The sequence below is a fragment of the Pigmentibacter sp. JX0631 genome (assembly GCF_029873255.1).
Lineage (GTDB): Bacteria > Bdellovibrionota_B > Oligoflexia > Silvanigrellales > Silvanigrellaceae > Silvanigrella.
On the sequence record NZ_CP123622.1, the window covers coordinates 2779386 to 2837056 of the forward strand.

At 31.4% G+C, this 57671-nt stretch carries 50 protein-coding genes and 1 pseudogene (2 of these 51 cut by a window edge); 13 read left to right on the plus strand and 38 right to left on the minus strand.

Annotated features, from left to right (window positions below):
• The 8 genes and pseudogenes from QEJ31_RS12060 to cmk all read right to left on the minus strand — a co-directional run.
• A protein-coding gene (locus QEJ31_RS12060) for an iron ABC transporter permease (RefSeq protein WP_280590445.1) crosses the window boundary here: on the minus strand, positions 1-970 show its 5' portion. 38 nt of this gene lie to the left of the window's left edge; only the first 970 of its 1008 coding nucleotides appear in the window; the start codon lies at positions 968-970; the stop codon falls past the left edge of the window.
• Positions 951-1868, minus strand: a complete 918-nt coding sequence (locus QEJ31_RS12065) for an EamA family transporter (RefSeq protein WP_280590447.1) — start codon at positions 1866-1868, stop codon at positions 951-953. The genes QEJ31_RS12060 and QEJ31_RS12065 overlap by 20 nt, the downstream gene beginning before the upstream one ends.
• A complete protein-coding gene (locus QEJ31_RS12070; protein ID WP_280590449.1) occupies positions 1859-2920 on the minus strand; it encodes an NAD/NADP-dependent octopine/nopaline dehydrogenase family protein in 1062 nt (353 codons plus the stop codon). The genes QEJ31_RS12065 and QEJ31_RS12070 overlap by 10 nt, the downstream gene beginning before the upstream one ends.
• A gap of 73 nt (positions 2921-2993) precedes the next feature.
• Complete coding sequence (locus QEJ31_RS12075) at positions 2994-3947, minus strand: ABC transporter substrate-binding protein (protein WP_280590451.1); 954 nt, start codon at positions 3945-3947, stop codon at positions 2994-2996.
• A gap of 271 nt (positions 3948-4218) precedes the next feature.
• Positions 4219-5052, minus strand: a complete 834-nt coding sequence (locus QEJ31_RS12080; protein ID WP_280590453.1) for an alpha/beta hydrolase — start codon at positions 5050-5052, stop codon at positions 4219-4221.
• A gap of 265 nt (positions 5053-5317) precedes the next feature.
• Positions 5318-5494: pseudogene (locus QEJ31_RS15755) on the minus strand (pyridine nucleotide-disulfide oxidoreductase); the annotation flags it as partial.
• Between the two features lie 120 nt (positions 5495-5614).
• Positions 5615-6355: a transporter substrate-binding domain-containing protein gene (locus QEJ31_RS12090; protein WP_280590456.1), complete on the minus strand. Its 741-nt coding sequence runs from the start codon at positions 6353-6355 to the stop codon at positions 5615-5617.
• Positions 6356-6559: 204 nt separating this feature from the next.
• Positions 6560-7231 carry a (d)CMP kinase gene (gene cmk, locus QEJ31_RS12095; protein WP_280590458.1) on the minus strand — a complete coding sequence of 224 codons (672 nt, stop codon included), beginning with the start codon at positions 7229-7231 and terminating at the stop codon, positions 6560-6562.
• A gap of 122 nt (positions 7232-7353) precedes the next feature.
• On the opposite strand from cmk, the gene QEJ31_RS12100 reads away from it, so the two are divergent.
• From QEJ31_RS12100 to gatB, 3 genes are read left to right on the plus strand one after another with little or no spacing between them, the layout of a single operon-like run.
• Positions 7354-7695 (plus strand): Asp-tRNA(Asn)/Glu-tRNA(Gln) amidotransferase subunit GatC, encoded by a 342-nt coding sequence (locus QEJ31_RS12100; RefSeq protein ID WP_280590460.1) that lies wholly within the window; start codon positions 7354-7356, stop codon positions 7693-7695.
• A gap of 15 nt (positions 7696-7710) precedes the next feature.
• Positions 7711-9189, plus strand: coding sequence for an Asp-tRNA(Asn)/Glu-tRNA(Gln) amidotransferase subunit GatA (gatA, locus tag QEJ31_RS12105; protein ID WP_280590462.1), 1479 nt, complete (start codon positions 7711-7713; stop codon positions 9187-9189).
• 28 nt (positions 9190-9217) lie between these two features.
• Positions 9218-10723: an Asp-tRNA(Asn)/Glu-tRNA(Gln) amidotransferase subunit GatB gene (gene gatB, locus QEJ31_RS12110; protein WP_280590463.1), complete on the plus strand. Its 1506-nt coding sequence runs from the start codon at positions 9218-9220 to the stop codon at positions 10721-10723.
• 1018 nt (positions 10724-11741) lie between these two features.
• Here gatB and QEJ31_RS12115 read toward each other — a convergent pair.
• From QEJ31_RS12115 to QEJ31_RS12130, 4 genes are all read right to left on the minus strand, one after another.
• The gene (locus QEJ31_RS12115; protein WP_280590464.1) at positions 11742-12149 is read right to left on the minus strand and encodes a hypothetical protein; all 408 of its coding nucleotides are present in this window, start codon (positions 12147-12149) and stop codon (positions 11742-11744) included.
• Positions 12150-12176: 27 nt separating this feature from the next.
• Positions 12177-12560, minus strand: coding sequence for a hypothetical protein (locus tag QEJ31_RS12120; RefSeq protein WP_280590465.1), 384 nt, complete (start codon positions 12558-12560; stop codon positions 12177-12179).
• 155 nt (positions 12561-12715) lie between these two features.
• Complete coding sequence (locus tag QEJ31_RS12125; RefSeq protein WP_280590466.1) at positions 12716-13684, minus strand: PhnD/SsuA/transferrin family substrate-binding protein; 969 nt, start codon at positions 13682-13684, stop codon at positions 12716-12718.
• The gene (locus tag QEJ31_RS12130; RefSeq protein ID WP_280590467.1) at positions 13685-14569 is read right to left on the minus strand and encodes a transporter substrate-binding domain-containing protein; all 885 of its coding nucleotides are present in this window, start codon (positions 14567-14569) and stop codon (positions 13685-13687) included.
• 82 nt (positions 14570-14651) lie between these two features.
• Here QEJ31_RS12130 and QEJ31_RS12135 point away from each other — a divergent pair, with 82 nt between their 5' ends.
• The gene (locus tag QEJ31_RS12135) at positions 14652-15119 is read left to right on the plus strand and encodes a YaiI/YqxD family protein (protein WP_280590468.1); all 468 of its coding nucleotides are present in this window, start codon (positions 14652-14654) and stop codon (positions 15117-15119) included.
• Here QEJ31_RS12135 and QEJ31_RS12140 read toward each other — a convergent pair.
• The 5 genes from QEJ31_RS12140 to nadB form a co-directional block, all read right to left on the minus strand.
• The gene (locus QEJ31_RS12140) at positions 15109-16524 is read right to left on the minus strand and encodes a hypothetical protein (RefSeq protein ID WP_280590469.1); all 1416 of its coding nucleotides are present in this window, start codon (positions 16522-16524) and stop codon (positions 15109-15111) included. The genes QEJ31_RS12135 and QEJ31_RS12140 overlap by 11 nt on opposite strands.
• Positions 16525-16540: 16 nt before the next feature.
• Complete coding sequence (locus QEJ31_RS12145; protein WP_280590471.1) at positions 16541-17317, minus strand: transporter substrate-binding domain-containing protein; 777 nt, start codon at positions 17315-17317, stop codon at positions 16541-16543.
• A gap of 186 nt (positions 17318-17503) precedes the next feature.
• The gene (gene ettA, locus QEJ31_RS12150; RefSeq protein WP_280590472.1) at positions 17504-19174 is read right to left on the minus strand and encodes an energy-dependent translational throttle protein EttA; all 1671 of its coding nucleotides are present in this window, start codon (positions 19172-19174) and stop codon (positions 17504-17506) included.
• Position 19175: 1 nt separating this feature from the next.
• Positions 19176-20255: a glycosyltransferase family 2 protein gene (locus tag QEJ31_RS12155; protein WP_280590474.1), complete on the minus strand. Its 1080-nt coding sequence runs from the start codon at positions 20253-20255 to the stop codon at positions 19176-19178.
• Positions 20256-20278: 23 nt separating this feature from the next.
• Positions 20279-21916 (minus strand): L-aspartate oxidase, encoded by a 1638-nt coding sequence (nadB, locus tag QEJ31_RS12160; RefSeq protein WP_280590476.1) that lies wholly within the window; start codon positions 21914-21916, stop codon positions 20279-20281.
• Positions 21917-22082: 166 nt separating this feature from the next.
• Between nadB and lpoB the strand changes: the two genes are divergently transcribed.
• The 4 genes from lpoB to QEJ31_RS12180 all read left to right on the plus strand — a co-directional run bounded on the left by lpoB (position 22083) and on the right by QEJ31_RS12180 (position 24928).
• Positions 22083-22709: a penicillin-binding protein activator LpoB gene (gene lpoB / locus QEJ31_RS12165; RefSeq protein ID WP_280590477.1), complete on the plus strand. Its 627-nt coding sequence runs from the start codon at positions 22083-22085 to the stop codon at positions 22707-22709.
• A 79-nt stretch (positions 22710-22788) separates the two neighbouring features.
• Positions 22789-23349 carry a ribosome recycling factor gene (gene frr, locus QEJ31_RS12170; protein WP_280590479.1) on the plus strand — a complete coding sequence of 187 codons (561 nt, stop codon included), beginning with the start codon at positions 22789-22791 and terminating at the stop codon, positions 23347-23349.
• 145 nt (positions 23350-23494) lie between these two features.
• Positions 23495-24160, plus strand: a complete 666-nt coding sequence (locus QEJ31_RS12175; RefSeq protein ID WP_280590480.1) for a transporter substrate-binding domain-containing protein — start codon at positions 23495-23497, stop codon at positions 24158-24160.
• Between the two features lie 144 nt (positions 24161-24304).
• Complete coding sequence (locus QEJ31_RS12180; protein WP_280590481.1) at positions 24305-24928, plus strand: hypothetical protein; 624 nt, start codon at positions 24305-24307, stop codon at positions 24926-24928.
• Between the two features lie 34 nt (positions 24929-24962).
• On the opposite strand, the gene pgtP is transcribed toward QEJ31_RS12180, so the two are convergent.
• From pgtP to QEJ31_RS12200, 4 genes are all read right to left on the minus strand, one after another.
• The gene (pgtP, locus tag QEJ31_RS12185) at positions 24963-26306 is read right to left on the minus strand and encodes a phosphoglycerate transporter protein PgtP (RefSeq protein WP_280590482.1); all 1344 of its coding nucleotides are present in this window, start codon (positions 26304-26306) and stop codon (positions 24963-24965) included.
• 350 nt (positions 26307-26656) lie between these two features.
• On the minus strand, positions 26657-28051 hold the full coding sequence (locus QEJ31_RS12190; protein ID WP_280590483.1) for a hypothetical protein: 1395 nt from the start codon (positions 28049-28051) through the stop codon (positions 26657-26659).
• 279 nt (positions 28052-28330) lie between these two features.
• On the minus strand, positions 28331-29119 hold the full coding sequence (gene folE2, locus QEJ31_RS12195) for a GTP cyclohydrolase FolE2 (protein WP_280590484.1): 789 nt from the start codon (positions 29117-29119) through the stop codon (positions 28331-28333).
• Positions 29120-29148: 29 nt separating this feature from the next.
• Positions 29149-29634: a hypothetical protein gene (locus QEJ31_RS12200; protein ID WP_280590485.1), complete on the minus strand. Its 486-nt coding sequence runs from the start codon at positions 29632-29634 to the stop codon at positions 29149-29151.
• Between the two features lie 97 nt (positions 29635-29731).
• Here QEJ31_RS12200 and QEJ31_RS12205 point away from each other — a divergent pair, with 97 nt between their 5' ends.
• Positions 29732-30139, plus strand: a complete 408-nt coding sequence (locus QEJ31_RS12205; protein WP_280590486.1) for an OsmC family protein — start codon at positions 29732-29734, stop codon at positions 30137-30139.
• On the opposite strand, the gene QEJ31_RS12210 is transcribed toward QEJ31_RS12205, so the two are convergent.
• From QEJ31_RS12210 to QEJ31_RS12265, 12 genes are read right to left on the minus strand one after another with little or no spacing between them, the layout of a single operon-like run.
• Positions 30129-31301 (minus strand): metallophosphoesterase, encoded by a 1173-nt coding sequence (locus QEJ31_RS12210; RefSeq protein WP_280590487.1) that lies wholly within the window; start codon positions 31299-31301, stop codon positions 30129-30131. The two genes, QEJ31_RS12205 and QEJ31_RS12210, sit on opposite strands and share 11 nt — an antisense overlap.
• Before the next feature lie 9 nt (positions 31302-31310).
• Positions 31311-32603 (minus strand): type II secretion system protein GspK, encoded by a 1293-nt coding sequence (locus tag QEJ31_RS12215; protein ID WP_280590488.1) that lies wholly within the window; start codon positions 32601-32603, stop codon positions 31311-31313.
• Positions 32594-33358, minus strand: a complete 765-nt coding sequence (locus tag QEJ31_RS12220; RefSeq protein WP_280590490.1) for a prepilin-type N-terminal cleavage/methylation domain-containing protein — start codon at positions 33356-33358, stop codon at positions 32594-32596. Before QEJ31_RS12220 ends, QEJ31_RS12215 begins: the two co-directional genes overlap by 10 nt.
• Before the next feature lie 5 nt (positions 33359-33363).
• Positions 33364-34068 carry a prepilin-type N-terminal cleavage/methylation domain-containing protein gene (locus QEJ31_RS12225; RefSeq protein ID WP_280590492.1) on the minus strand — a complete coding sequence of 235 codons (705 nt, stop codon included), beginning with the start codon at positions 34066-34068 and terminating at the stop codon, positions 33364-33366.
• Positions 34040-34849 carry a type II secretion system protein gene (locus QEJ31_RS12230; protein ID WP_280590494.1) on the minus strand — a complete coding sequence of 270 codons (810 nt, stop codon included), beginning with the start codon at positions 34847-34849 and terminating at the stop codon, positions 34040-34042. Before QEJ31_RS12230 ends, QEJ31_RS12225 begins: the two co-directional genes overlap by 29 nt.
• A 29-nt stretch (positions 34850-34878) precedes the next feature.
• Entirely contained in the window at positions 34879-35337 is a 459-nt protein-coding gene (locus tag QEJ31_RS12235; RefSeq protein ID WP_280590496.1) for a type II secretion system protein GspG, read from the minus strand.
• Between the two features lie 51 nt (positions 35338-35388).
• On the minus strand, positions 35389-36618 hold the full coding sequence (locus tag QEJ31_RS12240; protein ID WP_280590498.1) for a type II secretion system F family protein: 1230 nt from the start codon (positions 36616-36618) through the stop codon (positions 35389-35391).
• A 2-nt stretch (positions 36619-36620) separates the two neighbouring features.
• Positions 36621-38447 carry an ATPase, T2SS/T4P/T4SS family gene (locus QEJ31_RS12245; RefSeq protein ID WP_280590501.1) on the minus strand — a complete coding sequence of 609 codons (1827 nt, stop codon included), beginning with the start codon at positions 38445-38447 and terminating at the stop codon, positions 36621-36623.
• A gap of 23 nt (positions 38448-38470) precedes the next feature.
• Positions 38471-40867: a type II secretion system secretin GspD gene (gene gspD, locus QEJ31_RS12250; RefSeq protein ID WP_280590503.1), complete on the minus strand. Its 2397-nt coding sequence runs from the start codon at positions 40865-40867 to the stop codon at positions 38471-38473.
• Complete coding sequence (locus QEJ31_RS12255; protein WP_280590504.1) at positions 40864-41946, minus strand: hypothetical protein; 1083 nt, start codon at positions 41944-41946, stop codon at positions 40864-40866. Before QEJ31_RS12255 ends, gspD begins: the two co-directional genes overlap by 4 nt.
• Positions 41943-42869, minus strand: a complete 927-nt coding sequence (locus tag QEJ31_RS12260; protein WP_280590505.1) for a PDZ domain-containing protein — start codon at positions 42867-42869, stop codon at positions 41943-41945. The genes QEJ31_RS12255 and QEJ31_RS12260 overlap by 4 nt, the downstream gene beginning before the upstream one ends.
• A gap of 15 nt (positions 42870-42884) precedes the next feature.
• Entirely contained in the window at positions 42885-44510 is a 1626-nt protein-coding gene (locus tag QEJ31_RS12265) for a SpoIIE family protein phosphatase (RefSeq protein WP_280590507.1), read from the minus strand.
• Between the two features lie 170 nt (positions 44511-44680).
• On the opposite strand from QEJ31_RS12265, the gene QEJ31_RS12270 reads away from it, so the two are divergent.
• From QEJ31_RS12270 to QEJ31_RS12285, 4 genes are all read left to right on the plus strand, one after another.
• Positions 44681-46573, plus strand: coding sequence for a methyl-accepting chemotaxis protein (locus QEJ31_RS12270; protein WP_280590508.1), 1893 nt, complete (start codon positions 44681-44683; stop codon positions 46571-46573).
• 167 nt (positions 46574-46740) lie between these two features.
• A complete protein-coding gene (locus QEJ31_RS12275) occupies positions 46741-48198 on the plus strand; it encodes a sigma 54-interacting transcriptional regulator (RefSeq protein WP_280590509.1) in 1458 nt (485 codons plus the stop codon).
• 14 nt (positions 48199-48212) lie between these two features.
• Entirely contained in the window at positions 48213-48890 is a 678-nt protein-coding gene (locus QEJ31_RS12280; protein WP_280590511.1) for a hypothetical protein, read from the plus strand.
• Positions 48887-50227 (plus strand): hypothetical protein, encoded by a 1341-nt coding sequence (locus QEJ31_RS12285; protein WP_280590512.1) that lies wholly within the window; start codon positions 48887-48889, stop codon positions 50225-50227. Before QEJ31_RS12280 ends, QEJ31_RS12285 begins: the two co-directional genes overlap by 4 nt.
• A gap of 18 nt (positions 50228-50245) precedes the next feature.
• Here the strand turns inward: QEJ31_RS12285 and QEJ31_RS12290 are convergent, their stop codons facing one another.
• The 5 genes from QEJ31_RS12290 to QEJ31_RS12310 form a co-directional block, all read right to left on the minus strand.
• On the minus strand, positions 50246-52114 hold the full coding sequence (locus tag QEJ31_RS12290) for a sulfatase-like hydrolase/transferase (protein ID WP_280590514.1): 1869 nt from the start codon (positions 52112-52114) through the stop codon (positions 50246-50248).
• Positions 52115-52185: 71 nt separating this feature from the next.
• On the minus strand, positions 52186-52431 hold the full coding sequence (gene rpsR, locus QEJ31_RS12295) for a 30S ribosomal protein S18 (RefSeq protein ID WP_158997104.1): 246 nt from the start codon (positions 52429-52431) through the stop codon (positions 52186-52188).
• A 126-nt stretch (positions 52432-52557) separates the two neighbouring features.
• Positions 52558-55515 carry a DNA mismatch repair protein MutS gene (gene mutS / locus QEJ31_RS12300; RefSeq protein WP_280590517.1) on the minus strand — a complete coding sequence of 986 codons (2958 nt, stop codon included), beginning with the start codon at positions 55513-55515 and terminating at the stop codon, positions 52558-52560.
• 70 nt (positions 55516-55585) lie between these two features.
• On the minus strand, positions 55586-57415 hold the full coding sequence (typA, locus tag QEJ31_RS12305; protein WP_280590519.1) for a translational GTPase TypA: 1830 nt from the start codon (positions 57413-57415) through the stop codon (positions 55586-55588).
• A gap of 89 nt (positions 57416-57504) precedes the next feature.
• Positions 57505-57671: the 3' end of a glycosyltransferase family 1 protein gene (locus tag QEJ31_RS12310; RefSeq protein ID WP_280590520.1), read on the minus strand. Its footprint extends 952 nt past the window's final position; the window shows 167 of its 1119 coding nt (coding positions 953-1119); its start codon lies beyond the right edge, outside the window; its stop codon occupies positions 57505-57507.

Sequence of the window (57671 nt, forward strand, 5' to 3'; positions counted from 1 at the left end):
ATATTAAAATAGGCGCTCCAATTACTGCAATTAGTAGTCCAATAGCTACTTCTTTTTCTGCAAATAAATATTTCATTAAACTATCGCAAATTAAGATAAAAATTGCTCCAAATAAAGCAATAAATGGTGCAAGAAAATATGGATTTTGACCTACTACCATTTTACTAAAATGATTAATAATTAATGGTAAAAAAAGAATAGGTCCAATTAATGCAACAGAAAATGAACTTAAAATTACAGTTAAAAAAAGAAAAAATCCTATATTGAATTTATAATTAAATCCTACCGAATGAGCTGTTGTTTTTCCAAATGAAAGAAGGTGCAAATTTTTTAAATTTAAAAAATTTAATATTAAAACTAGTATAGTAGGAAGAGATGTCCATTTTAAAAGTTCCCAAGATGATCCTGCTAATGAGCCATTTAAATTTATTAATATAACACCTGATCTTGTGGGTAAAAAAATTAAAATAGCTTGAATAAGAGCATAAAATAGTGCATTTATTGCTTGACCTGCTAAAATAAATTTTAATGGTGTCAAACCAACTTTATTTGCAATATAAAAAATAAAAGCTGTAGCAATTCCTCCGCCAATTACAGAGAAAGATAAATAAATTATTGGATGGCAAAAAGGATAAAATGCTAGTGTTAAAACAATGCCAAGTCCAGCTCCTTGATTTATTCCTAATAAGCTTGGACAGGCCATTGGATTTTGGCTAATGAACTGTAAGTTCATTCCAGCAATTCCTAACGCTGAACCAACTAAACAAGCAGTGATTGCTCTTGGTAACCTTGTATCAAATATTAAGCGACTTTCTAGTTTATCTGAAGGGAAAAATAAATTTTCTATTACTTCTTTAAAAGGTAATTTAATAGGACCTAAAGACAAGGCAATAATGAAAAAAGAAATTAATAATAATACTAAAATAAGATATATTAAAAAAACATATTTCTTACTTGATAAAACTTGCAAGGGAGAGTCCTAAACATAAAAGAATTACAGAAAATTTTTGGAATAACGACAATCGTTCCTTATGAATTATGTATGAGAGAGCTACTATTACAAGACTTCGTGCAGAAAAAATTAATGCAACTAAACTAGTTGGCCCTGTTAACAAAGCTTGTGAATATAAATATAACCCTAAACCAGAGCATAAACCTGTTACAAGACCATACCAAACGGCATGATATCTATTTTTTTCTTTAAAAATATTAATCAAATATCTTAAGTTATAACTTTTATAACTTGATTTTTTATTAGCTAAAAATAATCTTTTTTCCTTTATAATAATAGCAGTAGAAGAAAGAATAAAACAAAAAATGTAAGAGTATAGCAAAACAATCGTATTATTTAAATTTAATTCTTGTGTAATTTTTAATCCACCCTCTCTAAGAAATAGAAAGAAAGATCCCAAAATTACCCACAAAAACCATTTATTTTCTTTAATAACTAACTTTTCATTTGGGTCTATTTTTACGATTATTATAGCGGCAAACAAAGTAACAATAATAGCAATTTTAATACTGTCAATTTCTTCATGGTAGACAAAAACTGACATTAGTATAATCAAAGGAATATTTAAACTTAGCATAGGAGCTGTTAAACTTGCAGGCCCTACTTCAAGCGCCTTTATAACAAACCAGTTGCCATAAAATGATCCTAAACCTATTAAAACTGCCCAAACATATAAAAAAATGTTAGTTGAAAAATATAGTTCTTTATAACACTGGGTATAAAAAAAGATGCCTCCAGCTAAATAAAGTCCCCATAGCAAATATTGGTCTATTTGGTTTCGCATTGTAGATGATTTCATAACTACACTTGCAAATCCAAAAATGATTGCACTAAAAATTGCTTCTGTTATCCACATTTATGAAATTCTCTGAGGTGAGATTCTCTAATAATACGTCCTTTTTCAAAATAGTTTGTATTATTTAATACTGAGGAAATTTCGATAATATTTCGCATTGCGGAACATTTAACTCCTAATTGTTCTCCTATTGTTAACCAAGGAACTAGTGAGTAAGGAACATCTTCCGTGATGTAGCGATGATTAATCGCCATTGGGCAAAAAGTTTTTTTGTTATGGATAGGAGAAAATTTATAAAAATCATAAATATTTTTAAATGAAAGATTGTAATATTCATTCATAACTTCATAAAATTTAGGTAGATTTAAATTTAATTTATTTCCAATTTCTATTCTTTCATAGTCTAATTTTTCAAGAAAAGATGCTGTTTCTTTAGTTATTCCATCTTTATAAAAATAGAACTCTAAATTATTTCCTATTCTACCTGCATTAAATAATACATTTGAAGGATGAGTTACACCGCACGGATCATACAATCCAACTTCAACAAAACTTGACATAACTCTTAAATTACTTGGAAAGAAATTATTTAAGATATTTGCAACTTCAGAACTTAAATTATGATTGAAAGACGCCAGTCCCATTGATTGTTTTATTGAAACTATATTTGCTTGTCCGGGGGATTCGCTTCTGCAAGCATAAGGAAAAGAAGTAACATCGGCTATTATAATATTTTTATCCCAATTTGAACGATTTAATATTTCTTTTTGAAAAATTCCTGAAAATTGCGCAGATAAATTAACTACGATATGATTTTCCTTTAAGAAAGGAAGTAAATTTATAAATATTGATTCGTGTGCCACTACTGGCAAACAAATAAATATAATTTCAGTATCTTTTACTGCCAAATTCAGGTCTGTTGTAATAATATTTAGTTTTCCGAATCCTTCAACAGCTCCTTGACAATCAATTCCACCCTTCGAATTTACAATGTGAATACCACCTAAGTGGTTAGGATGGGCGTATAAGTTAACAGATAATCCAAGTAGAGCCAAATGGCCTGCTAATGCTTGCCCACCATGCCCACACCCTATAACGGCTATATTTTTCATTTTTGCCTCTGCTTATCTTGGAGAGATGTAGTTATTTAAAAATAACTACATCTCTAAGTTATACTTATGCTTCTTAATTTAATTTTGCTTTTTTACTTTGTGGGATAGCTTCTAAAAAACCTGAAGTTTCAGCCTCTTTATACATAATTTCCATTGCTTCAATACCATGAGTTTTCGCCCAAACATTTCTATCCAAGAAATAAATTTGATTTTCTTTTAAAGCCCTAACATCTTTCCAGAGAGGGTTTTTTTCTAATTTTTTATAAGGTTCCATATTTCCGTCTGTTAATAAAATGGCAATTTGATCAGGGTTTTTACTAATAACACCTTCAACAGTCATTTCTATTCTGTGCATAACATCAGTTTCTTTAACTAAATTTTCCTTATTTAGTTCTTTTAATATTGGAGTTGCTATTGCATTTGAGGTTAAAGCTCTAAAAACACCGTTTGGGGTAATGTATCCAATTAAGACTGTTTTTTTCTTTGATTTTTCAGCAACTTTTAATGCATGAGTTCTTATTTTTTCATAGTGTTCAATAATTCCTGGTACTTTATTTTCAGTATTTGTAATTTTTGCAAGTGTATGCAAATTCTTTATTTGCTCTTTAGGATCACCTAAAATACCATTCATCAAAATTGTTGGGGCAATTTTATTTAATTGTGGTAGAATATTCATTACAAAAGAAGCATCTCCAATAATAAGATCTGGTTTTAATTTAGCAATTGCCTCTAAACTAGGTTCATCCCTTGTTCCTACACTGGCTATGTCTTTGATGAATTCTTGCAAATGGGCTGGATCCTGTCCTTCTGTGTTATCACTTTTACCCATTCCTATTGGCTTGACTCCAAGTAGTTTTAACTCATCTAAAATACCAAATTCTAAAACTATGATACGTTCAGGTTTTTTTTGAATTGTTACTTTACCATTTTCTCCTGATACTTGGGTTGGATAAATTGTCGCAAAACTGCTAAAGGAACAAAAAGATGCGCATAAAGAAAGCATTGTAGCAACTAATTTGAATTTCATAAGAAGTCCTTATTTCCAATAAAATCATAATGTTTATTAGATAATGATAATCATTATCAATAATGTAAATTATTAATTCACTCTTGTTTAGAAGTCAATTTTAATACCCAAAATTATTAACTAATATTTATCTATTTAAAATTATGAGAATAGATAATTTGTGTATTAAATATTTTAATAAATGTATTGTTATTTTTTTTAAATACAAAAAAATATCACTATTGCAAAAAGTTATAATTTATTTGATTAATTATTCAAAAAAACTTTATATTTATTCATTATCCTGAAAAAAATCTAATAACTCTGCGGCACATAATTCTGGTGCTTCATCAAACAAAAAGTGTCCAACTTTTTCAAGCTTTCTTACTCTTGCGTTTGGTAGTAACAGCTTCCAAAAATTCATTGATTTTAAAGTAATTAATTTATCAGCTCCTCCCCATAGTAACAATGTTTTAGCACCATTTAATTTACTTAATTGATTTTCTATTTTCCAAATAATATCATTTTCATTTACTAGTGCTTGCGCAAAACCCCAAGTACCATGTCGCTCTGATGATGTTTTAAATTTACTAATATATTTATTGTGTTTTTCAGCATCTAAGGGACTAAATTCACCCCACGCAAGTTTTACAAAAAATCTGGGCGAAAAATTTTTTTCTAAATACAAGTAGCGTGCTACTTTAGATGACATCAATGATCGCATCCAAAAAGGAAAATATTCTATTTTACTCATCTTCCATGCCCAAGAATTACTTATTACTAGATTAGATACTTTATTTAAATTATCAATTATATAAGGTAATGCGATAATCCCGCCAAAATCATGAACTATAATGTTTAAGCTAGATAAGTTTAAAAATGACATAAATTCATTAAAATTATTTTGATGATCCTTAATAAGATAGGAGTAATTGCTAGGTTTTACTGATTCGCCAAAACCAATATGATCACATGCAATTATTCTGTAATTTTTTTTTAAAATCTGTATTAAATTAATAAATTCATCTGAAGAACTAGGTGTTCCATGCACAATAATAATTGGAAAACCTTCACCAATATCTTTGTAATTCATATCTAATCCGTTAGAAAGTTTAAAAGTAGGCATAAAGATGTCAACCTTTTTTAGAAGAGTATTTTTCAATTATAGGATATTATAGAGAATAGTGAAGCCAAATAGGTAAAATATTGTTTAAATAATTCATAAATTTCCGTGCAGACTATTTTTTACCTATTTTGCAGTAGTGCCTTTTAATCCATTATTATCATTTAGAATAGTATCATTATAATTTAAAGCATAGCAAAGCTGTGATTTATAAAAGTTAATTACTTTAGTATTTTTCACAATTTTATAAAATATTTCGAAGTGCAAGTACACTCGTGTTACTTGGAGCACGGAACCATTTTTTTCCAAAAACACCAGCACAAAAATCAGGATCAATCCAAAGTATTTTATTGGGAGTAATAGCTTTATCTATCAATTTTCCTACTCCAGCAATTCCTGCAGGACCAACTCCTATTACAGCCCAAACATATTCATTTGTAAAAATAATAATTCCTCCGTTAGTTTATTTCATAAATTTATGTAATTTAAGAATAATTAAAAAGAAATATTACTACAATAAAAATTTTTGTTATTTTTAATCTTGTTCTGATATATAAGTATTATTTTATTTAATTAGAGATTTTTCTAATTCTTCTTTTGCATAATTTTTTATTAAGCTTTGTAGTTCACCTGATGTTTGCATTTGTTTTAATTTGTTTTCTATGAGGATTATTTTTTCATTGTGTTTTTTTTGTAAGTAATGATACAAAGGATAATTTTCAATAATTGCAGGTTTTAGCTCGTATATTTTTTTTTCTAAACCCATTTTGTTTATCACCACTTTAGCATTTAAATCTGATGTTATAAAAAGATCAATTCTATTTTCTGTCAGCATTTTTATTAGTTGATCAACCGAATTTACAATAGTTAATTGTGGAAAATTTGCAGTAAGTTTTTCCAAATCAAGAACACCTTTGATAAGTCCTATTCGATATTTTGCAAGCGATTTAAATGGACTTACTTCTATGTTTTTTTTATCAGAAAAGACAGAAAGTTTAATATAATTTATTGGATATTTAATACGCTTTAAATTAGGATAATCTTTTCCAAAGTCAAAATCTCTACAGACTTCCCCATCAATATTTCCTTTTGTCGATTCAATAACTGATCTTCTTCCTGGCAAGGCAACTACTTTAATTTTTATATTTACTTGATTATAAATATTAAGTAATACTTTCTCACAAAGATTTGCGTTTGCTAGTGAAGGGAATCGTCCTATGGTTAATAAGTTTTCTGAACTAGCATATATATTATCTTTCATTAAAATTAAAAATATTATAAAGATTCCAATAATCTTGTACTTCACAATAAAACTCCTAATTTATAAAGCCAAGCAATCATTTTTTCTAAGTTTCTTAAATTATATATTAACTTAAATTTTTTGGATTTGAGTATTAAAATAGAATTTTTATTTTTTTAGTAAAATTTTATTAAATTTGGATTTGATATTATTGTTTTTTTGAAAAATCTTCGTAGATTATAATAGTTTAAATTACTGGGTGGTAAATATTTACTTTACACTCTTTAATTTATTATAAATATCTACAATATTAATTTTATATTTTGGATTTTGTACTGCTTCCAAAGGAATTTGCAAATTTTCAGCTATAATCTCTTGGATACGGGCTAAGTGAAGATTTTTCCGTTCTAATTGACTTTTCTTTGCCCATTTTGCGGCAGCAACAATCAAACTTGATACCTGATCAGCGGTTAATTTTTCTGTATTAATAGTGATATCAAAGTCGCTATGGTCTTCAATATCTAAACCGTATAGACGCAAGTAACGTTTTCTATTTTGCTCATCTCTTTTTAAAGTTTTATATAAAACTTGTTCATAACTGGACTCTTGTTCAGTTTGACGGCGGTTTATGCGCGAAGCTCTTGCTTCAAGTGGTGCTTGTAACCAGATTCGCAGCTCAGCATCCATCAGCCAAGCAGCTAAACGGGTACCAATAACAATATTTTCATTAGAAATAGCGTTTCTAATTAAGGTTAAATCTGTTAAATAATCATAGATGAGATTTGTTGAGGCCTCTTTATGTAATTCTTCGAAATTTACGGAAAGCTCTCGCGCTAAATCACGGAAGGTATAATTAACTATTTTTAATTGTAAAGCTTTTCCTACATTTGTTGTTGCGGTCGTATTTCCACAACCACTGTGTCCTGATATTGCAATTCTCATGAGTGTCTCCATTATTCGTCGAGCCATTTTATCCATAAATGCATTTGATGGTTGATTCAATGCTTCTATCAGATTACTTTGTCAATTTGTTCTATTAGAGGGCTTTGAAAGGATTTTCTTATATGACAACAGAATTTTCGCGTGAAACAGTCAAACGAATAGCAGAGCTAGCAAGATTACAGGTTACTGAAGAAGAAATCACAACCTATCAGGCCGAACTAGCAAAAATACTTGATGCATTTAAAGCTTTAGCAGAGCTCCCATTGCCAGAAGATCTAGCTGGTGATGCGCGTTCCGCAATTATAATGGCCAAAGCTAGTCAAAATAACGACAGTGAAAATATTTCCCGCCTGAGACCTGATGTTATCAATAATTCCATCCAAACACAGGTATTTTTGGAGCAAGCACCAGAAAGAGAAGGCGTATTTGTTCGAGTTCCTGCAATTTTAACTCCTTCTACTTAATATAGGTTTTTTGTGATGTATAAAAATAAATTTGCTTCTAAGTATACTACAAATCAATTTGAACATAGTGCTTCTGAATTAGTAAAACAATTTCATGCTAAAAAATCTTCTCCTGAAGAATATTTAGTCGATCTTTTTGCTAATATTGACCGTTTAAATCCAGAATTAAATGCATTAACTAGCGTACAAAAAGATTATGCCTTTTCACAGGCAAAAAAACTTTCAGAATATTCAGATTCAAATTCTCTACCATTATATGGCGTACCTATTGTAATAAAAGAAAATATTCAAAAAGTAGGGTTTCCTTTAGAATGTGCTTCTAAAATATTAAAAGGATATAAAGGTCAGTATAATGCAACTGTAATAGAAAATTTAGAAAAAGCTGGCGCTATTTTAATTGGTACAGCAAATATGGATGAATTTGCTATGGGGTCTGCTAATGAGCATAGTGCGCATGGCTCAGTAAAAAATCCGCATGATGTTTCACGGGTTAGTGGGGGATCTAGCGGTGGTTCTGCTGTGGCTTGTGCAGCAGGATTTGCGCCTATTACATTAGGCTCTGATACTGGAGGCAGTGTCAGGCAGCCAGCAGGATATTGCGGTATTTATGGTTTAAAACCTACCTACGGTAGAGTTTCTCGTTATGGATTAGTAGCATTTGGATCAAGTTTAGATCAAATCTCTCCATTTACTCGTTGCGTCGAAGATCTAAATTTAGTGATGGGAGTTATGGGAAATGAAGATGCTAAAGATGCAACTTCGTTAAAAGGGCAATATGTAAGTTATCCAGAGCAGTTTTCCCTTCGAGGAAAAAAAATTGGTGTTTTAAGAAGTATTCTAAGCGAAGGGGTAGATACAAATGTCATGCAAGAGTTTCTGAATTTAGAAACCGAATTGCAAAAAAAAGGCGTTGAATTTATTGATGTAGAAATCCCGTCATTAGAATATACTTTAAGTGTTTATTATTTGATTGCCTGTGCTGAAGCTTCCTCAAATTTATCTCGTTTTGATGGAATACGCTTTGGACATAGAGCAAAAAATACTGATGATTTATTTGATTTATATTGTAAAACAAGAGCAGAAGGTTTTGGAAAAGAAGTTAAACGTCGTATTATGTTAGGTACTTTTGCTCTGAGTGCTGGATTTTACGATGCATTTTATGGAAAAGCACAAGCTGTTCGTGAAATGATGACAAAACAATTTAATGAATTATTTAAAAAAGTTGATTATATCTACTTACCAACATCTCCTAATAGTGCATTTCAATTTGGAATTACTGCTTTCGACCCTGTGAAAGAATACCTTTTTGATGTGTTTACAATTCCTGCAAATTTAGTTGGAATTCCTGGAATTTCTGTTCCGGCGCGTGTTCAACAAGGAGAGCTACCCGTAGGATTACAATTTCTGGCTCCACTAGGGAAAGATGCAGAGCTTGTTGCCTTTGCTGCAGAATTAGAAAAAGAAAATTTAATTGGTTTAACTAAACTTATATAATGAATAAATAAAAGGAAAAGTTCACTCCATGACAGGAAATTCATTAGTACATTATCCAAAACTTTTAGAAATTACTCAAAAATATGATCTTGTAATTGGCATAGAAGTTCATTGCCAATTAGCTACAAAAAGTAAAATGTTTAGTTCAAGTAAGAATGCTTACGGAGATGTTCCAAATTCAAATATAGATCCAACTTGTTTAGGTTTACCAGGTGCTCTTCCAACTATAAATCAAGAAGCTGTAGACTTAGCTATAAGAATGGGAATTGCGTTAAAAAGTGAGATCCAAAATGTCAGTGTTTTTGCGCGGAAGAATTATTTCTATCCTGACTTACCTAAAGGTTATCAAATTACACAGTATGATAGACCAATTTGTTTTGGTGGTGAAGTCATCTTAGCTAATGGAAAAAAAATCGGTATTGAACGTATTCAAATTGAAGAAGATGCTGGAAAAAATATCCATGTTGGCGATTGTTCACTAGTTGATTTCAATCGTTCAGGTGTTGGCTTAATTGAAATAGTAAGTGCTCCAGATATATCATCACCAGAAGAAGCTTCTGAATATCTTAAAAAATTGCACAGTTTTGTTGTTAATTTAGATATTTCAGATGGAGATTTAGAGCGGGGTAATTTTCGTGCTGATGCCAATGTCTCCATTAAACCAAAAGGTTCGAAAATATTAGGAAGACGTTGTGAAATTAAAAATGTAAACTCATTTAAATATATTGAAAAAGCAATTGCTTATGAAATAGAAAGACATTTTGATGTTCTTGAAAGTGGTGGCGAAATTCAAATGGAAACCAGAGGTTTTGATAGTGATAAAAACATAACTTTTGGACAACGTTCAAAAGAATCTGCGAAAGATTATCGTTATTTTCCTGAACCTGATCTTCCTCCATTGGTTGTTACTAAAGAAAGAATAGAAAAAGTTATTAAAGAAATGCCTGAATTACCTGAAACTAAAGCTGCGCGTTTAATTCAAAATTATAATTTACCTGAATATGATGCCAGAGTTATTACTGCTACAAGAATTAACAGTAGTTACTTTGAGAGTCTTTTAAAACTTACAGAAGGTAAAATTGAAGCAAAACAAATATCTAATTATTTTATGACTGATGTAATGCGTGCAAGTAAAGTTGTAGCTGAAAAGAAAGGTGTTTCAATTGATGACTTAACTGAAGTTCCGGTTCCTTTAGAATATAGTGTTTCTTTACTTAACTTACAGGCTTCAGGTACTATTAGCGGAAGAATTGCAAAAGACGTTTTTGAAGAAATGTTAGAAACAAATCGTTCTCCAGAAGATATAGTGAAGGCAAAAAATTTAATTCAAATTTCGGATGATACATCTATAGCTAAAATATGTGAACAAGTTTTGGTTGACAACCCAAATGTTCTACAAGATTATTTGTCTGGCAAAGAAAAACTTTTTGGATTTTTTGTCGGTCAAGCTATGAAACTTTCTGGTGGTAAATTAAACCCAGGAAAAGTTAATGAAGTACTTAAAAAGCTTCTAGATAGCAGAAAAACCAATTAGTTTTTCATCCATCTTTTCTCTTTAATAAGTAAACTACAAGAACTCCTCTCCAGATTTTTAATCTGGAGCGCCTATAGCCCTTAGCATTGTCTTTTGATTGATTACTTTAAAGTATCTTAAACAAATTGTACTGTCAAATTTTTAAACTGATAAGTATTTAAAAATAGTAAGCAATGTTTAGTAATAAGAAAGACAAAGGGGGTAAAAATTATTAAGTATTTTTTCAAAAAAATTAGTAAATTTTAAAAAATGTTTTGCAAAGTAATAAATAATAAGGAAAGATTTTTTCTTATAAGAGTGTCTTATCATAATTTTATTTTTTATAAAAATCATGCTTTTTTTTTATTAATAAAATTAAAAATATCATAATTTTTATTGTCTAATTTGATCGTTTATATAGTATTCATCTTCTTCATAAACATTCATATTAGTCGAACAATTTTTATTCAAATTAAAAATCTGCATTACAAATTTTTGTTCTAGCATCTTTCTTAATTACATAATCAATAATAAGGAAGAAATTTTTAGTAAGATATTATTACTTTAAATAGACATAATAGTAACTGTATCAGAAAATTTAAAACAGAAATCCACAACGATCATATTGGTTAGATATCTTAAATGTTGGTGTAAAGTCAATAGTGTATAATAAAATAATCAATTGATTGCAATTTCATAAAAACAAAATTTTTCCCAAATAAAAATGGTGTTATTTTTCTTTGGATACATTATTTTTTTTGTTTGCAAATTCATTTTTAGTTCGTTTTTTTTATAGATACATAATTTTTTTTGATATCTACAAGGAGTAGATAAAGTCTAATTTTAACTTCAAAGAAAAACAGATGAAAAAAAAACATTTATGACGACATAAAATTTATTATTTTATCAAGATAAAAAAGCTTATTAATAAGTTAAATTTTCTATGCAAGTTAAATTTTGGAAGGTTATTTTATTTTTTGTTAAAAATTAAACAAATTTGCTATTTTTATAACATCTATAATTAATTAAATATATTCTGTTATCTTAATTTTTCAGGCATAGTATTATAAACTCGCGGAAGATCTTTTGACCAACGTATAAGTTGCGCTTGTTCATTCCGTAAAAAATCAGAAACTTTTTTATTTTTTGGAGTACTTTTGAGTGAATCAATTCTTTTTTGCAATTCAATAATTCTCTCAGAATTTTCTCCCATTGACATAACATCATCCATGATGTCATTAAAAATTTCTTTTTCACTTGGTGTTAAACCTGTTGTAATTGAGTGCCTATGATATTGTTTAATACTGTCCTTATTAGTATCAATTACTATTGTTCCATCATCTTTTTTTTCAGCAACAACACCAGGGTTTGTATAAATACCAACTTTGGGGACATAATCACCTAATTGAATAAAAGCCGATTTAGAGGGAGGTGGAATATAGACCATAATGATAACTCCTTTAAAGCTCTTTATTTAAATCCCTAAAGTAATTGCATCTACTGCAAAATTTTCAGGTGTAAATTTTTCACGCACAATTCTAAATTGAAGTTCGTTTTCCAAATATTTAATGACTCTAGGATCAGTGTTTTCTTGTTTAAGTTCCGTTATTTTATTATATAAATCTCTTATTTCTTGATGTCTATCTTCATTATTTTGAATTTGAGATAAATGTATATTGTAAGCTGCTTTTTGTTCAGGCTCTAAGCCATTTTTAATCCCAATTTTAGCTACATCTTGTATATTTTCAAAATTTGTATCTAAAATGATTTTCCCATCTTTATTGTTGCGCGCAGCAACACGTACAGGGTCACCTGTCCGAGACCATAAAATGTCGTTTGGTGAAATGGTAAAAGCCATAGTCTGTTCCTTTAATTAATATCTATATTGTTATTTATCAGGAATTAATTGATTGCTGGCGGAACAAAATTTTAAGTAAACAAATATTTTGACATAAAATTTTACTAAATCATAAAATTTTTGATGATTGATAAAAAAAATAAATACTTAAACTGTTAATTTTCTTGTTGAGTTAAAATCCTGATATTCTCTTGTTGAAATTGATAGAGTTCTTTTGTCACAGTAAATAATTTTTCATTTGATTTTAAGACTCCGTCCGCTTCGAATATTTTTTTAAATTCAGTAGGATTTTTATGAGTACATTGGTCAAACCCAGATATGATAGCAATACTGGTTTGTAAAGGAACATTTTGATTTTCAATAATTGTGCTACTTGGTAAATTAGGAGTCATGGCAATTATAATAAAATCCCCGAATTGAACTCCAACTTGAATTTGTGAAAGGTTTGGATATTTTTTTTCTAAGAAAGATTCCGAGATAACTCCTATATTTGCTAAATTATCATTTAATGCATCAAGAACAGAATTGTAACTTCCAACAAAAATAGCAGCATAAGGAAAAATGTCTTTCTGGAAAAGAAACATTCTAGGAAGCAAAAAGCCTATAACACTTTCAGTATCAGAATAAGCGATTGTTAATTCATTGTTTATTTTAATAATTATATCATTAGATAGATTAAAAGATCTTTTTAATTGGTTTGATTTTATGAGTTGATTCTTCCAAAATTTAGAATTACCTACGATAATAGAACGATTTGTTGCCGAACCTTTTTTAGTAAGAAGTAAAACACTTTTTAATGAACTTTTTTCAGCTGCACCAACGTAACCTAAAGCTGATGAAAGTCCAAAATGTGCGGTTCCGCGCTGTAAAGAAGATAGTACAGCTTTTTCATCAGGAACAAAGTTGAATTTTAAATGATAGCCAGTTTTTTCTTCAAGGCATTTTTGAAATTTATCTATTGAATCATTTTCTTTTAAATAATAAGAATTATCCAGATAAAATTCAATTGGATATGATTTAGATCCTATTTCAGGTGTCCCAAGCCATAATTTAATACAACTGGTGCAAGTTAATATTATGAATAAAAATAATGAGAATTTTACTTTAAGATAATTTATATGCATTTAATTTATACCTTTAAAAACCCACGATTCATTAATATCTTTCATTTGTTCAGATTCTGTCATTTTATATAATTCTCTTTCTACTTTTGATTTTAATTCTGGGAATTTATCGTTCACCATTTTCTTCGAAAAAACTAAATAAAACTCTTTCCAAAAAAGAATATTTTTAAAATGAGTAATAGTTTCTTCCGCACCTATTTTTTTTAATAGCACATCAGCTCTTTCTCTGTCTGCAAGTATAAGATCAAATTTTTTTTCTTTTAATCCTATAAGGTTGTTTCTCAAGCTTCTACCTTCTTTTAAATGGTTATTTAATTGCTTATTTTCAAAGGGGTAAGCATCCCAAAATATTTTTGGATAAGAAAATCCAACTAAAATACCTACACTATAGTTGTGAGCAAGTGCATCTTCAAATGTCATGATGGGATTTTCTTGTACCTGTTTTGCTAAGGCATAAAAGCTATAGTTTTTTGTATAAGTGGGAAGCCTTGGAAAAATGACATATTTGTCAAATTTTGATTTTTTTTCTATTCCTAGAGCTAAATCAGCTTCACCTGAAATTATTTTTGGTAATACTTGTGTCCAATGGACAATCTCAAATTCAATAGGAATATTTAAACGTGCAAATAACTTGGTAGTTATTTCTATATCTGATCCAACAAGTTTTTTTTGTGGGGTATTCTCACCGCCCTTTTCTTCTTTAGCGTCTGAAGGTTTTTCATTTGGATCTTTTTTAGCAGTTTTTTTTTCATTTAAAACATCTTCTAAATAGCTTCGAATAGGAGTTTCTTCAACGATAATTTTCAATTTTTTTTCTAAAGCAATTACTTTTAATTGCATTAGTATTATGAAAAAGATAAGAATATTTTGGGCTATATTTTTCACAATTGGGCTCCAATAAGTCTTCTGAGTAACTTAGAGTGATCATCTTGAGTATTACGTAAATTTTATATGATTGAGGAGAAAAATGAAAATATGGATTGATGCCGATGCTTGTCCTGTTGGCATTAGAGAAATCATTTTTAAAGCATCTGAACGATTAAAAGTAAATACAATATTAGTCGCAAATCAAAATATCAAATTTCCTAAATCTTTGTATATTTCTCAAGTTCAAGTGGCAAAAGGCTTTGACGGGGCGGATCAATATATTGTCCAAGAGTTAACTCCTGACGATCTTGTTATAACCGCTGATATTCCTTTAGCAGATTTGGTTGTAAAAAAGGGAGGGGTCGCTATAAGTCCCCGTGGCGAATTGTTTAATATTCAGTCAATTTCTGAAAAACTTTCGTATCGAAATTTTAATCAAATGTTACGTGAGGGAGGGCTTATTCAAGGAGGTCCACCGCAAATGCAAACAACTGATAAACATAAATTTGCCGCAATGTTTGATAAGCAATTAAATATATTAATCAAAAAAACAACTCTTAAAAATTAACCTTATCTAAAATACTTTTTACTACGTTGCGTGTATGACTGCCAGCATTATTCATAAGGTTACATGTAACATCTATCATTTGAGCTCTTTGTTTTTCTGGTTGATTATTTAATATTTGCAAAGCTGGAAATGAATCTTGAAAAATATATTTAGGATCAATTGAATACTCAGGTGGAAATGCTCTTGCAATTATTGATGAAATATCATTATTAACTTTCCAGAAAATGTAGCTTCCATATGTAGGTTTAGAAAATTTAACGGCTTGTTTTGAAAGAATATTTCTTACATAATTGTCATCATAATGTGGATAGTTAGTATCTAATGAAGTATTTTGAATATAATTTATTATAACAGAATTATAATCTTTATTTTCTTTAGCTAATACGGTTTCATCATAAACAAGTTTTTCTAAAATAAAATGACGATTTGAAACAACATTAATGGTGTCACTTAATTTTTTATTTGTTTTATAAAGTGTACCTTCTAATTTATCAAGAATATTTAAGCCAATTAAATCGGCAGTAGAATATCCAGGTAATGGTGTATTATGATATGGTTGAGTTAAATCTTGAATATAGTGCAGAGCCCAACCTAAAAATCTTAATCCCCAATATGCATGTCCACTTTGAAAGGCAAGCTGGGAAAGCTCAATATATAATTTTATTCTGTATTCAGCATAAGTTTTTTTCAGATAACCAGCAACATTATAAACTAAACTTGCTTCATGATAAAATCCCATATGAAAAGGAGCTTGGCTACTTATGGCAAAATTTGGGTTGCCGAAAGGTTGCGTGCCAAATTGAAATTTGTAATTGAATTCTTTTTCATTATCATCAAATAAATGAATATCACTTCCATAGTCGGGTTCATCGGACGCAGTTGCTAAAACAGCAAGGGAATTCACTGTTTCACCTTCGGTCAATTTCGCAAATTTATATTCGCCAACTTCTTTTTCAATCGCTTTTAAAAATATTTCTGAATTATCTATTAAAACCATATTTTCTTTTGACTTTTCTCCCGGCAATATTTGGAGGTATAAAGGAAACTTTAATGTTGGGTTAATTCTTAAAGATACTAAAAATTTTTCAACTATTTTAGGGTCACCTGCAACTGAGGAAAATTTTAAGTCATTTGGAACTGGAAAGTAAATAAAATTATTGTGTTGACTTTTATCAATTGCCCAAAGGTCAACTTTATTTAAAACAGCTGGAATTTGAGCATAAGTAGTGTTTAAAAAATTTTCTAAAGATTCAGTTTTAACAATAGATTTGTTACTTAGTATATTTGTTTTTTCTATAGCATATTCAGTAATTAATGCATGGTTTTTCCATGCATAAGAGGTACTACAAAATATAAAACTATATATAATAGCAATGTATTTTATTTTTGATTTAGTAGAAATCATAGGTTTTCCTTTTAGTTTAGTGTTTGTTTAAATTATCTATTGCCAGATTTAATTTATCAATAACATTTTTTCCTACTTGTTTTGAACACATAAAGTGTCTTATCACATTTTTTTGATCATTTAGTTCTATAAATTTTGTATTTTTTTTGATAAACGGATTTTTATCTTTATAGTAATTATATTCATCCAAGGTTAGGATAATGTAATCGCCTTCATTATTTATTAATTGAATTAACATTTCTTCTTGATTTTTTGAACTTAACACAATATCAGAATTTATTTCGTTTTCTTTTTTGTAGATAGTATAATTTTTATATTTTTCAAGAAGTTTTGCTACATCGTGTTCATGATTATAACCAATTTTAAGTATAGGTTTTAAATTTTTATTTGATATTAATTGTTCTAAATTAGAAATGTTTTGAAATCTATTATCATTTTCTTTTACAGGAATAACTAATTTTAAGGTTTTATAATAAGGTTTGCTGAATAACGCAAATTTTTCTCTGTCAGAGCTTTTATAGGCAAATGGAAAACAAACCGGAATTGTATTTTCTTTAATATTAAGCAAAGTTCTTATTAAAGGTTGGTTTTCATAAGAGAATTTTATCTGTGAATTTTTAAGAATTTTGTCAATTAATTTAAAAGCTATTCCGTCATCTAATTTTTTAGTCTTAGAATTATCAATAAAAAAAGGTGGTCTGTTTTGGTAGTGAATGACTATTGAATTTTCGGCAGAGTGTAATTGAGTTTGTATCCCGAAAATAATACAAAGTAAAAATAAAAATTTTAGCATTTTAATTGTTCCCTTTAAGTTGTAAGTAATTTTAGGGAAAGGTTATGAATTTTGTCAAGATATAATTTAATTTTTTCTAAATATTTTAATTATTTATTAATTGTTTATATGTTTTTTTTAAAAAAATAAAGCATGAACTTTGAGAACATGCTTTAAATAATAATCACAGAATTAAGCAAAGTAATATTAATGTACGAGTTTTTTAAACTTTAAGCGTTTAGGATTTACTGCATCATCGCCAAGTCTACGTTTTTTGTCGGCCATATAATCTTGGTAATTTCCTTCAAACCATACAACACTACTGTTACCTTCAAAAGCTAAAATATGTGTTGCAATACGGTCTAAAAAGTAACGATCGTGGCTAATAACAACAGCGCAACCAGGAAAAGAAACCAGAGCATCTTCAAGAGCACGTAAAGTATCTACATCAAGATCATTTGTTGGCTCATCTAAAAGCAGTAAATTTCCACCATTCATAACCATTTTTGCTAAGTTTAGACGATTTCTTTCGCCACCAGAAAGTTTTCCTACTGCTTTTTGCTGATCTGCACCGCGGAAACCAAAACTAGAAATATAGGAACGAGCAGGAATTTCACGGTTTCCAACTTGAATCATTTCTTTACCTTGACTCAATTCTTGAAAAACAGTTTTATCGCCATCTAATGTAGATCTATTTTGGTCAACGTAACTTATTTTTACTGTTTCCCCAATTTTTAGATCACCTTGATCCCCTTTTTCTAGTCCGGCAATCATTTTAAATAATGTGGTTTTACCAGCTCCGTTAGGCCCTATAATTCCAACTATGCCACCTGGTGGAAGTTTGAAGTTTAAATTTTCAAACAATAATTTATCATCAAAAGATTTTGTTAAATTGAAAGCTTCAACAACATTATCACCTAATCTTGGTGCTGGTGGAAAGATAATCTCTCTCAATCCTTCTTGTTTCTCATTTTGTTCTTTGAGTAAGTCATTATAGGCACTTATACGCCATTTGCTTTTGGCTTGCCTTGCTTTTGGTGACATGCTCATCCACTCTAATTCTCTTTTTAAAGTTTTTTGCCGAGCTGATTCTTGTTTTTCTTCTTCAGATAATCTTTTTGTTTTTTGATCTAGCCATGAAGAGTAGTTTCCTTGCCAAGGAATCCCTTCACCTTTATCTAATTCCAAAACCCATTCAGTTACGTTATCTAGAAAATATCTATCATGTGTAATGGTAACAAGTGTACCAGGAAATTCTTTTAAATATCTTTCTAACCATTGAACACTTTCAGCATCTAAATGGTTTGTCGGTTCATCAAGTAAAAGTAAATCTGGTTTTTCCATAAGTAATTTACAAAGAGCTACCCTTCTGAGTTCTCCTCCAGATAAACTTGTTACTTTAGAATCACCTGGTGGACATCTTAAAGCATCCATAGCAATTTCTATTGTTCTATCTATTTCCCAAGCATTTTTTGCATCAATTTCATCTTGGAGAACAGCTGTTTGTTCTAGAATTTTATTCATTTCATCATCTTCTAGAGGTTCACCCAATTTCTCATTAAGGGCATCAAATTTACGAATAAGATCTTTAACATCTTTAACAGCTTCTTCTACATTTTCGAAAACCGTTTTATTTGGATCTAATTTAGGTTCTTGGGGTAAATATCCAATTTTTGTTCCCTTTTGAGGAAAAGCTTCTCCAGCAAAATCTTTGTCTACACCAGCCATTATTTTTAGTAATGTAGATTTTCCTGCTCCGTTAGAACCAATCACTCCAATTTTAGCGCCATGAAAGAAAGATAAATAAATATCTTTTAAAATATCTTTTCCGTTAATATTTTTCCGTAGTCGAACCATATTATAGATATAATTTGCCATATTAAGCTTTTCCTTTCCAAGTAATATTTATGTTAATAATGTAATTCCAGATAGCTGCTATAAAATAACCTAATGCATTTGCTAAATAAACAGTAAAATCCAAAGTTATTAACTTTAAAGCAATAGCTTGATTAATTAATGCCCCACCTAAACAAATTGCATGAAAAGTAATTAATCCTCTAAGAATTTTTTTAATTCCTACTAATTTATTATATTTAAAGGTCCAATAATTATTCAAAAAGAAATTTGTTAAGATACTAAATTCTATTGAAATAGCTAAAGATTTTGATTGAGAAAGATGAAAGAAATATTGACATATAAATAAGCTAATAGTAGCAAAAATGAGTCCAGTAGATCCTACAAACACATATTTGATAAATTGAGCGGGGATAAACTGTCCAATACTTAATTCATATAAAGCATGAATATATTGCAAGATAACTTTACTTGATAATTTACTTTCACCATGAATTCTGCTTTTAAAAGTATATCCAACTTCTTCAATTTTATTATTTTTAGCCCGTGCTAAAAATTCAAGGAGTATTTTGAATCCTTTTGGATTAATTTCGTTCTTATGGATAACGTAGACGTTGCGTTTTAAAGCAAAGAAACCACTCATTGGATCGCTAATTGATTTTGGTAGTGCAATTTTTGCTAAGATTGTGGCCACCCAAGAAATAAACATGCGACCTTTGCTCCAATCTTCAATGCCACCACCTTTAACTTTCCTTGAGCCGACAACTATCTCTGCACCATTTTCAAATGCTTTTATAAAATTTATTAATGCTTTTTCATCATGTTGAAGATCTGAGTCCATAACTGCAAGAATTTCTCCTTCAGATATTTCAAATCCAGCAAGCACTGCAGAACTTAGACCTCTATCGTTCATTCTTCTAATCACACGAAGCCAAGGATATTCTGAGCTTAACTCGCGGGCAATTTCCCAGGTTTTATCAGGAGAATTATCATCAACAATAATCACTTCCTTTTTCACATCAGATAATGTTTCTGAAATCCTTTGAATCAAAATAGGAACATTTTTGCTTTCGTTGTACGTAGGAATGATTAACGAGATAAACATGCAGATCTCCAAAAATTTTTCTATTAACTTAAAACTACAGTATCCTTTTTATAATTTACATCATCAGTGAAAGGATAATCTAATGAATAATGAATTCCTCTGCTTTCTTTTCGCATCCGAGCACATTTAACAGTAAGTTGTGCCACTACAGCTAAATTCCGCACTTCAACTAAAGCTCTGCTTGGAATGATATTCCAATAATACGTTTCTATTTCTTGACAAATTTGATCTATCCGCGCTGCGGCTCTAGAAAGCCTCTTCTCTGTGCGAACAATACTTACATAATTCCACATAGTTCGCCGGATTTCATCCCAAAGTTGACTAATTACCACCATTTCATCAGGTTCACAGGCCTTACCTATTTTCCAAGGAGGAACTTCTGGTAAACTGTAGTTTTGTAAATCTGGCCACAGGGCTTTCAAATCTTCAAAAACAAATTGTGCAAAAACAAGACCTTCTAGTAAAGAATTCGATGCCAGTCGATTTGCGCCATGAAGACCAGTACAAGCAACTTCACCAATAGCCCACAAAGCTTTGATCCCTGTTCTACCTCGTAGATCAGTAACTATTCCTCCGCAACTATAATGTGCAGCTGGGACAACAGGAATTGGTTCTTTTGTAATGTCTATTCCAAGACTTAGGCATTTTGCATAAATTCCAGGGAAATGTTGTTGGATAAATTCAGAACTTTTATGTGAAATATCTAGTAAAACATATGGTTCACCCGTTCTTTTTATTTCAGAATCTATGGCTCTTGCAACTATGTCTCTAGGCGCTAATTCTTTTAAGGGATGTTCTTGTTCCATAAATCTTTTACCACTTTTGGATTTTAAAATAGCTCCCTCGCCACGTAAGGCTTCAGAAATTAGAAAGTTTTTTGCATTTGGATGAAATAAGCAAGTAGGATGAAATTGCATAAATTCTAGATTAGCTACTCTAGCGCCAGCTCTCCAAGCCATGGCAACTCCATCTCCAGCTGCAACGTCAGGGTTAGTTGTATATAAATAAAGTTTTCCATGCCCACCAGTTGCAAGTATAGTTGCTTTTGCTAAAAAAGCTGAAATAATATTTTCTTTATCGTTTATAATATAGGCGCCAAGTACCCTATTTCTTGAAAAATCAGGACATATTTTATCAGTTACAATAAGATCAATTGCAGTATGAAATTCAAATAAACAGATGTTACTATTTTTTGTAACTTGTTCTACAAGAGTTTTTTGTAATGCGGCTCCAGTCATGTCATCAGCATGAATAATTCTTCTGGCACTATGTGCTGCTTCTTGTGTCAGATGATATTCAAAATCAATTTGACTATTTGGATCTTTGGGGGTGAATGGAACTCCCATTTCAATTAATTCTTTTATAGCTTTAGGACCAGCTGCGACAACTTTTCTCACAGTAGCTTCATGGCATAAACCACTTCCAGCAGCTATTGTATCTTGCGTATGCGCTTCATAACTATCTTGTTCACTTAATACTGAAGCTATCCCTCCTTGAGCCCACCTTGTATTACATTCAAAAAGTGATTCTTTTGAAACTAATGCAACTTTTCCTAAATGACTTAGTTTTAGGGCAGCTGAGGCTCCTGCAACTCCTCCACCAATAATTAAAAAATCAAATTCAATATTTTTTCCAACAGCTATAGATGCTTTTTTCACCATAAAGTTATCCTCAACTCAACTGACGCTTTAAGCCCTGAGAACATTAAGCATGAAGTGAAGGTCTTGCAAGTCTCCTTGTAAAAAGCATATACTTAGCAGCGGTCAATTTATTTATAAATTGGAATGCCTATGTTGCTTTTTGTTATTAAAAAAGAAAGGGTTTTAAATGTTAAATTCTAAAAGAGTAATCTATATATCACCTCTTTTATTAGCAGTTTCGCTTGCTTTGTCTGGCTGTGCATCTTTTGAAGGAGACTATGGCGATGCAAATCAAGCGCAAATTATTGATGATAAATGGAATCCTACAGATGCAACATTAACCGTGCAAAAAATGGTAAAAGACATGTCTGCTGCTCCATGGATTCAAAATTGGCGTGAAGATATGCAAAAAAAAGCAACTGATAGACCATTTGTGCTAGTTGACGATATGGAAAATAGAACAAGTGAAATAATCGATACTAAAGCATTATTTGAAGATCTGCGTTCACAAATTTTGAATGACGGAAAAGTTCGCTTTTTAGATGGAGACGCTAGAAAGAAAATTTTGGATGAATACAAATACCAACAATCTGGCGTTGTCAAAAAAGGCCATGTAAAAGGTCCAGGGAATCAATTTGGTGCTGACTTTTTCTTATCTGGTGCTATTTCTAGTATAGTATCCAAACAAGGCGGGAAAAGTTCTGTGCAATATCAAATCGAAATGAAATTAGTAAATATTTCAACTGGAGAGTTAGTTTGGAGTGGTATTGAAAAAATAAGAAAAAACTTTAAAAGAAGCAGCGTAGGCTGGTGATTTGTAGTATAGGTTAAGTATAAAAAAGCAGTTTTTAACTGCTTTTTTGTTTTTGTGGTTTCTTAGAAAGGAATTTATCATGGATAAAAATCAATTAATAAGTAAAATAAAAGAAGGTATGGAGAAAACAATCTCTTCTTTGCAATCTGATTTACAAAAAGTAAGAACAGGTCGAGCATCGGCTTCATTGCTTGATGATGTTCGAGTCGAATCTTATGGCTCTTTGATGCCTTTAACTAAAATTGCAACATTAGCAACTCCAGAAGCAAGATTAATTACAGTAAATCCTTTTGATAAAAGTATGCTTTCAGCAGTTGAAAAAGCTATTTTGACTTCTGGACTAGGTTTAACACCAAATAATGATGGTAAAATAATTCGTATTCCTATTCCCGCACTTTCAGAAGATCGGCGCAAAGATCTTGCGAAGCAAGTTAAAAAAATTGGTGAAGAAGCTAAAGTAGCAGTTCGTCATCATCGGCAAGAAGGAAATACGAAGGCAAAAGCTTTTCAAAAAGAGCATGGCTGGTCTGAAGATGAAGTAAAAAGAGCGAGTGATGAAGTGCAAAAATTAACGGATTCTTATGTCAAAAAAGTAGATGAGTTATGCGCACAAAAAGAAAAAGAAGTTCTTACTGTTTAATGTTTGTAAGTATTGAGCTATATTAAAATAAATTTAACTTTATTTTAAGAATGAGGCAAAAATGAGAGTGAAATTTTTCTTATTATTCTCTTTTTTGTCCTTTTTTTCATTGAATTCTTTCCCCAATAATAATGAAATTATTTTTTTGACAGGAGAATATCCGCCCTTTAGTTCACAGGCAATTCCTGATGAAGGTATAGCTGTAGAAATTGTCAAAAAAATTTGTAAAGAAGCAAATTTAAATTGTAGTATTCAATTTTTACCTTGGCTAAGATGTGAATACTTAGTTGAATCGGGTAAAGCTTTTGCAGCTTTTCCATATGCTATTTCAGATGAAAGAAGAAAGAAATATTTTTTTTCAGAGCCAATTTTTTACGCTGACTCGCATATTTTTTTTACATCGAGCAAAATAAAACTAGTTGATAGTATTTCATTAAATGAAATAAAAAAACTAAATTTAACCATTGGAATATTGCGTGGTAATTTTTATGCTGAAAACTTTAAAATTTTAGGTATAAAATTTGAAGAATCTAGTGATTATTCTTCTCTCCTAAAAAAACTACTTAATAATAGAATAGATGCAATTATTGAAGGAAATATAGTATTAAGATATGAGATTAAATCTCAAAAGCTACCTAATTCAAAAGATATAAAAAGTATACAAATCTCTGAATTTAAAAATACTAGTAACATATTAATTGTTGCAAAAAAATACGCTAATAGTCAAAAAATATTAGAAAAAATTAACTTAGCAATTAAGAAACTGAAAATTAACGGAACAATAGAGAGAATAATCAAAAAATACAATTAATTATTTATTTCATATTATTAGTAATTGAAAAATTTATTAAATAAAAACTTGTTTAAAATTAATATTTAAGGTTATTATAAAAATGGTTTCCGTCTTTCTGTAACTTTGTTTAAAAGTTAAATTATTGAATAAGGAAAAGGTTTTATGACAAAATGGATTTTAAAAAGTTTAACGATAGTTACTTCAGCAGTTTATATAACAAGTTCATATGGTATGATAGATATTCTTGGATCTGCAGGTTATTCAAATTATCCAGATTTTGGGGGATCTTCTTTCAATGGATGGAATGCTGGTGCGAAAGCACTTATTACCGATAGTCCTAGTACGATAGATTGGGTATTTGGTGGTGGATTTAGGTATGAAAGTGTTAAATCTAGCACATCAGATTACATTGCAAGTTCATCAAGCACCATTTCTACTTTTCAATTAGGTGGAGATATAGGCTTTAAAATCATGCCTATTAATGCTTTATCATTATATGCTTTAGCTTCTTTGTACATTGGGGTTTATAACTCGTATTCAGCAAGTATAACAATTGGTAATACTTCTGGCACAGTAAATCCGGCTGTTAATTCAAATTGGAATATTGGCGTAGGCGGAATTGGGATGTATAACGTAACACCGGAGTTTGGAGTGGGTGCTGGAATTTATGTTGCAAGAGGCATAATGGATTATTCTGAATCTACTTTTAATAACTATAAAGTAAAAGGGAGTAGTGGAGGATATAATATAATGAATTATAATTTGGTAGTTTCATATTCATTATAATAAAACATTTGTTTATTAATCGAAGTTTTAAAGCCTATTCTTGTTTTTCTTGATAGGCTTTTGCTTTTATAAGAAATGCTAAGAAAAAGATAGAAATACTAGAGCATGTTATTAGAGTTATAAAAAAGCTTTCCCAACCAAATTTATCTAAAATCATTCCCACGGGACCACCAGCAACAAATGCTCCTAAATAACCTATCCATCCAATAAAACCAGTTGAAGTAGCTGCAGCTTTTTTATGAGAAAGTTCAACAGCCGCGATTCCTATTAACATTTGGGGGCCAAAAACAAAAAATCCTATGGCACCAACCAAAATAGTATCTAACCAAATTTTTCCAGCACTTACTTGCCAAAAAAAGACTATACATATCGCCATTAAGAATGCAAAAAGACAATTAACAAAGCCACGTCCACCTTTAAAAATGACATCAGAAAGCCAGCCAGCAACAATACTGCCAAAAAAACCTCCAATTTCAAAAGCTGCAATAACAAAGCCAGCTGTAGTTGAGTTCGTGTATCCTTTTTTTTCTATCAAATATGGCATGGTCCAATCATTCATAACTATTCTTACAATGTAAACAAAAAAGTAAGCACAAGCTAAAATCCAAATATATTTATTTTTAAAGATATACTTGAAGAATATTTCTTTAAAAGATTTGTCATTGTTAAGATCAATAATATTATTTTTTTCTTCATTTTTATATTTTTCTATTGTAGGTAGACCTAGACTTTCAGGTGTATCTCTTAAACGATTTGCTAACCAAATTCCTATCAGAATTGCAAAGATACCGTTTAGCATCATTGCATAACGCCAACCAAATAAGTTGGAAAGAAAAACAATAATTATAGGTATGATGGCACCACCTAAATTATGTGAAGTATTCCAAACTCCCCACCATCTTCCTCTTTCTGATTGAGAATACCAGTAACTTAAAAATTTAGCACAAGGAGGCCAGCCAAAACCTTGGAACCAGCCATTTAAAGCCCAGAATAAAACAAACAACCAAAAATATGAAGATAAGCCAAATAATATATTTAAAATTCCCGTTGCAATTAATCCGCAAGCCATAAAGTAACGAGCATTTGCTTGATCAGATAGAATACCACTTACGAATTTACTAATTCCATAACTAATAGCTAATACGCTACCTATCCACCCAAGGCTTCCTTTATCTAAATGTAAATCACTAGATATATTTGGAATAGCAAATGTAAAAGATTTTCTGGTAAAATAGTAAACTGCGTAACCAATATACATTGAATAAAATATTCTTATTCGCCAATATTTATAATCAATGTCTATTTTATTAGGATCAGTCACTTCAGGTAGAGCTGTTGGTTGCTTAAATTTATTTAAAATTTTGCAGACAAAAGTCATATAATATCCTTATAATTTTTGTATTTATTCAAAAATACATAAAATAAATAAATTAGTTACAAATATTATTGTATTTTAGTAACTATTTAATTGTGTTTTTAACTATCACAAATATGCTTTATTAGCAAAAAAATTGCAGATATTAATCAAAAAATATTAATTATATAAATTTATTTATAATAGAATTATTTTTTATTATTTTCTTACAATAATTTAAAATGTTTCTTGAATTAAATAAAAAATATGCATTTATTAAAATATTTAATAAATTTATTAAAAAATAAAAAAATATACAACAAGCATTAAAATACTTTAGTAAAATTAAATTTAAATATTATACGACTATTAAACTAGTAGAAAGCTTCTAAATTACTTGCTCGTTTTTCATCTAAAGAAAATAAGTAATTTAGTAAAATCTGTGAGATAGATAGAAATTCTTTTCTATTTTTGTTTACATATTTTGATATCTTAATGTAAATATTTTCTGCTGAATCATAGTCAATTTTAATTTTTTCTTTAGAAATAAAAGATAAAGTTTCAAGAAGTAAAATTTTGTCGCTTAGTAGAAAATTTGAGTTAATTTGACTTGAATGAATCAAAAGTCTTTCTAATAAAATTGGATTTTTTCTAAAATACTCTTCTTTTTCTTTAAATATAGTGAAAGCTAGTTCTGGAAATAATAATTTTTTATTTTTTGTAAGATGTATTGCTTTTAAAAATGCCTTGGAAATTTGTTCTTCTCGCAAAGATTGATATCTTGCTTTAAATATAGATAGAGCTAAATTTTTATTTGGTATTTCAATTTCTGTTTTACGACGAAAGTTATAATCTGATGTCGTATAATTTTCATTTAAATTTAGCGATATGTCGAAAATATTTTGTAATTCTCTATCCCCTATAGTATTGATGTCTAAAGAATTTAATATCTCAATATTTTGTCCATTAAAATTATAATATATCATTAAACTACTAGTATAATAATTTTTTTCTGCAAATTTATTTTTAAGTAATTCATAAAAATGTTTTCTGTAGTTTTCACTTCCGTTTGAATTTTTATGTGAGTCTATAAGAAAATCTTTCTGCATATCTAATAGTACTTTTATTAAATTACAATTTCTTTCTATTAATTCAAAATGAGTATTCAGCATTAAAATTGCATAATCTATTCTTTCATCATAAGGTGACTTGGAATATGCTGATGAAATAAAGGTTTTTTCAATTTGAATTGGCGTTAATTTTTCAAGTAATTTTTTGTCTTTTAAAATTTGATGTAATAACAAATTACTAATTGTTGATTTAAATTTTAAATTATGGACATTTAAATCAGGAAGTATAAACTGATATGCGGTTCTTAATTCTTCGGCGCTAATAAAATTTGATTTCTTTTGTAGCAAAACTGTAGCTATGCCCGCATCTAGAACTTCAAAGTCCATTTCATATTGTTCATTTTTTTCTGGATTAACAATAGCAAGTAAAAGTAAACCTATTTTTTTATTTGGAAATTTATCAATATCATTAATTAGTTTTGAATTTAATAAATGCAATTTTTTATTGAGATTAGGAATAGTTAATTTATTAGAAGCATTTTTGATTTGCTTTGTTATATCGTGTGTTTTTTTAATTTCTTTCAGAAACGCAATAATTTTATTATCTTCATATCTTTTTAAATGTAAAGACTTTTCTTTAGTTTTTGCGTGTATATTAACTGTTATTATAAAAACTAAAATTGTTAATAGTAATTTCATAATATTTGCTTTCAAAATATATATTAAAATAAAATTTATGAATTAAAATTAATTCATAATGAATAAAATTTTGATAGCAATTAAATTTTTTTAAATCAATGGAAGAAAATTAGTGCTACTTTTTAAATCTATTAAAGGAATCAATTTTAAATTAATTTTTTTCTTTGAATTAAATAATTCAGAAAAAAATAAACAAGTTAATTTAAAGTAAACAATTAAAATATTTATGAATAATTTTAAGTAAATATTTTAATTATTCATAAATACTTGTTCGGAAATTTAAAAAAGATCATCACTAGTAACAAAAGCCCAAGCATTATGATTATGAATGGATTCAAAATTTTCTGCAGTGATTTCAAATTTTAGTGAGTTGTCTTTTTCTTTTAAATGGATAGCGGCTTCCCGGACTAAATCTTCAACAAACCTTGGAGTATTGTATGCTTTTTCAGTAACAAACTTTTCATCAACTCTTTTTAAAATTGGATAAACAGCAGAGCTTGCAGACAATTCTGCAATTTTTATACAATCTTGGATTGATAGAGAAGGTTGCCAAAGTCTTAAAGTAATAAAACTCCGCTGACTGTGCGCCCCATACTCAGAAATTGCTTTACTACATGGGCATAGGCTTTTAATGGGAACTTTAACTTGTAAAATACTCTCTTTTGTTCTTGTAGTTAAACAAGAACTTACTTCAATTGTAACATCGACATTTGCAATTCCTTTAATTTTAGAAACAGGGGCTTCTTTTTCATAAAAAAATTGAAAAGATGTTTTAATGTAAGCTTTTGAACTTTCTAAACGTTCATTGATTTGTGCAGCCATCTTTTCAAGCTTTTGAATACTCAAAAGTGATCCAAATTCATAAAGGATGCTTGGAAAACGACTCATATGAGTTCCTTTTTTATGAGCTGGCAGCTCAACAAAAAAAGAAAAATTTGCTGTTGAAGGCAATACTTGGGAAGCTATTTGGTTTTGATCTTGAAAAAGTATGGGATAATTTACCTCTGTAATCCCAACTTTTGCAATTTTTACCATTCTTTGATCAGGAAATGCTTGAGTATCTTGCATAAAACACTTTCTAACGAAAATTTACATTCTTATTTGTTTAAACTACCTGGTAATTCCATAAAGTTAGGTCTACCAATTTCTTTACGAAAAGTCCAAGGAGTACCCAATAGCAGTAATATAACAGCAATAGTACAATAAATTGCAGTAGTTTTATATTTTTGCTTTGAAATACTAGATTTTTTTGTTTTTATTCTGCCAATTTGGATAAAAATAACAAATAAAAGCATTGTGAAAATGTGTTCAATCCCCCAGAAACGAAGAACAGAGCTTTTCATTGTGACGCTTATGTTATTTAAAGCAGCTTGTGTAATGGGACTCAAAGCAAAGTAGAGAATAAGTCCTATGACGAGTTGAAAATGAGTTAGACCGAGTAAAATTCCCCCAAAAATGTGATCTTTTTTAAGGTAATCCGATTTTTTAAGCCAACCTGAATAGGAACGATATAAGACAAGAAGCAAAAATAGAGTTACTAGCCATCTTGTCCAAGAATGAATAAATACAATACTTTCTAACATAAGCAAAACTCCTTTATCTTGACCACATAACCTAGCAGTGCTATTTCTCCCAGTGCCTCGCAGTCCAGAATATCAAATCATTAAGCAGGATTTTTCAATGTCTAATCTATTTAAAGGTCAGTTAACAGCACCTCAGACAACTGAAATAACACATATCAACTCAGGAGCTACCATAAAAACAACCGCACCTAAAGATAATGGTGGTGATGGAAGTCTTTTTTCTCCTACTGATTTATTTTGTGCCTCATTGGGGGCTTGTGGAACGACTATTATGTCCATGTTTGCCACCAACCATGCAATCCCATTATCTAATATTCATTTTGAAGTTGAAAAAATAATGCAGACAGCACCAAGGAAAGTAGCTAAAATAATTGTTAAGTATTTTATTCATTCGAATTGTAGTGATGATCAATTTAAACGCTTAATTGCTGCCGGTAAAGCTTGTCCTGTAAAATTAACTATTCAGGAATGTGTTGAAATTGAGGAAAGCTATATTAAGGTTTAATATACTTTTGCTGTTTAAATGTTAAAAAAGATATTTCACATTCTGTGCCTAAACGCATAGGCGGCCCCCAAAAACCAGTGCCCTGATTTACATAAATTTGTTGTTGCGCATTGAGTCTGTAGAGACCGCGCACATATTTTTGATCTTTTTTTACTAAATAATTTAAAGGCCATATTTGTCCGCCATGAGTATGCCCAGAAATTTGAATATCAATAAAGGGAAATTGAGGAATAAGTCTAGCGTCCTTTGGCTGATGTGCTAATAAAATATTTAAAGCATTTTCTGTTTTGAATCCTTTTTGTTCTAAATGCATGACAGCTTGTTGTAAGCGTTTATCTAGTTTTCTTGGAATTTTTTCGTAACTAAGCCAGTGCCTATCCTCAATACCTATTATATTTAAATTTAAATTTTCTATTTCGATAGAACAAGATGAATTTGAAATTACTTTCCATTTAAATTTTTCTAAAAAATGTTTTTTCCAATTTACAGGACCGCTATAATACTCATGATTGCCTGTAATATAGAAAATACCATGTTTAGCATATAAGTTTTCTAACGGAGCAATTTCTTTTTTTAGTTGATTTAATGATCCATCCATTAAATCTCCAGTGATAAAAATAACATCTGGTTTTAAACTGTTTACTTGTTCAGTTAATTGACGCATTCGTTTTTTACCAATTAGGCCTGATACATGAATATCACTTAATACAACAAAATTTAATTCGTTTATAATTTCTGGAAGATTATTTCTGATTGGGATTTCTGTTTTAATCACAGTAGGTTTTTTTAAGGCTTGGTATATTGAAAATAAAGTTAATATTAATCCTAAAAATAGAACAAAAAAACTTAAATATTTAGAACTATAATTATTATAGTTTAAATAAACACTTAAGGGAGAGGTCAAAATACAGATGACAGTATAAATAAAAGCAGTACCCATCCAAATGAACATTATTGTTTCAAATATTTTCCTTAAAAAATGCGGAACAAGCCGCAAAATAATAAAACCAAAAAAAGTCATTGCCCATAAACAAATAAAAGTTGATATCCAAAAAGGATTTTTTCCAAAAATGGGAAAAATAATTCTAAGATAAAGGTAATAATGACCTAGTAAGGTTACAGATAAGGCAGCAGTGATAGAAAATAGCATTTTTAAAAACATAAAAATTACCTATTTCCACATTGAGTAAAGTATTTGAAAACTTCCGTCTTTCTTTTGACTTTTATCATTCGGCTTATTTTTGTCGTTGGTTTGGCTTTTGTCATTACTTTTGTCGCTATTTTGGCTATTATTATTCTCCGGCTTTTTATCGTCAGTTTGTTTTTTATCACTATCTTTGTCATTATTTGGATTTTTATTTCCAGAAGATTTGCTGTCATCCATCTGTACAACAACAACAAGAGTTTTTTCAACCCCATTGACAACTCCTCGAGATTCGATTCTAAAAATATTATCCGCATTTCCAAAAAGTAGATCTGTTATCTTATCGGTATCTGGAATATCTTTATAGCCACTAATATTTTTTGATAACCAGTCTTTGGGATTATCTTTAAATTTTTCTTTTTCTTTTTTTAATTCAAAACGATCCCAATCTTGTTCATTGAGATCTTGCCCTGGAGGTGTCAATAATGCAGCTATTAATTCAATAGGAGCTGAATTTATATTCAGAGTCCCTTTTTTGCCAGAAATTGGCCAAATTGTGAAATATGGGGAAAACATATTGTATATGTCATCTATATGGAAACCAGGAATTCTTCTTAATTCTTCTAAACTTTCAAGGGCTCCATTTTTGGGTTTATATTTTAATCCTAACTCTGAATATGCCGCTAATGCTCCTGTTTGTTGGTAGCCATTTGTATTCGATTTTTTGATATATGCTGCTAGATTGTCTACCATTTGCTGCGGAGTGTATCCATACATTTCTAAAACTTTTGCAGCATCTGGGTAAGCAAATATTCTAAGAAAAGCTTTTTGCGCATCTGCGGACAAATTTGCTTGTAATAAATTTAAATTTAATTTTGAATTTTCTGAAGTTATATTTAATACGAAATATCCGGGTATTGCTTTTAATGCTTCTTGTATTTTAGGAGAAATTGCTTTGGTAAAATTTCCCCCTGACAGTTCTTCCAATTGTGCTAAACCTGATGATCCAATGGGTTGTCCATTGATTAGTGAATACATATTTTTTGGTATTGGGATTAGCGGATTACCTTCATATTTAGCTGCTAATTGATTCATATTGAGCATTATTTTTGCAAATTCAATTCCTGATAAAGCGCTTGTTTGAGCATCAAGTCCATTTCTTTCTTCAATAGCTCCTCTGGCACCAACCTGTGTTTGATATACGATATCCCCAATGACACCCATGATCATTGCAACAAAGACAAGAACAAAAATAAGTGCAAATCCTTGGTTATATTTTTTTCTAATTTTTTCGCTATTTAGTTTAGCCTTTATTGCCATTTGAAATCTCCTGACGAAGGCTCTGTGGCTTCTTGCTTTCCATTGCTACTTAGAACATATGCAACAGTATCGATTGCAATACTTCTTCTTTCTTTTTTTGTATTAGGGGAAAGATCAAGAATTTGTTTTTCAGAGCTTGATTCAGGAAAATATACTTCTAAATGAATTTTTACCAGTTTTGGTATTTTATTTTGCGTATCATTTGCTGAGCTATCCCACTCTTTTTGATATTCATTGCCATTCCAAAATTCAAGTGAAAAACTTTTTAAATCAGGGACTAAAACTTCTTGAAATCCAACTCCAGAGTTTTCAATATTTTCAACCATATCTGTATCAACAACTCTAATGAGTTCAAGTTTTTTTGAATCTTTACTATTAGGTCTAAGATAGTAACGGATAAATGCTAAGTTACTTTGAGTTGAGTTTCCTAATAAAGACTTAAAATTTTGCACTGCTAATATTAAACTTTCATTTTTATAACTAAACTTTGGAGGAACAGCACGAACAGATAAATTAAGTGAATCTAAATCATTAGGATTTGATACGTAAGAACTTTGAATGTCACTATAGATTTTATCCATAGCCATATTAATAGCGTGTTGTACAGAATTGTGTGCTGTTACTTTTTCTCTAGTTTCAATTTGATTTGTCAAAATATTAATAGTCAACATTCCTATTGTTGCTAAGATAGAAATAGCTAGTACTATTTCTATTAATGTAAATCCTTCTTGTTGTGCAATAATTTTTCTTTGCATTGAAATTACCGATTACCTGTGTTGTTGTTATTACCGTTATTATTTTGATTATTACCATTATTGCCATTGTTATTCTGATTATTATTATTGTTATTGTTGGAACCAGGAGGATCAGGTAAATTAATATTTGCAAATGTATTTTTATCTACAAAAAAGAATCCTTCATTGATAGTTTTATTTACAATTCCACTTGTCCATTTTACTTCAATTAAAAAATTACTAAAGAAACCTTTTGGGCTAGAACCTGAAGTACCATCTAAAACAGAAGTAATTGAAGCCAACATTCTATCAACATCCTGATTTTCGTTACCTTGTGGATTTACAATATTATAGATACCTATAGCGCTTGTTAAAAATTGAGATATTTTTACATCTTTTAATTCTTTTCTTTTTAAAGAAATACTAAATTGCGAATCGGTAATCCAAGGATAGTTTTTTTCTTCTGGTAATTTATCTTGTCCTTGGGTCTCAACAATATATTGCATTTGCGCAATGGCAGAACGTGCAGCCCAAGAACCTTTCATTCCATCTGAAGCAATTTGCGTAACAGAAATGATGGATGATTGTAATCCAACTATGCTGGCAACAGTGACAGATAATATAGCTATTGCTAGAATACATTCAAATAAAGTAAAACCATCGGTTTCTTGCATTTTATTTAATTTATCTTTTAAAAGATAATTATCTTTTAGGTAACGAAAAATTTGCATCTTGAAAACCTTCTAGCAAATTACACTCACCAGTCAGTGAATTTAGATTTAAAGTATATTTTGGGCCAGTTTCACTGATTGTATTTGGATTATCTTTATTTGCCATTGCAAGTTTTATTGAAGTAGACGTTGCTGTTCCATTAGGTAAAAAATAAATGTAGGCAAATTCTTTTTTTGTTTTGTCTGAATTAGATTGAATTTCTACATAGTCAAATTTTTTTGCTGATATACTTGAAAGAACTTGAGCAAAAATGATTCCACTTGAAAGTTTTTGGCGATAAATAACAGCATCATTTATTTCCTTCCAATCAATGGGCTTCAATACTTTTCGTTGCACAACTGCAATGCTCCGTATGGAATAATTTTTACTTTCGCCTGATGTAGTTGGCATTGGTCTGTCGGAAAGATCTTTGTATTTATCATCTAATACTTTCAATACTTCCGCTCTTTTATCTCTTTTTTTGAGGCTTTCTGATTCTGATTCAGAATCTAGTATGGGAGGTCTACCTTCATAGCCAAGGGGAGCTTGTTCTACCCAAAATTCACCATTTTTGATATCAAAAACCATCCGGTGTATTCTGCCGGAAAATATAGCATCATCATAGGCGCTACGTATTTGGCCTGTTAAATTTCTTAAACTTGTAGACATTTGGGAGTCCACGGAAAGCTTTAAATTAGGAATAATGACAACAGCAATTGTTCCTATTAAAGCTAAAACAATAATAATCTCAAAAAGAGAAAATCCGTGTTGATTGTTTTTTTTTCCTAAAACTCTTTGCATGAAGCAATTGAAGATGATCAAAATTAAGTTCAGTTTTGTGCTCCTGCTTCACCCGACTTACAATCTACTTTTTTTCCATTAAGGTAACAAAGTGATGCTGCACTGTTCGCTGTGCCTTCAGGTCCATTGGAAATGATAAGTGGTCCCTTTGGTGTTAATTTATATTCAAAAGGATTACCCCAGCCATCTTTTAAGTCATCTTCAGATGCAATAGGAGCTCCTGGATTTGAGGTTAATGCTTGTAAACCCTGGCCAGTTGTTGGAAATTTTCCTTGTGCTAATTGAAACTGAATTAATTTAGATTGCAAAGTATAAGCTTTGGTATCGGTAATACCTGATTTTGCTTGTTCGTTACTTCCGGAAATACGCGCAACTATGATTCCCATTAAAGTACCAATAATGGCAACCACGATAATAATTTCCATCAAGGAAAATCCAGCTTGGCCATTTAAATCTTTTTTCACACGTAAAAAATTTTTTATTTTCATAAAATAGAACTCCATCTCCAAAGAAGAATACAATTATACAAATATCTAAAATCAGTGCAACTGATTCATCGCTGCCATCATTGGACCTATGACCGACATCACCATAACAAAGACTACGCCTGCCATAAAAATCATCATTGCTGGTTCGATCAAGCGAGTTGTTACAACAATTTGATTGTTTACATCATCATCATAAACATTGGAAATATTAACAAGCATTTCTTCAAGTTGCCCTGTTTTTTCGCCTGTTTTTAACATGTGGATGACCATAGTTGGAAATTTTCCAGTTCTTTCAAGAGCAGTAGCTAGTTTATCTCCGTCTTGAACTTTAACAATAGCATCATCCAAAGCTTTTTCCATTACACTATTACCCACAACTTTTCTTGTAAGTTGTAATCCCTCAACTATTCTTACGCCGCTAGACAAAATAGTAGAAAGAGTTTTTGAGAAACGAGATATTGTTACTTTTTGAATCAGAGGTCCAACCACAGGTGCTGTGTACATAATAGTATCAAGTTTCTGTCGACCTTTTTCGGTTTTTGACCAAGAATAAGTACCAAAGATGGCAAGACCTAAAAACACAACACAAATGAGCCACCAATCTTGCATCCAATTAGATATATCATTCATTAAAACGGTATACCAAGGTAATGTAACTTTTAAGGTAGTAAAAGACTTTGTCATTTGTGGCATAACTTTTACAAATAAATAAATGACAACAGCTATTGCCATGACAACCATAAGTGCAGGATAAGTTAACGCTCCTACAACTTTTCTTTTTATTTCTATTTGATAGTTGATAAATTCAGATAATCTTTGCATTACTAAAGGTAACGCACCAGCTTTTTCTGCAGCAGCAATCATGTTGGTATAGATTGACGAAAAAACTTTTGGGAAATTTTTATGTGCGTCTGATAACGATTTTCCTTCCGATACAAGTTCGCGCATTTTTACATATACAGATTTCAATTCATCATTTTCTACTTGATCAGCAATTGCGCGCAAAGCATCATTGATATCAACTGCTGAACGTAACAAAATAGCAAATTGTTTTGTGGCGTTGGCAATGTCCTCTGGTTTTGGAGGTTTTCGATTTAGCATTGCAATAATGCCTGATTTTCCTTCAGCTGCACTTGCTCTGCTATCAATTTTTAATTCGAGAACATAAATGCCTTGTTTCTTTAATTTTTGTTTTGCATCTTTAGGTGATTCTGCTTCAATATATGCTTTTAATTTTTTCCCAGTGCGTGCATTTTGCCCTTTGTAAGAATACATAGGCATAACTATTTCACCTCTTCTTGTTCGTGTTCGGATTGCGTAGCATATAGTGCTTCTTCTAAAGTTGTTTCACCATTTAAAAAGCGTTCATGAGCTGAATCACGGAGAGTTTTCATGCCTCTTTGCACGCACATTTTTTTCAAACTGGCACCATCTGAGCTTTTTAAGACAAAATTTCGTACATGTTCATCAAATACAAGTAATTCATAGATCCCAATACGGCCAGCATAACCGTTATTTTTACAATTACTACAGCCGCCTTCACGTGCTTTATAAAATACTTTTCCGGTTGTTTGTTTTGGTGATAATCCTAATAAACTTAATTCTTCAGCCGTATGTTGCGTTTGTTCTTTACAATTAGGGCAGACACGTCTGACAAGTCTCACGGCTAAGATGGCCACAACGGCAGTTGTAATTTGAAAAGGTTCAATGCCGAAATCAACCAAACGTGTGACAGATGCAGCTGTATCATTAGTATGTAAAGTGCTAAATACCAAGTGACCCGTGATAGAAGCTTGCACTGCAATTTGTGCTGTTTCGGAGTCACGAATTTCACCAATTAAAATAATATTTGGGTTTTGCCGTAAAATAGAACGTAAAGCGGCTGCGAATGTCAGACCCGCTTTGTCATTTACTTCTACTTGACTTACACCGGGTAATTGAATTTCCACAGGATCTTCAACAGTGATAATGCTAACATCTGGTTTATTAATATGCATTAAGGCAGAAGCCAGTGTTGTCGTTTTACCCGAACCTGTTGGTCCAGTGACTAATACTATTCCATGTTTTTGATTAACAACTTGCTTAAAGCTTTTCAGTAATGCTTTTGGCATGCCAATATCTTCTAAATTTGGCAGACCACCGGATTTATCCAAAATACGTAACACAATTCGTTCACCAAATTTAATTGGCAAAGTACTTACCCGCACATCAATTTCCCGAGTACCAACTTTTAAAGTAATACGTCCGTCTTGTGGTAAACGACTTTCAGCAATATTTAATTTAGCTAAAATTTTGATACGTGTTGAGACACTCGATTGGTATTTTTTTGGAATGACTCGAACTTCACGCAATCTACCATCTACACGAAAGCGAACAGATACGCGGTCTTCAAAGGGTTCAATATGAATATCCGAAGCTTTTTCTGTAATACTACGGCGAATAATCGCTGTTACTTCTTTTCTAACAGGTGCTTCTTCATTATCTTGTAAAAGATTATGAGCAACATCGAGTCCTTCAATTCCATCTATGTCGTCGTCAGAAGTTGCCGTTAACCCTTTATTTTGATCAACAAGTTCTTGTCTTTCAAAAACATTATTTATAGCGGCTTCTACTAAATCTTTTGGAGCAACCACTCTTTTAATATTTTTATTTAACAATACTCGTAAATCATCAATACTGACTGTATCTAGAGGATTTGCCACCGCGACTGTTACGTTAAGTTCATCTTCTGAAATAGGGACAAACATATGTTGTAAACAAAAACTAATATTTAATTTTTCTATTAATTTAGGATCGATTTCATGAAACGGAAAATTTTCTCGGAATTCTAAATTTAAGTGAATAGACAATGCTTTTAGCATATCTACTTCGTGAATAAGTTCGTTTTCTATAAGTATTTCACTTAATGTCCGATTAGTTGCTTGCTGTTCAAGCATAGCTTCTTCAATATTACTTTGTGGTACTTTAAAATCATTGAATAAAATATCTTCTAAATTTCTGTTTTTGGAAGAAAATTCTGTCGTAGAAAATTGCTCCGGATTCACTTTAATTTTAGATAAAATGAGCTTTGCCGCATCTTCAACTGTTAAATTTGTTTGTTCAGTTGCCATTGTTTTGATCTGACCTCACAAAATTAATTATTAAACGGCGGCGGTGGTGGTGGTGCTGAAGGTTGCGGAAAGCCAAACCCTCCTCCACTTTGATTGCTTGAAGGCGCATTGATTGGATTGGGATCTTCACTTGGTAATTGCACCTTTTTGGGCAATTGATCATGCTGATTCTGGGAATTATCTTGGTTGCTTTTGTTTGCTTCTTCATCACTTTTGTAAGGTGGTGGTGCTTTTCCATCTTCTTCAGTCGGTAAGCGAGAATAGAAATCTTGCTTTTTAAATTTTTCACCGTAAAACGCTTTTAAAAATGCGTCACGGTCTTTTATTTTTTGTTGGTATATTTTTTCGAGATCTTCTGAATTTCTCACAATATGTGGGGTAATAAATAAATTTAAATTTACTTTTTCTTTACCATTTCGTGATGTTTTAAATAACCAACCTAAAATTGGAATGTCACCTAGTAAAGGAACTTTTTTATCTTCAACCACAGTTTTTTCTTTGGTAATACCACCTATGACAGCTGTTTGTCCGTTTTGGACTATCAGAACAGATTCGGCTGAGCGTTTACTTATTGGATTCGGTGCGCCTGTTGACGTTGCTGGAGCATCGTCAAGTTTTAAATTGATTTTCATGGTCACAAAATCGGCTCTGGAAATTTGTGGGGTTACTTTTAATTCCGTTGAAACCGTATATTTTGTAGTAGTATCTATTATGCCGCTACCGTTTGGATTATTGGTTTTAGTTGTTACACTGTATTCTTCATTTGAAGAAAATAAAGCTTGTTCATTATCTGAAACAATCATACTAGGTGTTTGCAAAATATTGGAATTAGAATCTGTTTTTAGGGCAAACAATAACGCACCCGGTGTTAAGCTAAAAGGTCCAATGTTTATAGGACTATTGCTCATCAAACCTAAAATGGCATCTCCTTTTCCTAAAGAGCCAGCAAGACTTGAAGGATCGGCGGTTTGACCTGTTTGGGAGAAAAAGAGAGGCCCCCCTTGTGCTACGTTAAAACCAAAGGGAACTGTATAACCATTACCTGTCACAGAACCTGCCAAAGCAGAAGGTGCCCAATTAAAATCATTATTTACTCTTAAATCGATAATATTTGCTTCAACATAAACTTGCGCCCGTCTTTTATCTAGTTGCGCAATGATATTATCCAGTTCATCAAAAGCAGATTTGCTTCCTTGGATCACCAAAGAATTTGTGGGCTTATCAGCTGTTACTTTAACTCCGTTGAGATCTGCAACCGCTTGACCTGGTTGAGCTGGAGAATTTGGGGCTCCAGGGATATTCATTGGTGTAGGATAAAAGGCTGGGCGAAAGGTATTATTATTTTGTTTATTTGATCCCTGAGTTAACGCTTGTAAAGTTTGGGCTAATTTTTCTGAATCAGCGTAGTCTAAAGGTCTAACACGAACCATCGTTTGAGAGTTTTGATCTTGTGATGGTTTGTCTATCCGTTGGATAAAGCGCGCTACATCATCCAACCCACTGGATGGTCCCACTAAAATAACAGAATTCGTGCGCTCATCGGCTAAAACTTTTTGCACGCTTAAAGAGGGACCATTTCTATTGCCAAAAATTTCATTTACTTTTGTTACTGTATCTTTTGCATCCATATAGTTAATTGGAATTATCGAAACAATAGGTTGATTAGATTTGGAATCCAATAACTTAATTACCTCTAAAATTCTTCTGATTCTATTACCAGTGTCAGTTAAAATTAAGGAATTTGTTGTCGTAAATGCAGCATATTGAGTAATACCCAGCAATGGTCTTAATTGATTGATAACGGTATTGGCATCAATATAACGTAACGGGATAACCTGATTTATAATTTCGTCCGTTGAAGGTGACCAATTTTCGCCGTAGTAAGTTTTAATATTAGACGATTTTGCATTTGCAATTGGTAGAATTTTTACCACAGATCCTGTGTCTACAGTTGTAAAACCTGAAATATTTAACGCGCTCAAAAATGCTTGATACGCTTCCTCTTTTGTTACTTTTTCAGGCGAAATTATAGAAATACGTGAAGATCCTGCAACACCTTGTGCTAACACAAAGTTTTTGTTTGTCCACATACCGATTGTTTTAATAATATCGCTTAAATTAGCACCATTTGGGAAATCTATGCTCACTAATTCTTGTCCGTGCGGAATAGCATCGGCAGGAGATTTTTTTCCAGGACTAGTTTGCTCAGAATTTTGGGGAGGAGTTGGTGCTTTAGTTTTGCTTGTTTGTGAATTACTTGAAGTAGGTGCTTTAGGAGGAGAAGATGGAGACGTCTGTGCAAGCAAAGAGGGGCTCAATACTATTCCTAAACTAGTTGTACCGACCAATACCAAATGAAGGACATTTGAATGTCTTCCTAGCGTTTTTGTTTTTAAAACTTTTAACTTCTTCTGATTCATCTAACTATTACCTTTTTTGTCATCAGTGCGCCAGCCCTCTTGATTTGCAGTGTGATTGTCGACTCATCTTGCAGAGCTTCATAGATTTTAAAGCCTTGTGCAGGATCTTCCAGATTAATCCCATTGACATTTGTTATCACATCTCCGTTTTCAAGTTTAATTTTTTCAAACAAACTTCCTGAAGTAATCCCGTAAATTTTAAATCCTATCGTTTTGCCGCCCTGTGATTCAGGAACAAGTCGTGCAGAATTTAAAATTCTTGAAAAACCAGGTCCAATTTGCTCGCTTACATAATCAGAATCTAATTCGGTTGTTTGCTCCTCATTTTTGGAAGATTCATCTTCTTTTTTAGTTATTAATCTTTCTTTAGTTCCTGTAAATAGGCATATTTTTTTATTTTGATTGCGTAATTGGACTGAAGAGGGTCCTGTAATTTTATAAATTTGATAGTTGTCAAACTCAATGATATTTTGCCCTTCTTTGTAGACATCTGCAGTTTCTACTCTTGAATCTTTAAATGTTACTAAATTAGTCTTAGAATTACCAGTGAAAAGAATGCCTACTAATTCAACGGGCAGTTTTTCTTCTTGCTTACTACAAGGAACTTCATCGAAGTTTTTTATTAAACCAGAATTATTGTCATCTTGGTCTTCAATAGGTATATCGCCGTTTTTATTGAAAATATTTCTATTCACAATGTTTTTTTTCACAACGGTAAAAGAAGCCTCGCTTGATACTTGCGGAGTATAGGTAAAACTAGATGGAATAATTTGTTTATTACCTTGTAATAGTTTCACAGAAATTATTGTATTTATAAGAACTGAAATAATTATAATTCCTGTAGATCCGTAGGCTACATTGCGAAAAAATAATTTTTTTTCTTGACTGATATTGAATGAAAATAATTTTTTCTTTGTATTTTCAGCATGAGATTCTTTTTCAGAATCAGAATTTTTAGAGTTATTTTCTTCGCTAGTTGGTGAATCTTGTTCTTTGTTTTCATCAGAATTATCGATATTATTTAGTTCTTTGTTTTCATCAGAATTTTCAGTGTTATTTAAATCTTTTTTATCATTCATTGGACGTTCACTTTAAATGAAATTGTTTGGCCACCGCGAATGATTTGCATTTCAATAGTATTCTCGTTTCGCATGGAATTTAATGTTTGAATGGCTCTTGCAGCATCATTTAGTTCAATTCCATTAATAGTTGAAACAATATCGCCATCTCTTAAACCTAGTTTTGCATAGACACTATTTTGAGTAATATTAGTAATAACAAATCCCTTAACCTGTCCTCCGACGATATTCGGACTCGCTTTGGCTTCTTCAAGAGTTTTGGCAAAATCATTGGTTAAAATATTATTTACCCACTGTTTGGTAGCGGTCGTTGTATTTCCATTGCGTTCGAAACCGTCTTCTTTGAATGAAGCTCCAGAAGCATTTTGGGGAGAGCGAGAAAGCCTAGGATCTTTTGGGAGCTCGGAAATAAGATCAATATATTCAGGACAATTTTTATTAACTACAAATATTCTATTTTTTTCAATTGCATGTAACGTACCACCCTGTGGTAAATGATCTCCCAATTTAAATATGCCATTTCCTGAACCTTCAAAAACAACTAAACTTGTTTCAGAAGTCCCACCAAATAAAATCCCAGAAATTTTATAAGGTAATGAAGATTTAAAAGGTTCTAACGAGCATGCTCGACTGCCATCACTTTCTGCGTCAGGAATAATACCTTTTAAATTAAATATATTTCTTGAGATAATAGCAGATAAATCAAAGGAGTTTTTTTGCCCTTCATTCATAGGTTTCGCAATTGAAGGAGCTATTTTTTTATTTAATGATTTGCCAAAATAGATATAAAAAGTATGAACTATTCCTATTGAGCAGATAATACCTGTAATAACGTAAAGAAACGGCGTTATCTTCTCAGCAGGTGGAATGCTGACATCTGACGAAGTAATTTTATATTTTAGTTTTGTTAACAGATGGATCATTGTTTAATTCTTACATTAAGGTTGTTTAACTCTAACAACGACCATAGTAATATCATCTTCAAGCGCTTTACCCGCACCATAAAATTCAAGGCTGTCTTGTAATAATAAGGAAACAAATTCTGAACTTGTTTTAGTATAATTCTTTTCGATAAATTTTCTAAGTCTGCGTTTGCCATATTCCTCATCTTTATCATTTTTATTTTCAATTAAACCATCAGTATAAAAGAAAATAAATTCTCCCCCAATCAAAGGAAGTTCTTTTTTTTCAAATACTTTATTGTCAATACGAGTTGCTCCGATATTTCCGAGTCTATTACCACTAGCAATAAGAGTTTCAACTTTTTTATCAGCTTTCACTACTAAGGGGAAATTATGCCCAGCATTCGCATAACGTATTACTTTCTTTTCGAAATCGAAGACACAAGAGAAGCAAGTCATGTTGTAACTAACATCACTATGTCCCATACTAGAAAGCACTGTATCAAATCCTTGTAAAATGTCATCCACATCAAGGTTTTCACCTGCAAAAAGTTTGCTCTTAACTGAAACAAAATAACCAGATATAGCAGCAGTCACCATCGCACTTGCAGTACCATGTCCCGTCACATCAGCGATAAAAACAAAGAATTTATCCTTTAATGTTATTGTGTTCCACCAATCTCCACCACAAAAAGCGGCAGGAATTGCAGTTCCGGCACAATCAACATTAGGATGTTCTGGGGCAATTTGTGGCAAAAATGTTTTTTGGACAAGTTGACTAGTCGCTAATTCCATTTCCAAAGTTCTTCTTTGCCCTTCTTTTTCTTCAATTTCTTTTTTAATTTGATCATAGCGTTTTGCTAGCTCTTCATTTGCTCTACCAAGCTCATAGTTACTTTTATTCACTTGGTTAAAAAGACGAACGGTTTCGGCTTGGTTTTTTGCAATCATCGTATAACCTAATAAAACTCCAGTAGTACTTTCAATTTTTACCCCATTAATTGAAAAAGGGAGAAGCTCGCCTTCTGAAGTTTGGACAAAAACTTCTACGTCTTTTACAAAACCTTGAGTGGTAAATTGAATTTCAAGTTCCAAATAATAATCAACAAGGCTTTCAGCGTGCGGAAAAAGTTTCCTAATATGTTGTCCAATTAAATCGGCTTGCGAAAAATGTGTTGTTTCACAAGCTGATTTATTAGCTTTCATGATTATCCCGTCTTGATTTAATAAGAACATCATTTCAAACATGTTATCAACAACTTGGTCGATAAATCTTTGATGCTCCAAAATTCCTCGAGCCACTTCCAGTAATTTTAAATGTGACTCTGATGTAAAACTGTCTAATTGTTCCTCAGGTAGTAAATCTAATTTTTGCATTGAAACCATTTGTATGGTTTGGAGAAGTTTTTCTGTCGGACTGGTAAATTCTTCATGCCATTCGAGCATCAATTGCTGAACTTTATCAGAGATAATAAAGATAAAAAATCCGCTTATAATAATAATTAATATGACTAAAATGTTAAATAATAAATTAGGGATTAAATAATTTGCAAGAAGTCCAACAAAAATAACGAAGCCTACAAATATGTATAAATATTTTATCATATTTGTAAGTTTTTGAGTCCATTTTTTCACAATGTCTTCAATGGTAATTGAACTCAATCTGTAAATCTCCTTATCTTCATCCTAGCCCTATCGTTTGAAATGAGATGTCAGTTAAATGAAACTTTGAAATCTTCTTTCACCATGTCAATACAGTGGCTCCTCAGAAAGGTGTTACATTATCCGAAGAAGAACACGCAGATAAAAATTGATTGCGGTTGGAGTTTTCCATGGAAGAGATCCGATTTAAACCTACCATATTTGTGTTGATAGCCATTTTGGGAGCAGTTGCTATTGCAGCGACTGGTTTTTTATCAACAGATTGGATGTTAACCACAGCAGTAAGTGTCGTTTTATTCTTATTGGCTTTTGTTTGGTTCTTTTCTGTTAGAAAAAGAATAGATGAAATTCTAACTCATGATCTAGACAAAATTGCCAACGATGCTGCTAGAGCAATACGAGATGAGATTGAATCATCTGGTGGTCATTTGAGTGATAAAGGAATTTCAGAGAAAGAGAAGCAATTAGACCAAAAAGAAAGAGATATTGCTACGAGAGAAAAAGATCTTCATGGTAAAGAAAAAGAAATAGCAAAATTAAAAGATGAATTAGAGTCAAGAAAGAAAACATTTGAACAAGCATCTCAAATTCCATCTGTAAGTTCAGCTAGATCAAAGGATTCATCTAAAGAGGAATTACAGCAACGAGAAATAATTGCTCTAAGACACCAATTACTTCATATGGAAGAAGTAAACAATGCAAGACTTTCATCTCTACAACATGAATTTCAATCTAAAAATGTTCAAGCACAAAAAAATATGGAATTTTGGAAATCTAGTGCTGAAAGCATGAATAAAAAGTTACAAGATCAAAAACGTGAATTTGATTCACTGGCGAAATCACTTGAAAGCAGAGCTGTTCTTGCAGAGGAGCGTGGATTAGATCAACAAAATAAATTAACAAAACTTCAACTCGATGCTTCTCAAAAAGAAATCGGAGTGAGTGAACAAGTTCAACGGCTAGAAGAAATTATCTCTCTTGTTCCAGAAATGACCAATCAATTACATAATGTAACACATCAAACAGAAAGAAGTGCGATTGAAATAGGTGATAAAGTTAGATTTATCTATGAAAAAGCGCAAGAACATTTAGAAGAGTCTAATGAAATATCTGCGCAATTTAGAGGAGGTAAAGGAAATAATAGCAATACATCTTTGAGTGAAGTCATTCAAAGTAGTTTATCTTTATTAAGAGAAATGATAGAAATGTTAGAGCATAACTCTAAACTTAATATGGATTACTCTCAAGCGATAGATACTATTCTAGTAAATACAGCGGAAATCAATAAAATTAGCGATGAAATTCAATATATTTCCGATCAAACAAATTTACTTGCACTAAATGCAGCCATCGAAGCGGCAAGGGCAGGAGAACACGGAAGGGGTTTCTCTGTTGTTGCTGAAGAAGTTAGAAAACTGTCTGATAGAACAAGTTTAGCAAGTAATAACATCATCCAAATAGTTGGAAAAGTAAACTCAAGTGTAAGAGATATCAGTAGAAGCTTATTGGAAAACCTTAAAAAGAATACAGAAAAGAAAACGCATGTGGATCATGCAGTTAATGAATTAGTACGAACTGCTGAAGAAAGTACAGAAGTATTTACTAAACTAATTTCAAATGCTGTTGCAAGTTCTGAAAGCGTTGCAAAAAATATCGATCAAATTATATTAAGTTTACAATTCCAAGACATTACTAAACAACAAATTGATCAAGCTTTACAACCGCTAGAAAAGATCAAAATAAACATAGAAGAATTATTAAATAAAGCGTTGCAAAATGATGCTTTAGCTTTAAAAACAGCGCATCAAAATACTGGACATGGTGATGGAGGCGGCGGAGGTGGTACTCCTCCACCTGCAGCACCAACATCAGGCTCAACTCCACCTCCTCCACCCACTTCAGGAGGTAGTGGTGGTGCCGCAGCAAAGCCACAAGCGCAAGCTAGCGCACCCAAAGCAGCTCCACCCAAAGCACCACCACCTCCAAGCAAACCACCAGAAGCAGGAGCAGCAGCAGCAGCTGACGACGAATCTCTAGTAAAAGGCGATGTAGTGTTCTTCTAAGCTATCAAAATACAGATAGAACCTATTAAAAGATTTGCCGAAAAAACTCCCATTTGTGGTCTTGTTTAAATAATCACAAGGTGCAATAATAGTAGACAGTAATTCCTATAATTTTTTTTTGAGTGATCTTGTAACGATCATGCCGTAATTGCTGGAAGGAGAAGTCCGTGAACGGAACTTATGCGCTTATGGGTTCAAGTGCCATTATTAGGCATGTTCAACACTTAGTTTATAAAGTCGCTGAAACCAATACAGCGGTTTTGATAACAGGTGAATTGGGTACTGGAAAAGATGCTATTGCCAAGATTATTCATGATAAATCACCAAGAAATAAAAATGGTTTTGTTCCAATTAAATGTGCTTCGATGACTGAGGAAAGTTTAGAACATGATTTATTTGGGTTTGATCCCAGTTCGCTCCATGCAGGAACTCAAGCAAGAAGTGGCTTTTTTTTAGAAGCTGAAGGTGGAACTTTATATATAGATGAAGTTGGGAAGCTAACTCCAAAAATTCAGGTAGCACTTCTAAAAGCGCTAAATGAAGGAATAATTAGAAGTGTCAGTACAAAAAATGAAATCCCGATAAATGTTAGAGTAATTTGTTCAACCTCTATTGATTTAGAGCAACTGGTAAAAAGAGGATTATTTTTAGAGGATTTATTCTATAAACTTTCCAGTGCTTCGATATATTTACCACCTTTAAGAGAAAGAAGAGAAGATATTCCTATTTTAGCTGAGTATTTTGTTCAAAAATTCAATCAACTTAAAGGAAAGAAAATAATAGGCATTTCCCATGATGCTATGAATGCGTTGTTGCAAAATACTTGGAATCACAATATTCAAGAACTAGAAAACTTAATTGAACGCATTGTTGTTTTGAAAAATTCAGGCTCTGTAGATATCTGCGATTTGCCTCCGCGATTAAGAAATTTAGTTACTGATAATATTGATGCTTTTTATGATAGAAATACAAATAACAACCAAAACATCTCACAAATAAATTTATCTAATCAAAATAATTTTAATAACATAAATCAACATAATTTAAATCAGTTTAATAAAATTTCTAATCAAAATTTACAAAACAATATTTCTTATGCTTCTAATATTTTAAAAGAAAATTCTCAAGTTAATCACACTCCAACTTTAAGTAAAGTAAATGGTAATCATATTAATAACGCTTTTCAAAATATCAATAATAATCAAGGTAATTATGGAAATAATTTTCAACAAAGTCAAAATAATGCACAAGCGCATAATCAATTAAATAGAAGCAATATGTTTGAAGATATCCCAAGTGAAATCGATCAATTCATAAAAAAAGAAATCGATTTAGGATCTGGAATTGATTTTTATAGAGTAGTGGAAGAGTTCGAAAATAGATTAATATCTGAAGCGTTAAGAAGAACAAATCATAATAAAAATAGAGCAGCTCAGCTTCTTTCTATGAATCGTACAACTTTAGTAGAAAAACTAAAGAAAAGGGCTACTTCATCACCGATTAAAAGTGAAACAGGAAGAGTTAAAAGAAACTCAGCCTTTACTATATTTGATGGTTTAGGAAATGAAAATCCAGATTTTGAGACAATTGATTTTGTTAATTTAAGTAGTGAAGAAGGTCCTTAATTTCTTGAGGATTTATGACGACTTTAGTTAAATATATTTTATTATTTTCATTTTCATTTTCATTTTCATTTTCATTTTCATTTTCTGTTTATGGACAAGATTCTGATTTTGGAGGATCTTCCAGTAGTTCAACGGGGTCTGTCGATTTTTTAGTGAGTGGTGGTTATTCGCAAGCATTAATTAGTAATTCTAATTATACTGGATATAACGGAACAGTAAAACTTTTATTACCATTTGATAGAAGCTCTAATTTTTCATTTGGTATAAGCGGGAAATATGAGGCATTAACTTCGAGCGATAGTCCAAATTCTAATCCTAATGGCGTTGTTACTTCAACATATGAAGCTGGTTTTGTTGGATTAGATTTGGCTTACAAATTAACTTTTTCATTGTTGGATATTCAATTTAATCCATATGCATATTATGGTGTTTATAATTATTGGAACAGGGATACTAACTTCAGTGGTAGTATTATTTCTGCTAATCCAACTGTTAATTTAAATGTGCTCTATGGTGCTGGGTTATCATTTTTATTTAAATTGGGTTTTTTATATTTTGGACCTGCTGTTTATTATTCTCGCGGGTATATAGAAGCAGATGCTTATAATGACACCAATGGAAATTCGTTTGGACAAAATACCGGAATTTATCAAATTCTGGATCTTAACTTTTCTTTGGGATTATTTCTATGAAAAGTGCAAAAATATTCATTTTATTTATTATTTTCTTGGTTATACAAAGTTGCTCAGATCTGTCAGATTTAGAGGATCCTGGAAAAAAAGATGATCCCATTTCGCTTGCAAGTTTTGTTTCCTTACAGGATTTAGCAAATAAATCAATTTTAACTGGTACAGTTCAATTGTATTCAAGTTTTGGGACAAAGAGTGGATTGATTACCGTAGGTGATGCTAGCGGTTGTGTCGTGATGAACAATGGAAAACTAAAATGCTGGGGACAAAATGATAAATCTCAATTGGGAGATGGCACTGCAACTGATAGATCTTCCCCTGTTTGGGCTACTAGTGTAAATCCAGTAAGTAGTGCAGATATCATTGTTGCTGTTGTGTCAGGAAGATCTTCGACTTGTGCATATTTCTATACGGGTTTGAAATGTTGGGGAAATCAAGCATTGGGAGTTTTAGGAAATGGGCAGACTACAGGTTCTGCTACAACACCACAAGTAGTAACAAATGTCTCAGGCAGAACCATTAAATATATTCAATTAAATGATGGTTTTTCTTGTATTCAGGATACATCGGGTGTGGTTTCGTGTTGGGGTGATAATACAAAAGCACAATTAGGTAATGGAAATCAAACTTCTTCTACTACAGCAGTAAACTCGTCAATTAATGGTGTATCATCGCAGTTAATTGCACAAAATAATGATAGTTGTGCCTTGGTAAGCGGTGTTGTTAAATGTTGGGGGCAGGCTTTCAGTAATTCATCTCCATTTACTCCAGTGACAATTAATTTTGGTGGAAATATACCATCTCAATTGGGTGGTGGTACGACCTTTAATCCAAATTTAACTTGTGTAGTAATGGCAAATAGTACCGTTCAATGTTTTGGGGCAACTACAAATAGCAGTGGTGAATTAGGCAATGGAACAAACACAGCGCCAGCAAATGTAACTACAGGCTATACGGTTATAAATGCAATCACAAGTCAAGCGCTTAGCGGTGTTATGATGGTATCTACCGGTGATTCTGGAGCAAGTTTATCTTTTAATTATGGTTGTGCTGTTGCAGATGATTACACTAATGTTTATTGCTGGGGAAATAATAGTCTTGGAAATTTGGGTAATGGTTCTACTACGAATTCCAATAAAGCAGTAAAGGTCACTAAAACTTGGCCGAGTTCAGATATTATTGATCTTGCTGTAAGCGATGGACGTGCTTGTATATTACTTAAAAATAATGATGTCTGGTGCTGGGGTGGAAATTCTTATGGCAAAGGTGAACTTGGAAATGGGAATCTCACAGGAAATACTACAACTGCTATCAAAATACTGAACAGATATGATCCTTAAAAACAAATTACATTACTTTTAATTTTCTGCTGATAAAAAAGAATTATTATTGTTACTTTCATCAAATAGACGGACGAATTCGTTAGGAGCTTTGTCAAAAGGCAGAACGTTTTTATTCCCTGAAAAGCTTATACTTTTCCTGGTAAAATCTACAAAATAAGAAGATAAATCTGGCAAAGTAATTTGTGCCTCAGGAATATTATCATTTGTAACTACAAAGCCAGTTGTTATTCTTAAACGATCAGTAGGTATTGTTTTTAATAAAGACAAGCCATCTATTTTTGTAACTGGAGTATTAAATTCTAATAAATCAAGTATTGTTGCAAAAATATCAGATTGTGCTACTGGGGCATTTTGTTTGTGCAAAATTACATTATGATAATTTTTTGGTGGGACAACAAAAAATGCATTATGAATAATTTCCTTATCATATCCTTGATTAAATATAATATTTTCATTTTTTTCTTCAATATTATTGTTTTTTAATTCATCACTACTATTAGCATTACTAGATAATTTTGGCAAGTTAACATTTTTATCCATTGGAGCAAGTTCAACAGATTGCCCATGATCTGTTGTATAAAAGATCCAAATATTAGGATCTTTTTTTCTAGCTTCTTCAATAAGTTTACTTAAATAAATGTCAGAATAAACAATAGTATTATCGTAAGCATTTGTTCCGTTAGGATTGCTTTCAGGAAAAAATATTTTAAATTTTTTCTCAGAATGGCTACTATAAGGGTAATGGCTACCATCCATATGAGCAACAAACAGAAAGGGAGGTTTAATTTCACTTAAATGGGGTAAAATACTTTCATTGAGTACTTTTAAATCATCGGCTCCTTTTGAGACACTGACGTTACTACTAAAATCTGTTCCTGCACGATAATAATCAACGATATTTTTTCCACTTAATTGGTCAAAGTTTTTCCAGCGTAAATCCTGTGAACTTATAAAAGCTGTATTGTAGCCTCTAGCTTTAGCATATTCAAAAATAATTGGAGATGAATATATTCTCCCTTCTGGGTCTATATTTTGTTTTCCCACAAGCATATAGGGAACAGAAATTAAAGTATGCGGTCCTATACTAACAACATTATTAAAAGGAATTAAATCACCTTTTTCCGCAAGGAGATCGAGGTTAGGAGTTGTTTTGCGGTGATATCCATAAAGACTCATGTGGCTTTTTGCTACAGATTCGCCTATAATCCAAAGAATATTAGGCATTTTTTTATTTAATACTGCTTTTGGAATATTAGGTTTATCTTTTTTTAGTTGCTTAAAATAGAGAGATCTTCCTGTTTCAGGAATTGCAGCATAAAATGCTGAAGTAGCATTTTGATATTCTAATATAAGATACCAATTCATTCCGCATAGAATAGAAAGCGAAATTGCAAAAACAGCTGCTATGCTATTTATTAAATAATTAAATTTATATTTTTTTAAATTATTATTTAACAAATAAATAACAATAAAAGAAAATAATGTGAAGTATATAATTTTAATAAAATTTATATTTTCAAAACCTAATTGAAAAGAAAGAGCTGGTTGGCTAAAAAAGAATCTGATTCCGTAGGCACTTAATGGAGTTTTGTAAAAAGAATAGTGAATAGTCTGGATTGCTAATGGTAAAAAAAGTATTATTGAACCAATAAATTTTCCTATTAAATTTATTTTAAAAAGACTTCTGCTAATGATTACAAGTGATATTAATATTATGATACTTAGAAAATAATTAACAAAATATCGACCGCCAAAAATATCTAAAAAAAACGAGAAAGGCTTTTTAAAAACAAAAATATCATAGAATATAAAAAGAATGATAATGAGAAAATTATTTTTAATAGGACTTAAATTAGAAATTTTAGATTTTAATTTTCTTTGCATTTTATTTTAGCCAAAAAAATAAAAGTGATTTCAAATATTGAAATCACTTTTAAAAAGTAGTTCGAAACGAATTATCTTGCGTCGCTGCCTTGGCCATAACTTAATATTGCCATAGTACGTGCTCTTTTTACTGCAAGAGTTAATGCTCTTTGTTGTTGAGCACTTGCACCACTGATGCGACGAGGAACGATTTTACCGTGTTCTGTTACGAAACGGCGAAGTAACTGAGTGTCTTTATAGTCAAAAGTAATTTGCGGATCTAGCGTACGCTTTGGTCTAGAATAGCGACGTTTTTTCTTTACTGTGGATACTGCCATGGAAAAACTCCTAATGAAGTTCAATAACGAATATGCAGGCAGCAGCGTTGGGCTTTAACATGCCGACGCAGCGACTCAACAAAACTAAGAATTGTCAAATAAGCACAGCTAGCTCCTATCGTCAAGTTAAAAGAGAGTTTGTTCTGGCAGACGTGAGACTTCTTTGCTTTTTTTTCCATTTTGATTTTGCTTCAAGAAATTTTTTAGAAGATCTTTACCAGTAATTTCTGGTTTTACCTCCGTATTTTTTTCAATAATATCTTTTAGTTGATAAAGCAGAAAGAGAGAGTCTTTTGGTGTTATTTCATTTAAATCTAATTTCTTAATAATTTCAATTACATATGTGTTGTTTAAGGAAATATCCGAATTACTTTGTCCGGTTTCTGTTTCCTTTGTTGATATTTCAGAATTTTCGACTGATTTTGTTGGGATAGCGGAATGCTCAACATGCGAAAATGATTTTAAATTTGTTTGTTCTAAACCATTCAGAACATCTTCTGCTCTAGAAATTACAGTTTGTGGTAAACCAGCTAAGGCTGCAACATGGATTCCATAGCTTTTTCCAGCACTTCCTTGTAAATAGCGTCGAGTAAATAAAATTTTATTTTTTTCTATAATTTCAGATACTTCCATAAACATTGGCTGAATATTGGTTTTTTCTTTGGTGACTTCGTAAAGTTCATGATAATGGGTTGAAAATAAAGTCCTTGCTTGCACAATGTCGTGTAAATATTCAAGAATAGACCAAGCTAATGAAAGACCATCATAGGTTGATGTTCCTCTACCTATTTCATCTAACAAAAGTAAGCTTTTTGGAGTGGCAAATTTCAGCATATTTGCAGTTTCTAACATTTCAACCATGAACGTTGATTGATTTTTTAGTGCATGATCAGCTGAACCAATCCGGGTGAAAATTCTATCAGCAATTCCTATTTCAGCTTCAGCAGCAGGAACGAAACTACCCATTTGACTTAAAATTTGGGTTAAAGCAACCTGTCGCATTAATGTACTTTTTCCTGCCATATTCGGGCCTGTAATCAAATGTAACAAAGGCTGTGTTTGATTATCATTACCAAGTTTGCTGCCTAATTTAATTTCATTTGGGATAAAAGGTTCAGCAGAGGATAAATTTTGAGCAAGAATGGGGTGAGTACTTTTCTTTAAATGAATGTATGGTTCACTAATAATTGTTGGTTTGCACCATTGATATGTATTTGCTAATTTTGCGAAATTTAAGCAAAGATCTATTTCAGCAATAATGCTTGCTGTTTCAGATAAGTATTGTGAATATTCTAAACATTTTTGCCTAATATCTTCAAATAATTCTTTTTCTAATATAATTCTTTTATCGCCAGCACTGAGAGCTTGTTCTTCTAAATCTTTTAGCTCAGGAGTTATATATCTTTCACAATTTGTTAGAGTTTGTTTGCGGATAAAATGTTTAGGTGCTTGCGCAGTTTTTCCTTTTGAAATTTCAAAATAGTATCCAAATGCTCCTGTATATCCAATTTTTAATGTTTGAATTTGGGAAGAATCTTTTTCTTTTTTTTCAAGCTCTTCAAGCATTTTATTAAAATTATGAGTTAAATTTATTGCAATATCTAATTCCTTAGAAAAACCGAGATTAAAAATGTCTCCACCTTTTCCTAAAATGCTTGCAGGTTCAGATACGAATGCTTTTTCTAATAGTCTAGTTAAAGGCTCTAATAATTTTATTAAATTATTATTAGAAAAAATATTTCCAAGAAGTTTTGTACTATTTTTATTTACTAATAGAGCATGAAGTTCTGGTAACAATTGCAAGGTGTGACGCAACCAAGCTAACCCTTTAGGGTCAATATTTCTTTGCGCAATTTTCGCTAGTAACCTTTCAATATCTGCAGTTTGTCTTAATATTTCTGTCAAATCATGAATGAGATTTTCTGTTTCTAAAATGTCACTAACTTTAGTGAAAGATTCATTGATTTCTATTTCATTTTTATATGGATATTTTAATCTTGTTAGTAACAATCTGCTTCCTGATGCTGTTGTGCATTTGTTCAAAAAATGAAACAAGCTTCCTTTTTTTTCACCTGTAGATGTGTAAAAAAAATCTAAATGTTTTTTTGTGGCATCATCAATAATTAAATGATTATTTAATTCATAAACAGAGATGTGCTGGATATTTTTTAGAATATTTTTCTGAGTGCTTTTTAAATAATGCAATATAGCAGCTATTGCTTGCAGACTGTTGTTTACAGTATTTAACCCAAATCTGTTAAAATCGTTTTTTTGAAAAAATTCAGTGAATAATTCGGAACAACTTTCATTTGAATTAATTAACCATTTTTCTATAAAATTTATTGAAATTTGATTTTTTAATTGTAAAGATTTTTGAATTTTTTGAATTACATCTTTTATATTTTGCGGAATTAAAATTTCTTTGGGAGAAATAGTAGCGATTTCTTCCGATAAAAGAAGAAAATCTAAATTATGTGTTACTTTAAATTCTCCTGTTGATACATCGATATATGCTAAAGTATATTTTTTTTTATTTTCTAAAATACTAGCTAAATAGCACCCAAATTTTGTTTCGTTATTTAACTCGTCATCATCTAAATCACCAGGTACGGCTGGAGTAGCAATACGGGTAATTTCTCTTTTGACAATTCCTTTCGCTTGTCTTGGATCTTCAACTTGATCACAGACAGCGACTTTAAAACCAGCTAAAACACATTTTTTTAAGGCATTTTTATAACCTACAACTGGTACACCAGCCATTGGGACAGGGTTGTCACTACTTTTGTCCCTAGAAGTTAAAGTTAAAGAACATAAATCAGAAGCTATAATAGCATCAATTCCAAACAGTTCGTAAAAATCTCCCATTCTAAAAAAAAGCAAAGCATCAGGAAATTCATCTTTTGCTGCTTTAAATTGTTTCATCATTGGAGAATCTAATTGTTTTATTGCAATTCCGGAGCAATGTTCGCTACTCAAACGCTCTAAAGCGGGTTTTAAATGGGGAGGAAATTCTTTTCCAATAGCTTGCCACTGAGAGAGAAGATAATGTTGTTTGTGAAAGTCGTTGCTATTTTGTTCGGTCATTTACTTGCCCTTTTCGAACTGAAAATACGATAGAGCAAAACTATAAAATAGAAAAAAATCAGAGTAAAACTTACTCTGATTTTTCTCTTCTAGACACACTGCGTTGATTAGCGGCTAAAATTCGCTTTCTAATGCGAATGTTTTTTGGAGTGATTTCTATCCAATCATCGTCTTCAATCCAATCTAGCGTAGTTTCAAGGCTAGGTTTGGTTATTGGAGATAGTTTTGTAGAGTCATCAGAACCAGCTGCACGCATATTTGTAAGTTTTTTCTCTCTGACTGGATTTACATCTAAGTTAGAGTCACGGCTGTGTTCGCCGATAACCATACCTTCATATACTTCTTCACCTGAACTGACAAAAAGGCGACCTCTTTCTTCAAGTCCAAACAAAGCATACTCAGTTGTTTTACCAGAACGGTCTGAAATAAGTGCTCCATTTACGCGGGACAAAAAGTTTCCACGGCTTGATTCCCAACCTTCAAAGTAACTGGACATAAGTCCTTCACCTTTTGTATCAGTTAAAAAAGTGCTTCTGTATCCAAGTAGTCCACGTGTTGGTATACTAAATTCAATTCTTGTTCTACCATTGTTGAAAGCCTGCATATTTTCTAAACGACCTTTGCGGATAGAAAGCTTTTCAGTTACAGCTCCAACGCTATTATCAGGAACGTCTAAAACAACTCTTTCTACAGGCTCTAGTTCAACTCCGCCTTCCATTTTGGTAATTACTTTGGGACGGCCAACCATACATTCGCCACCAGAACGGCGTAAATTTTCCATCACAATAGCAATTTGAAGCTCGCCTCTCGCTTTTAATATGAAAACTTCAGGAGAATTTGTGCTTTCAATTTTTAAAGCCACGTTATTCATTGCTTCTTTGTATAAAAACTCAGAAAGTTTGTTACTTGTTAAATAAGTACCTTCTCTACCAGCCATTGGTGAAGTGTTTACACTCACTTCAACACCCACAGTTGGTGGGTCAACTTCAATTCTTGGTAAAGCTTCAGGATTAGATGCGTCTGCAATAGTGTCACCAATTGCTAAATCATTTAAGCCAGTTGCAACTATGGCAATATCTCCAGCAGAAACTGATTCAACATCAACTTGTTCTAGACCTCTATAAGCTCTTACTTTGATTACTTTAGCTTGTTGGTTTTTACCTTCTTTATTAATCAAAACAATACTTTGATTTGCTTGAAGAGATCCTCTTTCAACTCTCCCAATTGCCAATCGACCTAAAAAGTTATTGTAACTTAAATTGTTTATTAACATTTGCGCTCCGCCTTCAAGAGAAACCTTTGGCGGTGGAACGTGTTCTAAAATGGTATCGAATAAATCTTGTAAGTTTTCTTTTTGAGTATCTTTTTCTTTACTTGCCCAACCATTTCTGCCAGATGCATACAATATTGGGAAATCAAGATGATGATCTTCCGAGGACAATTCGAGGAATAAATCTTGAACCATATTAGATACTTCATCTATTCTGGCATCAGGTCTATCTACCTTATTGATGATTAAAATCATTTTTAAGTTACGTTGTAAGGCTTTTTGTAAAACGAAACGAGTTTGTGGTAACGGGCCTTCAGCAGCATCGACCAATAAAATTGCGCCATCAACCATCATGAGAGTTCTTTCAACTTCTCCACCAAAGTCAGCGTGGCCTGGAGTATCAACAATATTAATGCGCACATCTTTATACACCATGGAAGCATTTTTTGCAGCAATTGTGATTCCGCGTTCACGTTCTAGATCCATGCTATCCATGACACGTTCTGCAACGGTTTGATGTGCTGCAAATGTTCCAGATTGTTGAAGTAATTTATCAACCAATGTTGTCTTTCCATGGTCAACATGGGCGATGATTGCGATGTTACGCAAATTTCCGTTGATCGTTGTCATACATAACCTTTCATAAAAGAAGCTTGGATCGTTACCAAACCTTTATCCGCTAAGTTGGTATTCATATTTTGTTTAAAAAGCAAATCAAATTATTGTAAGCTATCATAAATGTGAAGAGTTTCTTTAGCCATTTCTAACCAAGAATATTTCTGAATCCAAGTGAAACCATTTTTGACTATAGCCTGAACCTCTTTAGACTCTGTTTGGAGACCAAATTCTATTCCAGCTTGAATTTCGTTTAATTTTAAAGGATCTA

Bases quoted from the DNA above. Each gene is read 5' to 3' on its own strand.
- QEJ31_RS12065 (WP_280590447.1), bottom strand. From the start codon at position 1,868: ATGTGGATAACAGAAGCAATTTTTAGTGCAATCATTTTTGGATTTGCA.
- QEJ31_RS12070 (WP_280590449.1), bottom strand. From the start codon at position 2,920: ATGAAAAATATAGCCGTTATAGGGTGTGGGCATGGTGGGCAAGCATTA.
- QEJ31_RS12075 (WP_280590451.1), bottom strand. From the start codon at position 3,947: ATGAAATTCAAATTAGTTGCTACAATGCTTTCTTTATGCGCATCTTTT.
- QEJ31_RS12080 (WP_280590453.1), bottom strand. From the start codon at position 5,052: ATGCCTACTTTTAAACTTTCTAACGGATTAGATATGAATTACAAAGAT.
- cmk (WP_280590458.1), bottom strand. From the start codon at position 7,231: ATGAGAATTGCAATATCAGGACACAGTGGTTGTGGAAATACGACCGCA.
- QEJ31_RS12100 (WP_280590460.1), top strand. From the start codon at position 7,354: ATGACAACAGAATTTTCGCGTGAAACAGTCAAACGAATAGCAGAGCTA.
- gatA (WP_280590462.1), top strand. From the start codon at position 7,711: ATGTATAAAAATAAATTTGCTTCTAAGTATACTACAAATCAATTTGAA.
- gatB (WP_280590463.1), top strand. From the start codon at position 9,218: ATGACAGGAAATTCATTAGTACATTATCCAAAACTTTTAGAAATTACT.
- QEJ31_RS12115 (WP_280590464.1), bottom strand. From the start codon at position 12,149: ATGGTCTATATTCCACCTCCCTCTAAATCGGCTTTTATTCAATTAGGT.
- QEJ31_RS12120 (WP_280590465.1), bottom strand. From the start codon at position 12,560: ATGGCTTTTACCATTTCACCAAACGACATTTTATGGTCTCGGACAGGT.
- QEJ31_RS12125 (WP_280590466.1), bottom strand. From the start codon at position 13,684: ATGCATATAAATTATCTTAAAGTAAAATTCTCATTATTTTTATTCATA.
- QEJ31_RS12135 (WP_280590468.1), top strand. From the start codon at position 14,652: ATGAAAATATGGATTGATGCCGATGCTTGTCCTGTTGGCATTAGAGAA.
- QEJ31_RS12140 (WP_280590469.1), bottom strand. From the start codon at position 16,524: ATGATTTCTACTAAATCAAAAATAAAATACATTGCTATTATATATAGT.
- QEJ31_RS12145 (WP_280590471.1), bottom strand. From the start codon at position 17,317: ATGCTAAAATTTTTATTTTTACTTTGTATTATTTTCGGGATACAAACT.
- ettA (WP_280590472.1), bottom strand. From the start codon at position 19,174: ATGGCAAATTATATCTATAATATGGTTCGACTACGGAAAAATATTAAC.
- QEJ31_RS12155 (WP_280590474.1), bottom strand. From the start codon at position 20,255: ATGTTTATCTCGTTAATCATTCCTACGTACAACGAAAGCAAAAATGTT.
- nadB (WP_280590476.1), bottom strand. From the start codon at position 21,916: ATGGTGAAAAAAGCATCTATAGCTGTTGGAAAAAATATTGAATTTGAT.
- lpoB (WP_280590477.1), top strand. From the start codon at position 22,083: ATGTTAAATTCTAAAAGAGTAATCTATATATCACCTCTTTTATTAGCA.
- frr (WP_280590479.1), top strand. From the start codon at position 22,789: ATGGATAAAAATCAATTAATAAGTAAAATAAAAGAAGGTATGGAGAAA.
- QEJ31_RS12180 (WP_280590481.1), top strand. From the start codon at position 24,305: ATGACAAAATGGATTTTAAAAAGTTTAACGATAGTTACTTCAGCAGTT.
- pgtP (WP_280590482.1), bottom strand. From the start codon at position 26,306: ATGACTTTTGTCTGCAAAATTTTAAATAAATTTAAGCAACCAACAGCT.
- QEJ31_RS12190 (WP_280590483.1), bottom strand. From the start codon at position 28,051: ATGAAATTACTATTAACAATTTTAGTTTTTATAATAACAGTTAATATA.
- folE2 (WP_280590484.1), bottom strand. From the start codon at position 29,119: ATGCAAGATACTCAAGCATTTCCTGATCAAAGAATGGTAAAAATTGCA.
- QEJ31_RS12200 (WP_280590485.1), bottom strand. From the start codon at position 29,634: ATGTTAGAAAGTATTGTATTTATTCATTCTTGGACAAGATGGCTAGTA.
- QEJ31_RS12205 (WP_280590486.1), top strand. From the start codon at position 29,732: ATGTCTAATCTATTTAAAGGTCAGTTAACAGCACCTCAGACAACTGAA.
- QEJ31_RS12210 (WP_280590487.1), bottom strand. From the start codon at position 31,301: ATGTTTTTAAAAATGCTATTTTCTATCACTGCTGCCTTATCTGTAACC.
- QEJ31_RS12215 (WP_280590488.1), bottom strand. From the start codon at position 32,603: ATGGCAATAAAGGCTAAACTAAATAGCGAAAAAATTAGAAAAAAATAT.
- QEJ31_RS12220 (WP_280590490.1), bottom strand. From the start codon at position 33,358: ATGCAAAGAAAAATTATTGCACAACAAGAAGGATTTACATTAATAGAA.
- QEJ31_RS12225 (WP_280590492.1), bottom strand. From the start codon at position 34,068: ATGCAAATTTTTCGTTACCTAAAAGATAATTATCTTTTAAAAGATAAA.
- QEJ31_RS12230 (WP_280590494.1), bottom strand. From the start codon at position 34,849: ATGCAAAGAGTTTTAGGAAAAAAAAACAATCAACACGGATTTTCTCTT.
- QEJ31_RS12235 (WP_280590496.1), bottom strand. From the start codon at position 35,337: ATGAAAATAAAAAATTTTTTACGTGTGAAAAAAGATTTAAATGGCCAA.
- QEJ31_RS12240 (WP_280590498.1), bottom strand. From the start codon at position 36,618: ATGCCTATGTATTCTTACAAAGGGCAAAATGCACGCACTGGGAAAAAA.
- QEJ31_RS12245 (WP_280590501.1), bottom strand. From the start codon at position 38,447: ATGGCAACTGAACAAACAAATTTAACAGTTGAAGATGCGGCAAAGCTC.
- gspD (WP_280590503.1), bottom strand. From the start codon at position 40,867: ATGAATCAGAAGAAGTTAAAAGTTTTAAAAACAAAAACGCTAGGAAGA.
- QEJ31_RS12255 (WP_280590504.1), bottom strand. From the start codon at position 41,946: ATGAATGATAAAAAAGATTTAAATAACACTGAAAATTCTGATGAAAAC.
- QEJ31_RS12260 (WP_280590505.1), bottom strand. From the start codon at position 42,869: ATGATCCATCTGTTAACAAAACTAAAATATAAAATTACTTCGTCAGAT.
- QEJ31_RS12270 (WP_280590508.1), top strand. From the start codon at position 44,681: ATGGAAGAGATCCGATTTAAACCTACCATATTTGTGTTGATAGCCATT.
- QEJ31_RS12280 (WP_280590511.1), top strand. From the start codon at position 48,213: ATGACGACTTTAGTTAAATATATTTTATTATTTTCATTTTCATTTTCA.
- QEJ31_RS12285 (WP_280590512.1), top strand. From the start codon at position 48,887: ATGAAAAGTGCAAAAATATTCATTTTATTTATTATTTTCTTGGTTATA.
- QEJ31_RS12290 (WP_280590514.1), bottom strand. From the start codon at position 52,114: ATGCAAAGAAAATTAAAATCTAAAATTTCTAATTTAAGTCCTATTAAA.
- rpsR (WP_158997104.1), bottom strand. From the start codon at position 52,431: ATGGCAGTATCCACAGTAAAGAAAAAACGTCGCTATTCTAGACCAAAG.
- mutS (WP_280590517.1), bottom strand. From the start codon at position 55,515: ATGACCGAACAAAATAGCAACGACTTTCACAAACAACATTATCTTCTC.
- typA (WP_280590519.1), bottom strand. From the start codon at position 57,415: ATGACAACGATCAACGGAAATTTGCGTAACATCGCAATCATCGCCCAT.